Annotated in this window: 57 protein-coding genes (2 of these 57 cut by a window edge); 24 read left to right on the forward strand and 33 right to left on the reverse strand. The window is 61.0% G+C overall.

Annotated elements, in window-relative coordinates; translation table 11 throughout:
• The 7 genes from RP6297_RS02665 to dapA form a co-directional block, all read right to left on the reverse strand.
• Positions 1-354 carry the 5' end (the start) of an SDR family NAD(P)-dependent oxidoreductase gene (locus RP6297_RS02665; protein WP_009238974.1) on the reverse strand. 354 nt of this gene lie to the left of the window's left edge, so only the first 354 of its 708 coding nucleotides appear in the window; the start codon lies at positions 352-354; its stop codon lies off the left edge, out of view.
• Positions 355-356: 2 nt separating this feature from the next.
• Positions 357-1,121 carry a DeoR/GlpR family DNA-binding transcription regulator gene (locus RP6297_RS02670; RefSeq protein ID WP_004629760.1) on the reverse strand — a complete coding sequence of 255 codons (765 nt, stop codon included), beginning with the start codon at positions 1,119-1,121 and terminating at the stop codon, positions 357-359.
• 63 nt (positions 1,122-1,184) lie between these two features.
• Complete coding sequence (locus tag RP6297_RS02675; protein ID WP_009238973.1) at positions 1,185-2,360, reverse strand: sialidase family protein; 1,176 nt, start codon at positions 2,358-2,360, stop codon at positions 1,185-1,187.
• 34 nt (positions 2,361-2,394) lie between these two features.
• Positions 2,395-3,825 (reverse strand): sodium:solute symporter family protein, encoded by a 1,431-nt coding sequence (locus RP6297_RS02680; RefSeq protein ID WP_009238972.1) that lies wholly within the window; start codon positions 3,823-3,825, stop codon positions 2,395-2,397.
• Between the two features lie 110 nt (positions 3,826-3,935).
• Entirely contained in the window at positions 3,936-6,248 is a 2,313-nt protein-coding gene (pdxA, locus tag RP6297_RS02685; protein WP_009238971.1) for a 4-hydroxythreonine-4-phosphate dehydrogenase PdxA, read from the reverse strand.
• Positions 6,245-7,414 (reverse strand): iron-containing alcohol dehydrogenase, encoded by a 1,170-nt coding sequence (locus RP6297_RS02690; protein WP_009238970.1) that lies wholly within the window; start codon positions 7,412-7,414, stop codon positions 6,245-6,247. The genes pdxA and RP6297_RS02690 overlap by 4 nt, the downstream gene beginning before the upstream one ends.
• 33 nt (positions 7,415-7,447) lie before the next feature.
• Positions 7,448-8,344, reverse strand: a complete 897-nt coding sequence (gene dapA, locus RP6297_RS02695) for a 4-hydroxy-tetrahydrodipicolinate synthase (protein ID WP_004629750.1) — start codon at positions 8,342-8,344, stop codon at positions 7,448-7,450.
• A gap of 1,066 nt (positions 8,345-9,410) precedes the next feature.
• On the opposite strand from dapA, the gene RP6297_RS02700 reads away from it, so the two are divergent.
• The 9 genes from RP6297_RS02700 to RP6297_RS02740 all read left to right on the forward strand — a co-directional run bounded on the left by RP6297_RS02700 (position 9,411) and on the right by RP6297_RS02740 (position 17,138).
• Positions 9,411-9,689, forward strand: a complete 279-nt coding sequence (locus RP6297_RS02700) for a metal/formaldehyde-sensitive transcriptional repressor (protein ID WP_009238968.1) — start codon at positions 9,411-9,413, stop codon at positions 9,687-9,689.
• Between the two features lie 7 nt (positions 9,690-9,696).
• A complete protein-coding gene (gene dmeF, locus RP6297_RS02705) occupies positions 9,697-11,001 on the forward strand; it encodes a CDF family Co(II)/Ni(II) efflux transporter DmeF (protein ID WP_009238967.1) in 1,305 nt (434 codons plus the stop codon).
• 125 nt (positions 11,002-11,126) lie between these two features.
• A complete protein-coding gene (locus RP6297_RS02710; protein WP_009238966.1) occupies positions 11,127-12,083 on the forward strand; it encodes a hypothetical protein in 957 nt (318 codons plus the stop codon).
• A gap of 195 nt (positions 12,084-12,278) precedes the next feature.
• A complete protein-coding gene (locus RP6297_RS02715; protein WP_009238965.1) occupies positions 12,279-12,695 on the forward strand; it encodes a DUF1924 domain-containing protein in 417 nt (138 codons plus the stop codon).
• Between the two features lie 48 nt (positions 12,696-12,743).
• On the forward strand, positions 12,744-13,235 hold the full coding sequence (locus RP6297_RS02720) for a diheme cytochrome c (RefSeq protein WP_009238964.1): 492 nt from the start codon (positions 12,744-12,746) through the stop codon (positions 13,233-13,235).
• Positions 13,207-13,938: a cytochrome b/b6 domain-containing protein gene (locus RP6297_RS02725; RefSeq protein ID WP_009238963.1), complete on the forward strand. Its 732-nt coding sequence runs from the start codon at positions 13,207-13,209 to the stop codon at positions 13,936-13,938. Before RP6297_RS02720 ends, RP6297_RS02725 begins: the two co-directional genes overlap by 29 nt.
• A gap of 31 nt (positions 13,939-13,969) precedes the next feature.
• Positions 13,970-14,644 (forward strand): response regulator transcription factor, encoded by a 675-nt coding sequence (locus RP6297_RS02730; RefSeq protein WP_004629735.1) that lies wholly within the window; start codon positions 13,970-13,972, stop codon positions 14,642-14,644.
• Positions 14,641-16,017 (forward strand): ATP-binding protein, encoded by a 1,377-nt coding sequence (locus RP6297_RS02735; protein WP_009238962.1) that lies wholly within the window; start codon positions 14,641-14,643, stop codon positions 16,015-16,017. Before RP6297_RS02730 ends, RP6297_RS02735 begins: the two co-directional genes overlap by 4 nt.
• A gap of 194 nt (positions 16,018-16,211) precedes the next feature.
• Complete coding sequence (locus RP6297_RS02740; protein WP_009238961.1) at positions 16,212-17,138, forward strand: cation diffusion facilitator family transporter; 927 nt, start codon at positions 16,212-16,214, stop codon at positions 17,136-17,138.
• A gap of 850 nt (positions 17,139-17,988) precedes the next feature.
• On the opposite strand, the gene RP6297_RS02745 is transcribed toward RP6297_RS02740, so the two are convergent.
• Positions 17,989-18,804, reverse strand: a complete 816-nt coding sequence (locus RP6297_RS02745) for a hypothetical protein (RefSeq protein WP_009238960.1) — start codon at positions 18,802-18,804, stop codon at positions 17,989-17,991.
• 378 nt (positions 18,805-19,182) lie between these two features.
• Between RP6297_RS02745 and RP6297_RS02750 the strand changes: the two genes are divergently transcribed.
• From RP6297_RS02750 to RP6297_RS02760, 3 genes are all read left to right on the forward strand, one after another.
• Positions 19,183-20,307, forward strand: coding sequence for a uracil-DNA glycosylase (locus RP6297_RS02750; protein WP_223293257.1), 1,125 nt, complete (start codon positions 19,183-19,185; stop codon positions 20,305-20,307).
• Positions 20,308-20,376: 69 nt separating this feature from the next.
• Positions 20,377-21,399, forward strand: a complete 1,023-nt coding sequence (locus RP6297_RS02755) for a DUF4917 family protein (RefSeq protein ID WP_009238958.1) — start codon at positions 20,377-20,379, stop codon at positions 21,397-21,399.
• Positions 21,400-21,670: 271 nt separating this feature from the next.
• Positions 21,671-23,563, forward strand: coding sequence for a hypothetical protein (locus RP6297_RS02760; protein WP_223293258.1), 1,893 nt, complete (start codon positions 21,671-21,673; stop codon positions 23,561-23,563).
• A gap of 428 nt (positions 23,564-23,991) precedes the next feature.
• Here RP6297_RS02760 and RP6297_RS02765 read toward each other — a convergent pair whose 3' ends face one another.
• The 9 genes from RP6297_RS02765 to RP6297_RS02805 form a co-directional block, all read right to left on the reverse strand.
• Complete coding sequence (locus tag RP6297_RS02765) at positions 23,992-24,468, reverse strand: hypothetical protein (protein ID WP_115341700.1); 477 nt, start codon at positions 24,466-24,468, stop codon at positions 23,992-23,994.
• Between the two features lie 285 nt (positions 24,469-24,753).
• A complete protein-coding gene (locus RP6297_RS02770; protein WP_009238951.1) occupies positions 24,754-25,098 on the reverse strand; it encodes a hypothetical protein in 345 nt (114 codons plus the stop codon).
• A gap of 171 nt (positions 25,099-25,269) precedes the next feature.
• Entirely contained in the window at positions 25,270-25,590 is a 321-nt protein-coding gene (locus RP6297_RS02775) for a hypothetical protein (RefSeq protein ID WP_009238950.1), read from the reverse strand.
• A gap of 44 nt (positions 25,591-25,634) precedes the next feature.
• On the reverse strand, positions 25,635-26,543 hold the full coding sequence (locus tag RP6297_RS02780) for a TniQ family protein (protein WP_009238949.1): 909 nt from the start codon (positions 26,541-26,543) through the stop codon (positions 25,635-25,637).
• A complete protein-coding gene (locus RP6297_RS02785; RefSeq protein ID WP_317624089.1) occupies positions 26,527-27,534 on the reverse strand; it encodes a TniQ family protein in 1,008 nt (335 codons plus the stop codon). The genes RP6297_RS02780 and RP6297_RS02785 overlap by 17 nt, the downstream gene beginning before the upstream one ends.
• A complete protein-coding gene (locus RP6297_RS02790; protein ID WP_009238947.1) occupies positions 27,516-28,370 on the reverse strand; it encodes a TniB family NTP-binding protein in 855 nt (284 codons plus the stop codon). The genes RP6297_RS02785 and RP6297_RS02790 overlap by 19 nt, the downstream gene beginning before the upstream one ends.
• Positions 28,367-30,337, reverse strand: coding sequence for a DDE-type integrase/transposase/recombinase (locus RP6297_RS02795; protein ID WP_009238946.1), 1,971 nt, complete (start codon positions 30,335-30,337; stop codon positions 28,367-28,369). The genes RP6297_RS02790 and RP6297_RS02795 overlap by 4 nt, the downstream gene beginning before the upstream one ends.
• Positions 30,318-30,953: a TnsA endonuclease N-terminal domain-containing protein gene (locus RP6297_RS02800; protein WP_009238945.1), complete on the reverse strand. Its 636-nt coding sequence runs from the start codon at positions 30,951-30,953 to the stop codon at positions 30,318-30,320. Before RP6297_RS02800 ends, RP6297_RS02795 begins: the two co-directional genes overlap by 20 nt.
• Before the next feature lie 161 nt (positions 30,954-31,114).
• Positions 31,115-31,531: a helix-turn-helix domain-containing protein gene (locus tag RP6297_RS02805; RefSeq protein WP_080725211.1), complete on the reverse strand. Its 417-nt coding sequence runs from the start codon at positions 31,529-31,531 to the stop codon at positions 31,115-31,117.
• Between the two features lie 907 nt (positions 31,532-32,438).
• On the opposite strand from RP6297_RS02805, the gene RP6297_RS22805 reads away from it, so the two are divergent.
• The 4 genes from RP6297_RS22805 to RP6297_RS02825 all read left to right on the forward strand — a co-directional run bounded on the left by RP6297_RS22805 (position 32,439) and on the right by RP6297_RS02825 (position 34,519).
• On the forward strand, positions 32,439-32,720 hold the full coding sequence (locus tag RP6297_RS22805) for a helix-turn-helix domain-containing protein (protein WP_108912254.1): 282 nt from the start codon (positions 32,439-32,441) through the stop codon (positions 32,718-32,720).
• Positions 32,721-32,942: 222 nt separating this feature from the next.
• A complete protein-coding gene (locus RP6297_RS02815) occupies positions 32,943-33,080 on the forward strand; it encodes a hypothetical protein (protein ID WP_009238943.1) in 138 nt (45 codons plus the stop codon).
• Between the two features lie 131 nt (positions 33,081-33,211).
• Positions 33,212-33,541, forward strand: a complete 330-nt coding sequence (locus RP6297_RS02820) for a hypothetical protein (protein WP_009238942.1) — start codon at positions 33,212-33,214, stop codon at positions 33,539-33,541.
• Positions 33,542-33,658: 117 nt separating this feature from the next.
• On the forward strand, positions 33,659-34,519 hold the full coding sequence (locus tag RP6297_RS02825) for a transglutaminase-like domain-containing protein (protein ID WP_009238941.1): 861 nt from the start codon (positions 33,659-33,661) through the stop codon (positions 34,517-34,519).
• A 15-nt stretch (positions 34,520-34,534) separates the two neighbouring features.
• Here the strand turns inward: RP6297_RS02825 and RP6297_RS02830 are convergent, their stop codons facing one another.
• Positions 34,535-34,795 (reverse strand): hypothetical protein, encoded by a 261-nt coding sequence (locus RP6297_RS02830; protein WP_009238940.1) that lies wholly within the window; start codon positions 34,793-34,795, stop codon positions 34,535-34,537.
• Between the two features lie 475 nt (positions 34,796-35,270).
• Between RP6297_RS02830 and RP6297_RS02835 the strand changes: the two genes are divergently transcribed.
• Complete coding sequence (locus tag RP6297_RS02835) at positions 35,271-36,560, forward strand: NRAMP family divalent metal transporter (protein ID WP_009238939.1); 1,290 nt, start codon at positions 35,271-35,273, stop codon at positions 36,558-36,560.
• Positions 36,561-37,541: 981 nt separating this feature from the next.
• On the opposite strand, the gene RP6297_RS02845 is transcribed toward RP6297_RS02835, so the two are convergent.
• The 3 genes from RP6297_RS02845 to RP6297_RS02855 all read right to left on the reverse strand — a co-directional run bounded on the left by RP6297_RS02845 (position 37,542) and on the right by RP6297_RS02855 (position 39,009).
• Positions 37,542-38,429: a slipin family protein gene (locus RP6297_RS02845; protein WP_009238937.1), complete on the reverse strand. Its 888-nt coding sequence runs from the start codon at positions 38,427-38,429 to the stop codon at positions 37,542-37,544.
• Positions 38,430-38,519: 90 nt separating this feature from the next.
• The gene (locus RP6297_RS02850) at positions 38,520-38,777 is read right to left on the reverse strand and encodes a hypothetical protein (RefSeq protein WP_009238936.1); all 258 of its coding nucleotides are present in this window, start codon (positions 38,775-38,777) and stop codon (positions 38,520-38,522) included.
• Between the two features lie 73 nt (positions 38,778-38,850).
• On the reverse strand, positions 38,851-39,009 hold the full coding sequence (locus RP6297_RS02855; RefSeq protein WP_037028723.1) for a DUF3309 family protein: 159 nt from the start codon (positions 39,007-39,009) through the stop codon (positions 38,851-38,853).
• 447 nt (positions 39,010-39,456) lie between these two features.
• Between RP6297_RS02855 and RP6297_RS02860 the strand changes: the two genes are divergently transcribed.
• The 3 genes from RP6297_RS02860 to RP6297_RS02870 all read left to right on the forward strand — a co-directional run bounded on the left by RP6297_RS02860 (position 39,457) and on the right by RP6297_RS02870 (position 40,497).
• Entirely contained in the window at positions 39,457-39,639 is a 183-nt protein-coding gene (locus RP6297_RS02860) for a CsbD family protein (protein WP_009238935.1), read from the forward strand.
• Positions 39,640-39,684: 45 nt separating this feature from the next.
• Positions 39,685-39,972 (forward strand): hypothetical protein, encoded by a 288-nt coding sequence (locus RP6297_RS02865; protein WP_009238934.1) that lies wholly within the window; start codon positions 39,685-39,687, stop codon positions 39,970-39,972.
• Positions 39,973-40,035: 63 nt separating this feature from the next.
• Positions 40,036-40,497, forward strand: coding sequence for a PRC-barrel domain-containing protein (locus RP6297_RS02870; protein WP_009238933.1), 462 nt, complete (start codon positions 40,036-40,038; stop codon positions 40,495-40,497).
• A 20-nt stretch (positions 40,498-40,517) separates the two neighbouring features.
• Here RP6297_RS02870 and RP6297_RS02875 read toward each other — a convergent pair whose 3' ends face one another.
• From RP6297_RS02875 to RP6297_RS02885, 3 genes are all read right to left on the reverse strand, one after another.
• Positions 40,518-41,237 (reverse strand): Crp/Fnr family transcriptional regulator, encoded by a 720-nt coding sequence (locus RP6297_RS02875; protein WP_009238932.1) that lies wholly within the window; start codon positions 41,235-41,237, stop codon positions 40,518-40,520.
• A 79-nt stretch (positions 41,238-41,316) separates the two neighbouring features.
• The gene (locus RP6297_RS02880; protein WP_009238931.1) at positions 41,317-42,369 is read right to left on the reverse strand and encodes an AI-2E family transporter; all 1,053 of its coding nucleotides are present in this window, start codon (positions 42,367-42,369) and stop codon (positions 41,317-41,319) included.
• Between the two features lie 45 nt (positions 42,370-42,414).
• Positions 42,415-42,936, reverse strand: coding sequence for a hypothetical protein (locus RP6297_RS02885; RefSeq protein WP_009238930.1), 522 nt, complete (start codon positions 42,934-42,936; stop codon positions 42,415-42,417).
• Between the two features lie 1,169 nt (positions 42,937-44,105).
• On the opposite strand from RP6297_RS02885, the gene groES reads away from it, so the two are divergent.
• From groES to RP6297_RS02905, 4 genes are all read left to right on the forward strand, one after another.
• Positions 44,106-44,396 carry a co-chaperone GroES gene (gene groES, locus RP6297_RS02890; RefSeq protein WP_009238929.1) on the forward strand — a complete coding sequence of 97 codons (291 nt, stop codon included), beginning with the start codon at positions 44,106-44,108 and terminating at the stop codon, positions 44,394-44,396.
• Positions 44,397-44,497: 101 nt separating this feature from the next.
• Positions 44,498-46,141, forward strand: a complete 1,644-nt coding sequence (groL, locus tag RP6297_RS02895) for a chaperonin GroEL (protein WP_009238928.1) — start codon at positions 44,498-44,500, stop codon at positions 46,139-46,141.
• A gap of 230 nt (positions 46,142-46,371) precedes the next feature.
• A complete protein-coding gene (locus RP6297_RS02900; RefSeq protein ID WP_009238927.1) occupies positions 46,372-47,454 on the forward strand; it encodes a YjgN family protein in 1,083 nt (360 codons plus the stop codon).
• A gap of 28 nt (positions 47,455-47,482) precedes the next feature.
• Positions 47,483-48,577, forward strand: a complete 1,095-nt coding sequence (locus tag RP6297_RS02905) for a M48 family metallopeptidase (RefSeq protein WP_009238926.1) — start codon at positions 47,483-47,485, stop codon at positions 48,575-48,577.
• A 19-nt stretch (positions 48,578-48,596) separates the two neighbouring features.
• Here RP6297_RS02905 and RP6297_RS02910 read toward each other — a convergent pair whose 3' ends face one another.
• The 9 genes in view from RP6297_RS02910 to RP6297_RS02950 are tightly spaced (at most 56 nt apart) and all read right to left on the reverse strand, a layout consistent with a single transcriptional unit that may run on beyond the window.
• On the reverse strand, positions 48,597-49,025 hold the full coding sequence (locus RP6297_RS02910; protein WP_009238925.1) for a GtrA family protein: 429 nt from the start codon (positions 49,023-49,025) through the stop codon (positions 48,597-48,599).
• Between the two features lie 19 nt (positions 49,026-49,044).
• Complete coding sequence (locus RP6297_RS02915; RefSeq protein WP_009238924.1) at positions 49,045-50,118, reverse strand: glycosyltransferase family 2 protein; 1,074 nt, start codon at positions 50,116-50,118, stop codon at positions 49,045-49,047.
• A 56-nt stretch (positions 50,119-50,174) separates the two neighbouring features.
• Positions 50,175-51,473: a glycosyltransferase family 87 protein gene (locus RP6297_RS02920; protein WP_009238923.1), complete on the reverse strand. Its 1,299-nt coding sequence runs from the start codon at positions 51,471-51,473 to the stop codon at positions 50,175-50,177.
• 22 nt (positions 51,474-51,495) lie between these two features.
• Entirely contained in the window at positions 51,496-52,530 is a 1,035-nt protein-coding gene (locus RP6297_RS02925) for a TadG family pilus assembly protein (RefSeq protein ID WP_009238922.1), read from the reverse strand.
• Positions 52,531-52,568: 38 nt separating this feature from the next.
• Entirely contained in the window at positions 52,569-53,042 is a 474-nt protein-coding gene (locus tag RP6297_RS02930; RefSeq protein WP_009238921.1) for a TadE/TadG family type IV pilus assembly protein, read from the reverse strand.
• Between the two features lie 24 nt (positions 53,043-53,066).
• Entirely contained in the window at positions 53,067-54,008 is a 942-nt protein-coding gene (locus tag RP6297_RS02935; protein WP_009238920.1) for a type II secretion system F family protein, read from the reverse strand.
• Between the two features lie 50 nt (positions 54,009-54,058).
• Positions 54,059-55,036 (reverse strand): type II secretion system F family protein, encoded by a 978-nt coding sequence (locus RP6297_RS02940; RefSeq protein WP_009238919.1) that lies wholly within the window; start codon positions 55,034-55,036, stop codon positions 54,059-54,061.
• Positions 55,037-55,047: 11 nt separating this feature from the next.
• Positions 55,048-56,412, reverse strand: coding sequence for a CpaF family protein (locus RP6297_RS02945; protein WP_009238918.1), 1,365 nt, complete (start codon positions 56,410-56,412; stop codon positions 55,048-55,050).
• A 41-nt stretch (positions 56,413-56,453) separates the two neighbouring features.
• Positions 56,454-56,684, reverse strand: partial view of an AAA family ATPase gene (locus RP6297_RS02950; RefSeq protein ID WP_009238917.1) — the 3' portion only. 963 nt of this gene lie beyond the right edge of the window; the window shows 231 of its 1,194 coding nt (coding positions 964-1,194); the start codon falls outside the window, past its right edge; it ends in the stop codon at positions 56,454-56,456.

Genomic DNA, 56,684 nt, shown 5'->3' on the forward strand with positions numbered 1-56,684 from the left:
GAGTCTGTCTGCGAGGAAGGCGGCGGCATCGACGTGCACGCGCCACATCGCCGCACCATCGGCGGCGCAAAGTACGCCCAATGGGGCTGTGCGCATGAAGCCGGCAGCATGCACAAGTGCGTCGACTGCGCCCAGGCCGTCGCATACCTTGCCCAACCGCGCGAAGTCCGTCACATCCACCTGTGCGATCTCCAACCCTTCGACCGGCTCGGTGGGCGCGGTCCGGCACAGGCCCGTCACGCGCCAGCCGTCGGCCAGCAGGCGCTCTGCAATGGCGCGGCCGATGCCCGAGGAGGCCCCAGTCACGAGGGCATGACGGGCGGTAGCGGCTTGCGGTGCGGGGCGGGTTGGCATGCTTAGTCCAGCGGGGCGATTTCCACGTCGACCTCGTCGCGTTCGTGGAATGGCTCCAGTTGATCGGGCGATGCACCGTTGTCGGTGATGAGCGTCCAGGGTCGTTCGATAGGCGTCCAGTGCTGCTGGGTGGCGCGCCCGAGCTTGTCCGCCGTGGCCAGCACGATCACCTGCGCGGCCTGACGGATGACGCATTCCTTCAGATATGCCTGATCGGCCGACGCTTCACACAGGCCGTTGGTGGCGACCACGCCGTCGGCGCTCAGAAATGCCTTGTCGACACTCACGCGGCCGAGCGACAACTGCGCGAGCGGCCCAAGCGTGCTCATGCTCGACGGGCGCACATCACCGCCGATGAGCGTGACCGGGATGCCGCCAGCCGCCAGCGATGTCACGACCATCAAGTTGTTCGTGACAACGTGGATCTGCTTGCCGGACAGGTGACGCGCCAGTGCCGCGGTGGTCGTGCCGCCGTCGAGGAAGATGGTGTCGCCGTCGGCGATGTGTGCTTGCGCGAGGCGGGCAATCGCTTCCTTCTGCTCACGTGCGCTGCTGCGGCGCTCTTCCAGCGGGGCTTCGGGTTCGTGCGAACCGACCGCCGCCGCGCCCCCATACGTGCGCAGGATGCGGCGATCGGAAGCGAGCGCGCGCAGGTCGCGGCGCACGGTGGCTTCCGACATGCCGAAGTGCTCGCACAGTGTGGCGACGTCGTTCATTCCGCCCAGCACGGCTTTCAGCATGGCCTCGCGGCGCTTCGTGACTTTCATGTCTGCAAATATCCAACCGACCTCAGATGGGGAGCCACTGTAGCAAATCGGCCCCGAACCGGGTCAGCCGCGCACCCACGATTCGTCAACCGTCACGTATTTGATGCGCTGGCGGAAATAGGTGAAGGCGATGTGCAGCGCGCCGTCGTTCCCTTGCACGATGGAGGGATACGAATACTCGCGGTTGCGCTGGTCGGCCGAATTGTTGGTCATGCAATAACCGTCGCCAATTTCAATGTTGCGGCGGCGCCAGGTGTGGCCACCATCTTCCGAGATGGCCAGCGACAGCGGCGCACGCGGGGCGCCCCAGAAAGCGGTGCCCCGCGTGGATGCCTGCTGGTCGCGCAGCTCGCCATGGTCTTCGGCGTCTTCAATGTCGTCGTACAGCGAGGGGCGTCGACCAGTGCTGTGCGAGGCATCGCTCTCGTTGTAGACCAGCGCGAGATGACCGTTGCGCAGTGCCACAAACTGGATCGACGAATTGTTGTTGGGCAGCGTTGTCGGCTGCGGTGCGCTCCAGGTACGGCCGTCTTGCGAGCGGCTGGCGTAGATGTGATCTGCCCAGCGGCTGCGGTACACCGCCAGCAGGCTGCCGTCGGCCAGCGTCTGCACGTTCATGTGCACGCAGCCGATGCTGTCGGGCACGTCGTGGCGGCTCCAGGTGCGGCCCTGGTCTTCGGAGATCATGACGGCGCTGATGTCGTCATTGCCGACCCAGCGTTCGCCTGGTTGCGTGCGGCACAGGAAGACAGGGCAGGCCCACGCGCCGTCGGGCAGGACGACGATTGGCTGGCGCACGAAGGTGCCGGCCTGGTCGAACAGCGTATCGATGGGCCCCCAGCTTCGGCCGCCGTCTGTCGAGATACGCCGGCGCACGATGGCTGTGTTCTGGTGTCCCGAAAGCTGCGCGGTGTAGATCAGCCAGAGTTCGCCGGTGGGTGTGCTGAACAGTACCGGGTTCTGCTCCGATCGTGTCGGGTCTTCCGATAGCTTGGTCGCAGGCTGCCATTCGGAGGTGCCTGCCGGCAACCGAGACAGGTAGATCGATACATCGGGAATGCCTTCCTGCGTGCCGCCAAACCACACGCACAGCAAGTCGCCGTTGGGCAGCGCGTGCAGGTTGGCCGCGTGGTTTTGAACGCAAGGTGTGGGCAGGAACGCTTCGCGGCGCTCGGCGTCGGTATAGGCAGCTCGCACGTTCGAATCGAAGGCGGCGTAGGCCGGAAGGGTGGCAGTCATGTTATGTCTCAGTTCAATGCTCGGTGTCTGGGGATCAATGCGCCGCGTTGTTTGGCTTGATGTTGGCGACGGGTGCGCTGGCCTGTGCAGGCTCAGCCGCGCGAAAGAGCAGCTTCTCGACCACCAGAACGAGGGCGGGCGTGACGAGCGCGATGTACATGTTGTCGACGCCGAACGGGTTGCCGAGCAGATACCAGATGGTGGTTGCAATCGCGGCCAGGATCAGGCCCGAAACGGCTCCACGACTGCTGTTGAAGAACGGCAGATAGATGCCGATGAGCGCAACGATGGACACCGACAGCCGCAGCGCCCGCGTGAAGAACGATAGCGCCAGGATTTGCGGCACGAACAGCACGAACACCAGTGGCAGCACGCCCACCGCCAGCGAGATCCAGCGTGTCATGCGCATTTCCTGCTCGGCCGACGGGCGATAGCGCGGCACATAGAAGTCGGTCACGATGAGCGAAGCAATGGCGAGTGCCACCGTACACACGCTCACGAAGATCGACGCCACCAGCGAAGTCGTTACCACGCCGGCCAGCAGCGGATGCATGTGTTGTAGAAAGACCGGCAGCGCATACAGGCTCTTGATGCCCGGGTACAGATACTTGGCGGCCACGCCGATGAAGCCCAGCGCAATCGAGATCGGCACGCACAGCACCGCCGCCATGAGCGAAGCCGAACGGGCGGCTTCAGGGCTCTTGGTGGAAGAAATGGCTTGAATGATGAACTGGGTGGAGAAGATCGCCCCGGCCGAACCGATGATCCACGCGCCGATGGTGCCGCCGGACAGCGCACCCTTCCACGTGAAGTAGTGCTCCGGCATGGCCTGCGCCATCGGGGCAATGCCGCCAGAGAGCTTCCACGCCACCGCGACGATGATGCCGATGCCGACCACCTTGACCGCGCTGTGCACGATGGTCAGATACGCCACGCTCTTGAGACCGCCCCACACGAAGTAGATCGTGCTGACGGCAGCCGTGATGAGCGCCGCGGTCGGAAGGTCGATGTGCATGACGGTGGAGATGGCCGCCGCGCCGCTGACATAGTTGCCCACGTTCACCAGAAACAGCGCGTAGATCATGATGGCCGACACGACCAGCTTAGCCGAGTTGCCGTACTTCTTGGCGATGAAGCCGGAGATGGTGAACTGCCCCGACGCGTACAGACGCTTGGCCATGAACAGGCCAAACAGCAGAAAGCCGATGGCGGCGGAGATGACCGACCACGACGCTGCAATGCCCACGCTGAAGGCTTCTTGCGAGGTGCCGATGGTCGACTTGGCGCCGATGTATTCCGACATCAGCAGCACGGCCACCACCACGGCCGGCATCGAGCGACCGGCCACCATGAATTGCTCGGAAGTGCGGCTGCGCAGCCGGATGCTGGCCACGCTGGTCACCACGATATAGACCACGACCATGGCGATGATCATGGTGGTGTCCCAGGTCGAAAACGAGGTCATCTTTTGTCTCCTGATTCTTGAGCGGATGGCTCCGGCCAGCCCGGCGTGTCTCCGCAGGGTCAGGCCTTGCGCGGGGGCGCTACATCAATTCGTGCTGCATGGGTGGGATGTCAGGCCGCACGTACGGCTTGCGGGTCATCGTGTCGGGTGGCGAGTTCACAGGCCTGGCGAAACGCTTCGAGCATGCTGCGTTCATCGGCGATGCCCTTGCCGGCAATGTCGAACGCGGTTCCATGGTCGACCGAAGTACGGATTACCGGCAGGCCCACGGTGACGTTCACACCGGCCTCCAGCCCCATCACCTTGACCGGTCCGTGGCCCTGGTCGTGATACATCGCCACCACCACATCGAAGTCGCCACGGCCGGCGCGGAAGAACAGCGTATCGGCGGGCAGCGGGCCTTCCACGCGCCAGCCGCGTGCCTGCAGCTCCTGCACGGCGGGGATGATCTTTTGCTCTTCCTCGCCATGGCCGAACAGCCCGTTTTCTCCCGCATGCGGGTTGATGCCGCAGACACCGATGCGCGGGTTCTCGATGCCGGCGCGTACCAGCGTGGCGTGCGCGCGTTCAATGGTGCGCTGGACCAAGCCCGGCTCGATGCGGCGGATGGCGTCGAGCAGCCCGATATGGGTCGTCACGTGGATCACGCGCAGGTTGGGCGCCACGAGCATCATCGAAACCTCATCGATGCCGGTCAGGTGCGCCAGCATTTCGGTGTGGCCCGGGAAGATGTGGCCGCCGGCGTGCAGCGCTTCCTTATTCAGCGGCGCGGTACAGATGGCATCCAGTTCGCCAGCGGACGTCAGCTCGACGGTGCGGGCGATGTACTGATACGCGGCATCGCCCGCGATGGGAGAGAGCTTGCCGTAGGGCAGGTCGGCAGGGATGAGGCCGAGGTCGATGCAGTCCACTACGCCGTAGCGGAAGGCGGCGTCGGCAGGGCGCTCGATCGAGCGAACTTCCAGTGCCGCGCCGGTACGTTGGGCGGCATCGCGCAGTCGTGCCGTGTCGCCAATCACCAGAGGTCGGCATTGCTCGTACACCGAGCGGTGTGTGAGCGCCTTCATGATGATCTCGGGGCCGACACCGGCGGCATCGCCCATGGTGATGCCGATGACAGGACGATAGGTCATTGCGTGAGTTCCTTTGGGTGGTGTGCTGGCTGCGGTTTCGATCAACCGTCGCCAAGCGGCATGCAGGGAGCCGGGTGTGCCGAAGCCCCCCGCCTTGGTGACGACCGGCAGCACGCGGCCGACGCCAGTAAGTTGGGCATGCAGCAGCGGCATGCCGGATTCGATTTCGTCGCACAGGCGCAGCGCGTCGATGCCGGCGGTCGACAGCACGGCGCGCGCGGTCTCGCCGCCGGTGGCGATCAGCCCGCCGGCATGCGGCAAGGCCGGCGCCAGCAACGTGGCGAGGCGGCGGCAGAAGTGCAGGCCGTCGGCGCTGTTGCCGCGCGTGGTTTGGCTGAGCGTGACCAGCACGTCGCGGCCTTCGCACAGCGCATCGATGACGGTCTGGGTGATGTCCGCCTGCGGTGTGTCGAGCGCTTCCACGGGCAGCTCCAGCGACAGCAGGCGCGCACCGGCAGCGGCCTTCAATTCAGACGCCTGCGCATGGGACACGCTGGACATGCTGCCCACCACCGTCAGCACCGGCCCGGCGATTGCGGTTGCCGCATCGCCTTCGACAGCGGCGTTGGCGCTGCCGAGCCCCGCCGCGCGAATCAGCGCGGGCGCCAGACCGGCGGAGCCGACCCAGAACACATGCGCCAGCCGCACGGAGGTCTCGGCGATGTGCGCGAGGTCGTCATCGGTCTGGGCGTCGCACACCACGGCTTGCACACCGTCCGCCTGTAATGCCGCCAGGCGACCGGCCAGCGCGGCGGCACCGGCGCGGATGTCGTCAAGCGTCAGCACGGCGGTCTGAAGGCCCTGGCGCTCCAACATGACGCGCAGATCGGCGCGGCCGCCGATGCTTTCGTTGCGCCACACCTCGGTGTCTTCCACGGCCACGCCGTGCAGCCACTGGCGGCCGTCGCGGGTGGTGCGTCCGGCTGCCGGAAACGCCGGCGCCACGATGGCCAGACCCGCCAGCGGTGCAAGCGCGGCCACCTCAGCAGCGACGTTGCCGCGCAGGGTCGAATCGATCTTCTTGTAGAGCCGCGTGGCCGGCCGGGCCAGTGCATGCCATGCCGCCACCTGCGTGGCCGCCGCATCGACGGCATTGGCGCGCCGCGTGTCGGTGTCCAGTGCGAGGACGTCGGCGCTGGTCGGATACCCGATGGGGTGTCCAACATCGGCGCGCAGCATGACCGCGCTGCGCAATCCGGCCCGCACGCCGGCCACCGCGCAATCGGCGGCGCCCGACAGGTCGTCGGCCAGGATCAGCAGCTTCGGAGCGGTGTGGGCGGACGTGTTCACGGCAGCAGGCGCTGGTAGATAGCCTTGATGTCTGCGTGGCTCAGCGGCTTGGGGTTGTTGCCCAGCAGACGCTTGACCTTCGACGCGGCCTCGGCCAGCACGTCCAGGTGCGTTTCCGACACGCCGAACTGGCGCAAGTCCTGCGGAATCTGCACAACGTCGGTCCACTCGGTCAGCTGTTCGATGAGCGCATCGGCGGCGGTCTCGTCGTCAGTGTCATGGCTGCTGATGTCCAGTGCACGTGCCACGTTGCCCAGCCGCCCGACGATGGCATCCTTGTTGAACGACATTACGTGCGGCAACAGCATCGCGTTGGCCACACCGTGCGTAATGCCGAACATGCCACCGAGCGGATACGCCAGCGCATGCACGGCGGCCGTGCCGGCGGCGGTCAGCGCCAGGCCGCCGTACATCGAACCCAGCATCATCGCCTCGCGCGCCTTGACCGAGCGGCCGTTCTGATATGCCTCGACAAGGTTCGCGCCGATGAGCCGCATCGACTCCATCGCAAACATGTCGCTCACCGGGTTGGCCTTGGTCGAGATATACGACTCCAGCGAATGCACGAATGCGTCGATGCCCGTGGCTGCCGTGATCGGTTTGGGCAGGTCGAAGGTCAGTTCCGCATCGAGAATCACCACTTGTGGCAGCAGATGCCGGCTGACGATGCCCACCTTCAGTTCTTCATCGGGCAGCGTGACGATGGCGTTGGGCGTGACTTCAGAACCCGTGCCCGCCGTGGTTGGGACCAACACCAGCGGAATGCCGGGGCGCTTGATCAGATCAATGCCGAGCCATTCGCGCAGCGGCTGTTCGTTGGTCAGGCGCACTGCAAACAGCTTGGCCGCATCCAGCACGCTGCCGCCACCGATTGACAGGATGGCATCCGGCGCAAACGGCGCGATCTGCTCGCGGAAGACGGTCTCGACGTTCTCAATCGTCGGTTCCGGTTCGACGCCGCGTACGATGCGCGCCTCGATGTCGCGCGCGGCCAGCGCTTGCACCACGCGGCCGATCACGCCGTTCTGCTCCATCACCGGTTGGGTGATGAGTGCGATGCGTTTGACGGGCACATCAAGCAGCGCGAGCTTTTCGGGCAGCAATGCCAGACTGCCTGCGCCGTGGACGATGTGCTTGACGGTCTGGAAATGGTAGGAGGAGGACATGGCGATCGATGATGTTGGGGCGGGCGGCAGTGCTTAGGCGACGTTCAGCGCGGCACGGTAGATGGCGAGCGCTTCAGCCAGGCGTTCGCGGCTTTTCTCATCGAGCGGCTTGGCCGGCGAGCGTGCCGGCCCTGCGGGCATGCCGAGCATCTCGGCGGCGGTCTTCAGCACTACGGGCATGGTGCCGAGCGCAAACGCGTCACGCAGTGCACGCAACGATTCCTGTGCAGCACGCGCGGCCGGAATGTTGCCCGCCTGGAATTGATTCCAGATCGACATGACCACGTGCGGCACCGCATTGGTGGTGGCTGCCACCGCGCCGTCGCCACCGGCAATCAGTGTCCAGAGGATCATCGAATCGGTGCCGGTGAACACGGCAAAGTCGTCACGGCGCAGGTTGATGAGCTGCAGCAGGCGGTCGAAATCGCCACCACTGTCCTTGATGGCGCGGATGTTCGGGATGTCCGCCAGCCGGCGCACGGTGTCGACGGTCAGCGTCACGCCGGCCTTGGCCGGAATCGTGTACAGCAGGATCGGCAGCGACGTCGCGCGCGCGATCTGCTCGTAATGCGCAAACAGCTCCGGCTGCGTGGCGCCGTTGAAGTAGGGCGTGATGACGGATACGGCGTCCACACCCACGTCTTGCATCTTGTGGTTGAGCGCGATCACATCACGCGTGGCATAGGCGCCGGTGCCCGCCACCACGGGCACGCGGCCGCGCGCCTGCTCGACGGTAATACGGGCGATGCGCAGCTTCTCTTCTTCGCTCAGCGCAATGAATTCGCCGTTGGTGCCGAGCACGAAGAGCCCGTGGACGCCCGCGTCGATCAGCCGATCGATCAGCACGCGCAGGCCGTTTTCGTCCACGTCTTCCGTCGGGGTCATCGGGGTGATCAGGGCAGGGACGATCCCTTTGAACGACGCGGTCATGTGGCAATCCTTTCGTGGTGGGCTGCGGCCCGTGGGTCAGCTTGAACCGGAGGGATGCACAGCTGAATGCCTCAAACATCGATCGGTCCAGTCATTGTAATCAATAAAATGATTGAATCGATCAATGTTTACCCTGATCTCACTCCGCTGTACGAAAGCTGAGCAGGCGCCGTATCGCGCACTAACGCTACTCTTCTTGGGTATGGGTGAGGCGGCGTGCTCTTATGACACGACTAATTTTTGATCGAATCAGGCACGCGTGGGTCGCCCCGGTCATCCCATTCGGCAGTTGATTTACGCGGGCGCGTATGGACGTGGGGTCGACTACCGCCAGTCCTGGAATGGAAGCAGCCTATGAACGGGTTTGCTATCCCTTTGGAAATATGGCTGCGTGCATGCCGAAGTAGTACCGAGGCGCGCTCGTGGCACTTGCCTCGACCACGACTTTCTTGTCGGGGCCGATGGGGGTGGACAGCAACCACGGACAGGCGATCAGCCCCACTCGCCGGCGCGGCGAACGGGTAACGACCTTTCCGGCGGGAGGCATGAGGTCTCTCCACGCAAAGGGATTCCCGACTACGCACTAGCAGGGCTCCGCAACGATGGCTTTGTAACGGGCATGGGTGGTGTGGGCGCGCTTTTCGCCTTGGCACTGGCAAACACGCTAGTCGTTCGTCCACCAGCGACCAACTGCTCAAGCTGGGTGCGCTGCAGGCGAGGAGCTTGGGCGCTTCTCGCTTGCGGGATGCAGCACGGGAATGCCCTTAGACCTTGCGGCAATGCGGTGCCCGCGTGAGATCGAGAAAGCCCTGTGTGAGATGCCACTGCGCGAGTGCTGCCAAGCGCTGGCGTAGCGTGTTGATGGAGAGCGTCTGAGCGTGGTGGGCCGACTGTGCGCTGTCCGCGCTTGCTAGCAGGAACCCACCCCATTCGACCTCGAAATGACGGACTGCGGGCTGATAGCTGTGGCGCGTGAGTTCTCCGTTGAGGAAGGAATTGCGCCGCTATGACAACTTAAATCTGATGTAGCATACTACCCTATAGTATATTTTGGTTGAGGTAATGGATGAGCCACACCATCCGCGAGAAGCAGAAGCTGCTTAACCGCGTTCGCCGGATTCGCGGCCAGCTCGATGCCATCGAGCGCGCCCTGGAGGAGGAGCAGGGATGCGCCCCCGTACTGCAGCAGATCACAAGCTGCCGAGGCGCCATGAATGGCCTGCTGGCCGTGGTGCTGGAAGACCACATCCGCACCCACCTGACCGAGGCGGACGACGAACATGAGCACGCCGACGGCAGCGCCAAAGAGCAGCTGATCGAGGTCGTGCATAGCTATTTCAAGTGAGCCGGCTATGAGCAATTTCTACGACACGCCGTTCCACGCCAGCCATGACCACGTGTTCCTGGGCGAGGGACATGAAAAGAACGAGCGCAAAACCTGGGCCGTGATCGTGCTATGCACCCTCATGATGGCCGCCGAGATCATCGGCGGAAGCATGTTTGGCTCGCTGGCACTGGTGGCTGATGGGCTTCACATGTCGACGCACGCGGGCGCCATGCTGATCGCGGCGCTGGCCTACACCTATGCGCGACGTCACGCGAACGACCCGCGTTTCGTGTTCGGCACAGGCAAGCTTGGTGATCTAGCCGGTTTCACCAGCGCCATCATCCTGGCGATGATCGCTCTGTTGATCGGCTACGAGGCGGTGGTGCGTTTCCTCTCACCGGTGCCGATCCACTTTAGCGAGGCGATTCCGATTGCGGTCGTCGGTCTGCTGGTGAATATCGCCAGCGCCTGGCTGCTGAGCGGTGGCGACCACGGTGGTCACAGCCATGGCCACAGTCATCACCATGGTCACGCCCACGGACACGACCACGGCGCAGCCGGACTTGGCGACACGCATCCGCATGGCAGGGAAGTGCAGCACATCGACGCGCCCGCGGGCGTGTTCGCACTGTCGATCTTCGAAGAGGGCGTACCGCCCGTGTTCCGATTGGCTGGAGAAACTGCTCCGCTGCCCGGCGATGTGGCGACGGTGACCACCATTCGGCCGGACGGCAGCCGCCAGGAATTCCTGCTGGTCCGCAAGGCCAACTATCTGGAATCCACCACCGAGATTCCGGAGCCGCATGCATTCACTGCGGTACTCGGCATCGGCGGCCAGGAATACAGCGTGGCCTTCGACGAACATGACCATGATCACGCCGACGGTCACGGGGCACACCATCGCGACCACAACATGCGCGCGGCCTATGTGCACGTTCTGGCGGATGCCGCCGTCTCTGTGCTGGCCATTATCGGTCTGCTGCTGGCCAGAACATTTGGCTGGCTCTGGATGGACCCGCTTGCAGGCATTGTCGGTGCGCTGGTCATCGCCAACTGGGCGCACGGATTGATGCGCGACACCGGCGGCATTCTGGTCGACATGACGCCGGACAAGCATATCGGCAGGCGCATCAAGACGGCGCTGGAGTCCGATGGCGACACGCTGCTCGACCTGCACGTCTGGCGCATCGGCCCTGGCCACCTGGGCGCGGTGGTCTCGGTGAGCACGCGCCAAGCGCACCGCGGGCCGCAGTTTTATCACCAACGGTTGCGGCGACTCCAGGCACTGTCGCATATCACCGTGGAAGTTCACGCGTCGCCGGGCAAATAGCCTATTGGCCGACTCGGACATTTGCTCCGCATCACCAGCATGGGGCGCGGCACCCTGCCATGCGTGCCGCATCTGCCCGACCACAACAAAACACATTCGCGGTCTGACCGCAGATTCTTTCGACCATGTACGGCCCATCCGCATTTGTGCGCATTTGCGCAGCAGCGCTCGCCCTTGCTGCATGTGGCGTTTCCGGCCCATCGCGTGCGCACGGGATCGCTGGCAACCGCTTCTTTCCGGGCACACTCAATTTCGATGATCCTGCCGTTGCAGACGAATTCTCGATCACTGCAGGCGCAGTAAAACACCCTGATGACGCCGGAAACGTCACCGATCGCGCTGCAACGATCTCGTTCGCGAGGCTCCTGACGCCCGAGGTCTCGATCGGTTTTGACACGGGCTTCATTCGGCGCGACTGGGGCAGCATGCGTCAGCCCGGCGCAACCGGTTCCGACGTGGTGCTCAAGTCCAGGCTCTACGAGGACGATCTGAACGAGACGCTTGTTGCCGGCTCCCTCATCTATGGACTGCCCCATACCGGGGCCAAACGGCTCGGCGCCAACACTTCAGCGACCATCGCGCCCAGCCTTTATATAGGCCAGGGGTTCGGCGCCTTGCCTGACGCATGGTCTTGGTTGCGGCCATTCGCCATCACAGCGGGCGTCAGCGTGGCTGTGCCGACCGGCAAAACGTCGGGCAACTTGAGCTATGACCCGACGACGCGGCAGTTCAACAGTGTGAGCACAGCCAACGTCACCACGGTGCACTGGGGATTCGCATTGGAGTACAGCACGCTCTATTTGACGGATCGATTTGTGCCAGGCGTGCTGCCCAAGGAAGAACCCCTGCACCAGTGGATTCCTTTGGTTGAGTTCGCGTTCGACTCGCCACGCGGGCAACGCACGCGCGGCACCGTCAACCCAGGAATCGCCTATGTCAAGGATACGTGGCAGGTCGCCGCGGAACTGGTCCTTCCTGCAACCCACGGATCGACGCGAGGTGTCGGCGCAACTATTCAGGTGTTGTTCTTCCTTGATGATTTCCTGCCGTTGCTGTTCGGCAAGCCGATCCTGGCTCGCTAGCGGGTTGTCTTGCTGTGCGCAGCTACGGTGGCAGTCACACCGATTGAAAGGGTCGACCTGTGGTCATGCCCATGTCGCCCACGCAGGCGTGCAATCCTTGACCGGGCCACTGAAATAGATCCCCGCGGTATCGCTTAAGAATCCGTTAAGAAGAATTCGAGAGCATTGAGGCATTCCTCAGTGCGAGAGGCCGCGATGCCAATCTCAAAGTTTCCTCCTGTTGCCTGCCTGCATTCGGTCTTGGCGTTAGCGCTAGCCGCTGCCGCTCCCCTGGCACATGCGCAAGCGCCCGCGCAACTGCTTGATCAATATCGGGCGCAGGCCGGAGCCCCCTCCGGCCCGTCCCGCGGCCAGGAATTCTTTACATCCAAGCATGGCCGTGAATGGAGCTGTGCGTCCTGCCATGGCAACCCGCCCACGCAGACCGGTCGGCATGCCGCAACTGGCAAGTCGATCGCGCCTCTGGCTCCGGCATTCAATCCTGAGCGCTTTACCGATACCGCCAAGACGGAGAAATGGTTTCGGCGCAACTGCAACGACGTGGTCGGGCGCGAGTGCACGGTGGCCGAAAAAGCAGACGTGCTGAGTTGGCTGATGACCCTCGGGAAGTAGGGCCATCCAGCAACCCATTCAATTCCTGACCTGATGCGGAGTCTCCAAATGTCTGGCCGTTTCGTTGTTACAACCCGAGCCGCATGCGCTTGCCTGGCAGTCGCGGGCCTCGGGCTGTCGTTTCTCGCCGCCGCCGAAGAGGGGCCTGGCATGCGCGCTGCACCGCTGCTGCCCAAGTATCGGCAGGAATGCGCGTCTTGCCATATCGCCTATCCGCCCGGAGCGCTACCCGCCAGTTCCTGGCAGCGCATTCTGGGCAACCTGCAGCACCACTACGGGACGGATGCTTCATTGGACCCCGCCACCGTCAAGCAACTCGATCAGTGGCTCACGGCCAACGCGGCGGATCGCTCAAGGTCAATACCCCCGCCGCCCGAGGACCGGATCACCCGATCGGCGTGGTTCGCCCGCACCCACGACGAAGTGCCGACTGCAGTGTGGCGCCGGCCTGCCATCAAGAGCGCTTCGAACTGCGCTGCCTGCCATACCAAGGCGGATCAAGGCGACTTCAATGAACACAATGTCCGCATCCCGCGCTGAAGCCATGAAAACCGATTCCATCACCCGCCGCATCCTGGTTTGGGATGCGCCGACCCGCCTCTTTCACTGGCTGCTGGCGCTGAGCTTCCTGGGTGCCTACTTGACCGCGGAAAGTGAGCAGTGGCGCCTTGTCCACATCACACTCGGATACACGATGGCGGCGCTGGTCGGCTTTCGACTGGTGTGGGGCATAGTGGGCACGCGATACGCTAGGTTTTCCAGCTTCGTACGGTCCCCCGCTGCCGCACTCCGCTATTTGACCAGCATCATGCACGGGCGGCCGGAGCACCATATTGGCCACAACCCCGCTGGTGCGCTTGCTATCATCGCCTTGCTGCTGATGGCGTGCGGCCTGGCAGGAACGGGCTGGGCCACCTACAACGATGTCGGCGGTGACTGGCTCGGCGAACTGCACGAGGGCTTCGCCAACGCAATGCTTGCACTGGTGGGCATTCATGTTCTCGCCGTCTTTGCCAGCAGTTGGCTGCACGGTGAGAATCTGGTTGGCGCGATGATCAGCGGACGCAAGACCGGCCTGCCGAACGAGGGCATCCGCCGTGCGTGGTCGAGTGTCGCGGGCCTGATGTTGGTGGCTGTGCTGGGCTTCTGGTGGATGCAGTGGCAGTCCGCGCCGCCGGCCGGGGTCACTGACCGTCCCGCGGCCTCCGCGAAGCATCACGACGCCGACCGCGACGACTATTGATCCAAACCGGTACCGAGCGGAGATCTCATCCGTGCGCATCCTGCTTGTCGAAGACGACCCCCTGCTCGGAGACGGCATTCGTGCGGGCCTGCAGCAGCAGGGCTTCCAGGTCGATTGGGTGCGCGACGGCGAGGCAGCGTGGCGGGAGTTGCGCACGGACGCCTACGTCGCCGCAATACTCGACCTTGGGCTGCCCCGCATGGACGGCGTGGACGTGCTGCGAAAGGTGCGTGGCGCAGGCATTGCGGTCCCCATCCTGGTGTTGACCGCGCGCGACGCGATACCAGATCGCGTGCGTGGTCTCGATCTCGGCGCCGATGATTACATCGTCAAGCCCATTGATCTGCACGAACTCAGCGCGAGACTGCGCGCGCTGGTGCGCCGCGCGCATGGTCATCCCACGGAGCAGTTGAGGGCGCGCGGCATTGTTCTGGAGCCGGCGTCACGCACGGTCTTCTGCAACGGTCGAGCCGTCGCACTGTCGACGCGGGAATTTGACCTGCTGCATGCCTTGATGCTGAACGCGGGGCGCGTGCTGTCACGTGAGCAGCTCGAGCAGTGCCTATACCCCTGGGGGCAGGAAGTCGGAAGCAACTCCGTGGAGGTGCATATCCATCATCTGCGCGTCAAACTTGGCAGCGACCTCATCGTGACCGTGCGCGGCGTCGGCTATATGCTGCCGCGTGACAATGCCGAAGCGCCATGACGCGACCGCGCTCGCTCCAAGGTCGGCTGGTGTTGTTGGTGCTTGGCGCCGTCGCCGGCCTATGGCTCATCACCGCATTGATCACGTGGTACGACGCCCAGGACGAGATCGATCAACTGCTGGACAGTCATCTAGCGCAAGCTGGTGCGCTACTGGTCATGCAGCACGCACAGGCCGTCGACGAGGACGATGAGCCGAGTCACGACCTGCCTGTCCAGCATCGTTACGCGCCCAAAGTCGCCTTTCAGGTCTTTCACGAAGGGAAGCTGGGCATCCACTCGGCCAACGCGCCGAACCAGCCGATGGTTGCGCCAGGCGAGCGCACCGCGTCCGGATTCTCTACGGTGCAAATCGGAGGCAATGCTTGGCGTGTCTTTGTAGCGCAGGGGGTCTACAAGGACATCCAGGTCTACGTTGGCGAGCGCATCGACTCCCGCACAGCAATCCTGACCGCCATCTTGCGCAACATGCTGTGGCCGATGGCGTTGGCGTTGCCGTTACTCGCCTTGGCCGTCTGGTGGGCGCTCAAGCGCGGGATGCTGCCGCTGCGCAGATTGGGTACCGCGCTTGCCGAGCGTGACCCGCGAGCACTCGATCCGGTCCGGATGCCCCATGCGCCGGTTGAGATGACGCCCATGCTCGGCGCGCTCAACGCGCTCTTTGCCCGCATTCAGACCATGCTCGACGCCGAGCGCCGCTTCACTGCCGACGCCGCCCACGAATTGCGCACGCCGATTGCCGCAATCAAGGCCCAGGCCCAGGTGGCAATAGCCGCCCAAGAGGACGCCATGCGTCGCCACGCCTTGGTGGGAACGTTGGAAGGATGCGATCGCGCTGCCCATCTGGTCGACCAATTGCTGTTGCTTTCGCGTCTGGAAGCGAACGCCGGCATTTCGATTGAACCGATCGACCTTGGTGCGCTGGCTAGACAAGTGATGGCAGACATTGCGCCAATAGCCTTCGGCAAGAAACAGTGCATCGCACTAGAGAATCCGGAGCGCTGCATGGTCGCGGGCAACAGGGCATTGCTGGCCTCACTTGTTCGCAACCTGATCGACAACGCCATACGCTACAGCCCCGCCGAGGCACAAATCGTCGTGACGGTCACGCACCGTAACGGAAGTGCTGCGCTTTGCGTCGAAGACAGCGGCCCCGGACTCCCCGCCGCCGAACAGCACCGACTTGGCGAGCGCTTTTTCCGTGTCGAGGGAACGGACCAGAGTGGTAGCGGCCTTGGATGGTCGATCGTGCGCCGGATCGCGGCGGTTCACGGTGCAAGCGTAACGGTTGACCGCTCGCCGGGTCTCGGGGGATTGCGCGTCGACGTTATCTGGTCGAACCTCACATCCAGTGGGTCCGGAACCCACCAATAGGTCATGCGCGACTTCATCCCTTCATTGAAGTCATGAAGAATACGAGCCGGCGGTGCGACTCGGGGAGTGTGCCGATGTGGAAAACGGCTCCGGTCTCTCTCATGCGCAATCGCTTGGCAGCGGGGCTGCGCCATTGACCGCGCGCCGCTGCTCAACCTGGAACCCCATCCCCACGTTCACTGCTCGGACAATCCATGCAACAGATAAAAGAAATCGATCTTGAGATCGCCGCCGATTCCGAAGACAGCGTGGCCAAGCAGGCCGCTGCGCGGCGCAGCACCCTTGTGAGCGTCGCCGTCAATCTTGGATTGACGATAGCGCAGGTAGCGGCTGGCATGCTGGCCGGCTCGCAGGCGCTGATCGCCGACGCCATCCACTCCTTGTCCGACCTGATCTCGGACTTCGTGGTGCTATTTGCTAGCCACCATAGCCAGAAAGGGCCGGATCAGACACACCACTATGGCCACCAGCGTTTCGAGAATGCCGCTTCCCTGGTGCTCGGTCTGCTCCTGCTGGCTGTGGGCGTGGGCATGCTCTGGAACGCGGTACTCAAGCTGGAGCACACCGAGGCCATCCAGCCGGTGCGGCTCATTGGCCTTTGGGTCGCGCTAGGCGCTCTGGCTGCCAAAGAACTGTTGTTCCGCTACATGCTGGCGGTGGCAGAGAGAGTGCGTTCAAGCATGCTGGTCGCCAACGCTTGGCATGCCCGTTCGGATGCCGCGTCGTCGCTGGTGGTGGCGCTTGGCATCGTAGGCAACGTACTCGGGTACCGGCTGCTCGACCCGGTGGCAGCGCTTGTTGTGGGTCTGATGGTGACCCGCATGGGCTGGCAGTTCGGCTGGGAAGCCCTGCACGATCTGATGGATCGTGCCGTTGATGAGGAGACTGTGGAGGCGATCCACCAGGTCATGCTAGCGACGACGGGTGTACTTGGCGTACACGACATCAAGACACGCCGTATGGGCGACATGATTCTGGTGGATGCACACCTCGAAGTTGATGCGCGCGTCAGTGTGCGCGAGGGCCACGACATCGCACTGGAGGCTCGCCGCCGCGTGATGGAGCGACGCGACGTGCTCAATTTGATGACGCACGTGGATCCGGTCGATGTGCCCCTCTAGTCGCAGCCTTGCGCCACGTCTTCCTAAAGTGGAGCGAGTAACGGTAAAGGTTCCGATTGGGAATTGCACCGCCACGCACGAGACATGAACAACGGGGCTCGCCGCCATGAATTCGACCTTCCGCGAACGATGGGAACTCAGGAGGCAGCTCTCCGACGACGTTGACAGGATGATGCGCCGTCTGCGGTAAGCCGCTTTCGAAGCCTCTGACGACGACGCAGTCCGTGCTTAGGCAGAGGATTCCGACAACTGGGGGGATTGGCAGACGCTTTCCGAACGTGATGCAACCTGGCGAGAGACTCTGCTCACGGCGTTAGCGAGCGCAAGACCCCTGCGGGGGTTCGGAAGAGATGTCTTCGGGGATGGAGCGACATTCCCGCGCAGTTCGGGCTTGAGCTGTTGTCGGTGCAGCCCTGTCTTAAGTAATTGAAATGGAACGGTTTCCATCTGCTTGAGCACACTGTGCTCCCGCAGAGCGCCAAATTGAGTGACCAAAGTTCCCGATTCAGTGAATCTCGACATCGACAACTGTCGAGATTCACTCAATCTTGAACCGCAGAGCCCGATATGGCGCCATTCCCAGCGGAACGGTTCAGTGAACTTGGAACTCTTGGTTCACTTAATTTGGAACTATCCGGGGCCCGGGTCATTGAATTTGGAACTTTCTGATGGGCCCTGTTGATCACACCAGCGCTGTTGATGGAAACTAGGAACATCGCGTCCAGGAGTGCTTGATTAAGTGTGATAAGCGTCACATTTGCGCCGGCGGCAAATATGGCGGTAAGCGGCGGTTTTTCTCGCAGAAGCGCTGGCTCTCACTAAACGAAGCCGCCCACAGCGGATGGTTCTGTTAGGGCGAGTGAGGTTTGACGGCGGTAGCCGGTGTTCCCTGTGCTCCAACTTCGGCTTGCTCCGTGGGTCGATAGGGCACTAGTTCCCGCTTCTCAAGCGGCCAAACTGCGGCACCTTTCCCATCATGAATGAGCGCCCGATCCTTGGTCGCATACAGCAGTATGCCGGAGACCAGCACCTTTCCGGATTCCACGAGTTCGAAACACTGCGGCTGTTTCTGCGGCTTGCACCCCTTCGCTATCAGGGCTGCGTCCTGAGCAAAGTCTCGTCTGGCGATTGCCTCTCCGATGATTTCTGGTAGCACCAATGGGATGCCCAGCAGCAGAACTGGAAAAAAGAACAGCGGAGGCATTCCCAGTGTCGTAATGACCGTGAACATGAGGTCCCGATGCCATTGAGTGAGTTTCCTCTTGCGGCCGTTTGTTGTCCGAGCACCACGTTCTTTCAAACGCTCGAATATCACAATAACTAGCGCAGTAATCAGCCCAAATAGCATAGTTGCGCCAACGGCTGCCCATTTTTTGCCGATCGCATCCAAACTCAGTAGGATGGAATGCATGACGGTGACAGTGCCCACGTATATGTAGTCTGGCTTATCCAGTGGAAAAAGCTTCCAATCTGTGCCGTAAAGCCCAAAATAAATATCTAAGCGGACTACACCAATAAAGTAGGCTAAGACAGATAACATCAAGATAAGAAGCGAAATCCCAGTCGGGGTGAGCCATATCGCCGGCGTCTGATTTTTGGACTCGTTGGTCTGGGGCTTAGGTTCACTTCCGTTGTCGTGCCTGCCTTCAGAAATCTTATTAGTCATTGGTGGATATTTTGGGTGTGAAACTATGCAATATCGTCACCCGTGGCGATATCTGAAGTCTCGCACTAGGATAAGCGTGCCACTGGCGGGTGGTAGGTAATCTAGCTAGGTAGCAGATTCCTGGTGGGAGTCGTTAAAATGGGCGGTCGGCGGGAAGACATCTGGCAGTTGCGCATGGATCGCAATAATCACCGTGCATGCGGCAAACGGGCCGCGCTAGCCGTGAAAGCGGGCCCTGCGGGTGCCGAAACTTCGTTGGCTTAGGACGATTGCTGCAGTTCATTTGCACGGCCACGAACAAGCGGCCGGGGGAACTCGTTTGTCATTCAGTCCACGCTTACTTTGATTGCTCCCAGCAGCAGCTTCGCTCATTGATCAATGATGTCCAGCAACGATAAGGAAGCCAAGTTTCTTGACTTGGTTCATCGCGTGACGGCGTGTCAGAAGTGCCCTCGGATGGCCGGGAGCGCACGGGTTCTCGGGCCTGGCTGCGGCCCTCTTGATGCGCCGCTCATGTTTGTTGGTGAAGCGCCAGGACGATTGGGCGCCGATGGCTCGCATTTGCCCTTTCACGGAGACAAGTCTGGGCACAACTTTGAGAAACTCATCGAACAGGTGGGGATCAGCCGCTACGAGGTATTCGTAACCAACGCGGTGTTGTGCAACCCAAAGGACGAACGCGGCAACAATGCGACGCCTACATCGACCGAAATTGCAAACTGTGCGCCGTTTCTGCGAGAAACCGTCGAGATACTAGATCCTTCGATCGTGGTCACGCTCGGCGCTGTGGCGCTGAAGGCATGCGGCGAGCTCGAGGCACACTCGTTTTCTCTCAGGGATCAAGTGAGAACCAACAATCCCTGGATGCACCGGTCACTGATACCGGTGTATCACCCAGGACAGCGGGCAATGGTGCACCGTAGCTTCGCCAACCAACTCAGCGACTATCAGTTCGTCGCAGAAACTCTGCGCAGACTCAAGAAGCCACGCAAGAGGCCTGTCAGCACGAAGCCTCGGCCTGACGCCATAAAACTCGGGCAGGTTGCTCAACGAGTCTTGCAGGGCAGTCCGGCCGGACTTAGCTACTTCGCACTTCACAAGCTTTGCTTCTTAGCAGAGCTTGCCGCGCTCGAAGCGACTGGGGAGCGTTTGACGAATGCATATGTCGTCAGACAGAAGGACGGTCCATATTTCGTAGATCTGCATTTGGCGAAGTTGCCGCAGCTAATTCCCGGCGTCCAGATTCGATCTGCTGGCAGCAAGGCATTGCTTTCCTTTCCCATCCAGTCTGATTTTCTTGTCGACGAGCCCGCCGAGACGTTATCCGCCTCAGATGAGGCTGCCATCAGGACGGTTCTCACGAAGTATGGCCGCATGCGTGATGATGAACTCAAACGGGTGGTCTACCTGAGCAAGTACATGAGAGCTCTGCTCAGGAAGGAGCGGACCAGCGGGGCCAATCTTTATAACGCGGCAGTGCTGCCGTTTTCGACAAAGGAATGAACATTCAAACCGCAAGCGGGACAGGTCTGCTACTGCCGCTGGAACAATCCGAGAGAACTAGGTGGTGATATGCCTCTGCATACTTTCGAACAGGCCATCGAAGACGCGCAGCGTTACGGCAAGCAGCATCTCCTTCTTGGCAACGGTTTCAGCATCGCTTGTCGTCCAAAGATCTTCACCTACGGTCGGCTCTACGAGCAAGCTGACTTTTCGAGTATCTCGACAACGGCAAAGCTGGCCTTCGACGCGCTAGCCACACAGGATTTTGAGCGCGTTATCAAAGCTCTTCGCGACGCTGCACGGCTTCTTGAGTCGTATGGCGGCTCTCTGGATCTTGTTGCCCAGCTTCGAGGGGATGCCGACGGTCTACGAGAGCTTCTAGTTCAGACTATTGCTGCGAGTCATCCAGCGTGGCCTGGAGAGATCGAAGAGGAGGAGTACGAGGCATGTCGTCGATTTCTTTCAAACTTCGACACCGTCTATACCTTTAACTATGACCTTCTCCTTTATTGGACACAGATGCATACGGCGGAAGGAGAACCGCCGGACTCCGACGATGGATTTCGCGCGTCGGCAGATGACTTCGATGCCTCATACGTCGTGTGGGAGCCCGGTCAAAGCCACGAGCAGAACATGTGGTTTTTGCATGGAGCACTTCATGTCTTCGATTCCGGAATAGAGATTCAGAAGTACACGTGGAGCAAGACAGGTGTCCGCCTCATTGATCAGATCAGAGATGCGCTGTCCAAGAACCTCTTTCCAATTTTCGTCTCCGAAGGTACCAGTGCCGAGAAGTACGAAAGAATTCGACACAACGACTATCTCGCCAAAGCGTATCGGAGCTTTGGATCGATCGGGGGTGCGCTCTTCATATATGGACACTCGCTCGCGGAGAACGACGATCACTACCTGAAGTGCATACGGAAGGGGAAGGTGAGTCACCTCTATGTTGGCCTGTACGGTGCCCCTGATTCCGACGCGAACAAATTCATTGCGCGGCGCGCCGCTCAGCTATCCGATGGGCGAAGAGCGAAAAATCCGTTGGTGGTCACCTATTTTGATGCTGCATCAGCAAAGGTCTGGGGCCGGTGACACAACTAGCTTTCCTCCGGTTGCCGTCGAGCGCCATAACAACAATGTTCGCGTTCAGTTGCGCTTCGAGCCGCTGAGAGCCGCCAGCTTGACATCGCCAGAATTTCTTCGTAACGTCTGCGGCATGGGCTAGTTGCCGCCCGTCAGCGTGTGCGCTCCCTCCTCAGGGAATACGGCAAAGGCAGATTCCGCAGCACCTCGAAACCGAGTTTCCGTCCTGGAGCCCGGCAATGCACACCGTCGATAGTGGCTCCGCTGACTGGAGACTTATATGTCCTCCCGTATTGCCATGCCATTGGAGGCGCAAGCCTCTGCGTTGGTGTCGTTCCTGGCTGAAGCGAAACACTCGCTTCCACTTGAGACCGCCCTTGAGATTTGCAACTCAATGCGCGTCGCCAAAGAGCCGCCTGCGCGCTTTCTGAAAGCTGCACTTGCCGGACGAAATATCGAGGTCAAGCATACATCCTGTCTGAAAGCCGTTGCGCTAATGGACGGTTTTGATGGGCATGTCTCCCGACCGAAACCTACATGGGTGGTTGCGCAGTACGCATTCGATGCGCCCGCGATTACTCCCAAGGTAAAACGACATCGCAAGAGCACCGACGCGACAGCCGACCTTTGCAATCGGCTTACTGAAAACCTCGCTGACGCCAAGGAGTCCCCATATGCGCAGGTCGTCCGCAATGCCAATTACCTTGAGTTCATCTTTGTCGGAGAGCCGCAGCCTGGGACCCGCTATATCTTGGCCTGCAAGAACCCAGATGGGTCCGCCGCAACAGTAGGAGAAGACGATACCCTGAGCGCCGTGGAACGCGTCCGGCGTGTTGTTGAGGGGCAGTTCAACGGATGGCTCGACGGCGCGGTAAAGATTCCATTCGAAAAGGCGGGCGTCCTTCGTCTTCTTAAAGACGGTGAGGCCATAGTCGACGGTCCGGAATCAGAGATTCTCGCCGCATGTGAACGTGATGAAGACTTTCCGCTTGACGCTGAATCGCTGCTAGGTCTTCCCGCTAACACCCGGCGCTATCAAATAGCTCACGTCGTTGCCGGCGACGGCAAGATTGTGCCCGCCGACGACATGCTTGTTGAACGTATGTGGCGTCGGCTGGAGGCGTTCTATCGCTTCAATGAGGAAGATTTTTCATGGTTCTTGTCCCGCCGACGGGAGGAGGAGGATGAGGGGCGATTCGACAGCGATGGCATTGATACGGACCGATTGATTGCAGTACTTGCGGACCGCAATATTCCCGTCGAGAAAGCTGCGGCGATGGCTGATGTGAGCCTTGAGCAGTGGGAAACGATGATTGCCACAGAAGAAATCTCTCGCGTGGCCCTGCTCAAGTTGTCGGAACGATTGCAACTTGCCTCCGCGAACGAGCTATATGTCGACGCACGCAACCCAGTCTGGATGCCAGTGACAGGCGGTGAGGAAATCGCTCTTTGGATGCGAAATTTCGACCATCTGCATTTGTCCGTGTCTGGCATTGCGGAAGGCGCGCCGCTTGCGCAGCGTGTCCTCGCAAAATTGACGCGGTTGCATCGCCGATCGACCGACCATGTGGCATTGCAGGCTGTTCTATCAGAAGCCGAAGCAGTTGGGCTTCGTCTGTGCGCGACTATCGGAAAGCGTTTCGTCTCAGATCTACCTGTTTCTCGCGAACGACTGGCCATGGTCGGGCACTTGTCGCTCTGGGACCGGAAAGAAATCGACAGCCTTGGACCGCCGAAGACGGCTGATGACGAGGATGAGAGCCAACCGTGGAGCGCGATTGACGACGAATATCTTACAAGGTTCAACTCGGTGAATCTGACAGTCGGTGACTTGATTGCTCTCCAAGAGGAAATCACACGAGCTCGTCGCGACGGCCAAGAGCCTGGCTGGGAAACCTCCGCATTTGCTGCAGCCCGCGTTTTTAGAGGAAAGGCAGACGCGGCTCACCGCGCGCATACAGCCATGACCCGCATGATGGCGATGAGCCGTCTGATAGAGAGCGGCGCAATCGGGGCATGGATCGAGAACTCGAACGAGCCCGGCGTTGGCCTTGTGCCGAAAAACGTTCTTCATGCGACGGCACGCTGCCCACTGATTCGGGTTGGCAACGACCCCGGATTTGAAGTCGCGATCTTCCGTAACCTTGCCCTTGAGCTGGCGGTCCGAACTTAGCGCCAGTGAGATCAGTTGCCGGCGAGACCGATGCTTACGTTGGCATAGGGAAGTGACGCCGAGTTCCTTTCTTACTTTTTCTTTAGCGAAAAAGGGTAGTTTTGCTGTACAGCAAAACTACCCTTTTTTTGCGAAAGTGAGGCGCACTGCTCCTGGTCGTTTTTCCAGGACGTCGGTAGGGCACGCGTGGTGTACGGCAGGCGCGCCTCTGCACCGCCACGCAAGATGGCGTCTTCGGTTTTGTTCGTTGGCCAGCTACGCGAGCGACCTTGCCGGCTTGCTCCTCCTTCTCGGGCGCCGCTTCCTCTTCAACACCAGCATGGGATCGCGGTAGCGGTGCGACGAGAGTGAGGTAGAGGTTGGATGGGCCAGAAAGGCGAAAGGCCCGCTGGGGCTACCTGCGGGCTCTGTTGATGCTGCCGAAAAGCCTAGATTGCCTGAAGTGGATGAGCCTCTAGCAATTCATAGACTTTCAGCCGAAGAAGCTGCAAGACTTGCTGTCGGAAACGATGCCCCTCGGGAACGCCAGGCGGCACAACTGAATGAAGAACTGAGGGATCACCACGCCAGCCGCAGTTTCCCTGACCGTCATGGATTATCCGAACAAGAACATCGCCTTGTGAGCGCCCTCGCTCATCAAGCACCCGGAAATCAAGCACACCACATAGGAACTGGCCTGAATCATCGGCAGCGAATGCGTGCCTGAATTCACCGCGTACCTTCATATGGCTGATGTCAGCATCAATGGCGAACTCCTTGCCGTCTACGGGAGATACGTTCACACCTGCGATGTCTTGCAGCCCACTGAAATCGCCGCTCTTCAGCAGACAACTCAGGATGACTCGCGCGTACTCATCCAACCTTGCGGCGCCGTTGGCGAAGTGTTCTGCATAGGCTACTTCCATTACACCCCCTCGTTATGTAGGAGGGATAGGATGCCAAATGCAGTTCCTAACGAAAAGGCCCCCAACACGTGGGGGGCCTTACCGTCGGGGCCGATCGGCGTGGCCTTGGAACGCGTGAGAGGCTGAATCGCCGAGCTAGTGAAAGCCAGATTCGCCGGGACCGCTATGAGGAATCTCTGGATGCAAGCCTTTCTGCGCACGGTACCGACTTTTGAGCTGGCGGCGGATGCGTGACAAGCTGCAAACGTGAACCGCTCGTCGAGCACTCAGGACGCCTGCTTCGTTTTACCAGCCAAGCATCTCGCGCGCCCGTTTCATTACCCAATCTTGCTCTGCCTCAGAGAAGTCCCACTCGCCTCGCTGTACCTTCAGCGCGAACCCCTTGCGCGCACGCGTCAGGCAGAGCTCCTGCGTCAATGCTGGATTCTCAGAAACCTTGCGCGTGCAGTACGCAACGAACTGTTGCGCCAAGTCCTCGCAGCCTTCGTACCGCTCCAACAATTCCTCTTCGGTAAGCCCGGTGATGTATTTGCCGTTGAAGAGGCGCACGCCGAGCTTTGGCTGTGCACCAGGCACCGAGGCTGGAGATACATCACGCGGAAAATCGACAGGTATCGCTCGGTTTGACATTACGCTTCCCTCCAGGTCTTAAATTGGGTCCTTGAGTGGAGCTCGCAACGGGGCATCACGCGGCCTCGGGTAAGCAGAAAGGGCCCGCTCTGACTTGGCGCCGGAAGATCCCTGCGCCAAGCAACGCATGATCACTACGAGAAAAGAGAACGGTTTGCACGCTCTGGCTCCTCATTCGTGGCGGCGTTCAAAGTCTTCGTCTTTGCCGACGTTCGGCATATTCATTAGCGTCCGTGCAGGTTCCCCAACTCCTCGAGAGGCTTTCGGCGACTCAATACGGAGCCACTCCCCGAGCAACTCCCTCACACAGTGCTGACACAGGTCGAGGCAGACCAGATTGCCGTCTCCGAAGATCGAATCGAAGTCGCAGGAATGGTCAAACGACAGCCGCTCTTGCCACTCGCCGGGTTCATCAGCGGTCAGCCGGCGCTGACATCGGTCACAGGTGCATGCAGCCAATTCCTTGACGGTGACGGGGCGATATTCGCGCATGGCAATCCTTGGTGCTGTAAGTGGTGGATTCCGCCGGCTTCGCATTAAATCCCACGCGAAGCTTGGCGCTTGATGAACGCTTCGTAGCTCGCTTCGGCCCGACTGGATCGCTTCTTCTTAAGCCAGCGCTTGCGGTGACGGATCAAATCCTCCAGTGAGCGCTTGGTTCCATGCTGGAGGCAGTACGTGTCGATCAGTTCCTTCATGACGAGCTTGTCGCGCTCTTTCTCCGGTCGAAATTCGCTGCGGGCCAGGCAATCCTTCACCAAGTTGGGGTTCTCTATGAGCCATTGCATGAATCCCAATGAGAGCGGCGTCCGAATCGCGCCCAGGCGGAATACACCACTTCGCACCGCTGAGACGATGGCATGTTGCGTGGAGAGCTTTGCCGGAGAGACCCACACCTTCCTTGCGATATCCTCGTTCGACGTGACCAGCGATTGCTTGCACTTTGCGCATGAGACGATGCTGGGCGCGTCCTCGCCCACGGCATTGATGCACGGTTTCGCCGCTTGGATTGCGGCTCCGCACGTTGGGCAACATTCCGCCATCCTGCAGTGATGTTTTGGACAAATGGTCCATGCCTTGAACCGCCATTGAATTCGAAGGTATGGAACCGGGTCTTCCGCTAGACAACATGGGCAGAAGCGATACGTAGGTGTATTGCCGGTGAAGTTCAGCAGCCGCTTCAGCTGCGGCATCTCACGCACCAATCGAAATATGTCGGCCAGCGCCTTGAGTCGTTTGAGCGACACAGACGTTCCAATGCCGATATGGCACACATGATCGTGCGGCGTGGCCAGATCGGGATCTTTGGTCGGTTTCAGCCCCAGGTACCCAGTTAGCGTTCTATAGGTAACTCCATGGAGTTGGCAGGTCCGGTGTATCCAGGACGCCGCAGACTCATCTGGAAATGGATATGGCGCATGTACTAGGCTAAGTGGTCGGCTCATCAGTATCTCCAAACAACGACATTTGTCGGTCAACGGCGATCAAGCGATGAAGCGGTTTAGACGGAGTGAGCTTGTACAAGCGAGATATGAGAGACGAGAGACATCGAAGATCATCTTGCGTTGTGCACTCTTCATACAGCGCGCGCAGTGCCGGCATTGGCAGGCGGATCGGCTCCCGTGACGGACGCCGAGCAATAAGCGGGACGAGCCGATCAAACGCTCGACACACAACAGCAGCAGCCTCGTCGGTGGAGAGGCTACGGTTGGCACATTTCGGATGGTCGTGCGGTTGTTGCGCATCGACGATGCCGAAAATCCACAGCACGCGAAGGAACGTGTCGATGGAAAGATTTCCGAGCCCAATCGGAAGGCAACTGGCCGGTCGCGCCGCCAACGGGCACGGGGTAGGGGCCAGTAGATCCGCAATATGGCTGCTTACTGCAAGCTCACGCGCGTCCGCGATGACGGTCACCTGGTCCCGTGTGGTCAAAGACAAGCCGCACTCACAAATATCGAGAGCGGGACGACGCCAGCATAGTGGCCTGCCACACTGGCATCGATCGCGGAGCCGAAGACCATGCTTCGGACAGGCGGTTCCAAGGCCAATCGACCATGTCGCAAGGGCGCGGTGGTTCTCTCCGATGCACGCGGGGCAAATCTGAGGGTGGGCTTGCCTCAGGTGGTAGGGCCGCAGGAAGTGGTGATCGAGAAAATCAGCCGCCAGCGCCTCGTGTTGGAAACTTCGGACGACAAACGCTCTTTGCAGCCGCGCTGGCGTGCATCCGAACATGAGCGCGACTGATCCGCAAGCAGTGGCAGGAAGATAGCAGTGCCCCGGCGATGCTAGGTGCTGAGCCAGTTCGGAGAATGTCAGACCGTTCGCGATCGCCATGCGCAAAGCAAATCCCACGCCGTCCTCGTCTAGCGAGATCTCGTCCTGCCGTGGGAACGGCATGACTTCTGTGCGCAGCATCAGGCAAACGGATTGCATTTGCTCGAGCCAGTGCCGACCAGCCTCCGGAACGCCAGTCGGAGATGCTCTTTCTCGACCTTAGTCACGTTTGCATCAACCGCGATCATCGCAGCCTCCATGATGAGTCCCTTCAAGGTCCGCATCACACCCTCTGTGGCATTGAATACCGGCTTTGCGTAGGTGTTCAGCTCGGACAGGTCTACATCGGTCGTCCCCTTCACAAAGCCGTTAAGGACCCCTAACCATTCCTTATCCTTTAGCGAAGGCAAGTAGAAGATGGACGATATCCGCGTCGTCAACTGCGGATCTGCTTTCTCGATATTGCGCAGTTGATCTGTGCCAGAAAGCATTACTGGTCGGGAGGTCGTGGTCATAAGCCTCTTGGTCCAGTCATTGATCGAAACGCGAACTTCGTCCTTGCGAGAGAGAAAGACATGCTGGTATTCGTCGATGGCGATCAGTTGAATGTCGTGTTGCTCGATTGCCGCGACGAGAACATTGAAGAGTGTTGCGTTTGTCTTTTTGCCGGCTCGTGGGGGGATGGCATATTTGAAAGAAGCTAGGAGCTCCTCCTGAATCTGCGCTACTGTCGGCGCTTCCTTTAGGGACGCGACCAATACGCTTTCCGGACGAAGAAACGACCAGTTGCAGACATTGCGTTGGACGGATTCGATCAGGCACGACTTTCCGGCGCCAGACGGCGCGATGACGCAGGCGCCGACCGGATGCTGTAGGTTGTTCCCCAATTGGATGACGCGTCCGACTCCTTCCAATGCCTCCTTGAATGCGGTGTGGTTTATGCGGATCTGGCTGATGCGAGAACCGACCTGTAATGCCTTAGGGCTGTAGCTCATGACGCATCTCCCGTGAAGACTTCGAAGGTCGGAATCTCGACGTTGCGGGCTTGGACATCGTCCATATCTGTCACCATTGGGAGGGTTGGGCTATTGAGGAAGCTTTGCTCGGACGGTGATGTCCTTACGGAGCTGAGGCCTTGTAGCAGGCCCAATTCGCGAGCGCCACGCTTGATGCGCTGCCCACCGCGTATGGCTTGTGCCCAGTGGTCTTGCAAGGTGAGTCGTGCGTTCCTGAGCACAGTCGATGCATTTGCCAACGTTAGCTTTTCGGCCGCGGCTCTTCGAATCAGACGATGTTGCGTAAGAGTCAAACCTTCCGCGTATTCCTTGTCCCGAGCTCCAACAGTTACCCACAAGCCGGTGCGAGGATGCTGTACATACACGCTGCCAAGGTTGTACGGGTTGTACTTAACGGCGGCCTTGAACTTAGCGCCCACTTCGCGACGCATTGTCCCTAGGTCGTCACTTGCGTATTGAAGCCACTGATTTACAAAACCACCATGGTCGACTGTCACAGTGGTGCTCAGACCCGCAAGGACATCAAGGGAGCTCGTGTCGTCCATGAACGTGGGAGCGGGACAGCTGCTCAGGCCCTCCTGAAAAAGATCGATTGGCCGTGCCATCTTTCGGTCGTTAATCTCGAACGGGTGCACGTCGACAACCCATTGCAGGACACCGAAGCACAAGTCGCTGAACGTGATGCAAGCGGTTTGGTACGGATCGATGGGATCGGGCCCGGTTCCCGGTTTCTTGGGCCTGCCCATCGCAGGAAGTTGCCGAGTGAGTTCGCCAAGGTGGCGTTCCACAACAGGTTTGAACCACGGCATACGGACGGGGCAATACTCGATGTCGATGCACAAATCGCTTGCGACGTGGCGGAGATGCGGGGAGTGGAAGGACAGGGAGTTGTCGAGCACGAGCGTTTCCCACAACCCCATGGCATGCCACGGATTGGATAAGCCCTGACCTGCAGTGATGACATTTTTCGGTTGAACAGCGACCTTGATGCTCTGCACGACGCGGCCTACGGTTTCGCCCTCGAATGAGATGAAAAAACCTAGGATATAGCCGCTATAACCACAGACGAGCAAGGTGATCACCGGGCGACCAAGTGGAATGCCGAACCGATCGTCGATCACGACCAAATCCAGGATCGTATGATCCATCTCGACCCGTTCTACCGGCCGAGTTGCGTACACCCCAGGTTTTGCGAAACGCCATTTGGCGCGAGCTTCAGCCACCCCTAGGCGAGCTCTGTCTCGATCAAATGGAGTGGTCTCCCGAGCGATCCGCTGAACGGTTGAAAGGCTAACTGACATCGGTGCTTCCGACGATGCTTGGTCGGTTGCCGCTTCTTTCAGCTTGCGGAGCACCTTGTCATGCGCTTCGCGCAACGTGCAGCCGTCCCGCACGAAGTAAAAGCGGGCCAGGGTTTTCCTAACGATCTCCATGATCGCGCGCGATGTTCTGCGAGACGTATGTCGATTCGTATGGCGAGATACCAAAATGGCGGGATTGCCTCCACTCTGCACGTACTCGCGCATCCATCGCATGACCGTTGGTGTGCCCGGGGGATCTTCATCTTTAAGCTGTTGCGCCACGGATGAAATGGCGGCGGAGATTCGCGTGCGCTGACCTTTGGTGATGCCGCGCTTACGCATTTGCTTAACGTAGTCGTAGGCGCGCTCAAATTTCTTCTTGTGTTTAGGGGGAAGCGTTGCGGTACACACGACCATCTGAGTCGGGGCGCGCTTTTCTCCGGATGGGACCGATCCGCTATCCCTTACGACAGTCAGTTTCTGAGATGTGATGTCGCTGGCGAGCTTTCCGATGCGTTCCCGGCGGATGCGTCCGGTAGATAGGTTCTCCAGTTGAACGTACTGGTCGTCCAGGACACGTTGGACCTGCCATTGAGCGTCGCCGCTCTGCACAACTAGATCCGTATCAAGCGTGTAGATCGACATCGATGCCTCCGACCGGGTAGACCAACTGATCCTCATCGAAGTCGAACGCCTCGTTGATCCGAAGGCGTCTACGCCCGACTAAATGCAGAACCGTCTCAACGGAGGTGGATGCCTCACACGCTACATCGCGGATTTTGATGCCATTGGGATAATGGTAGGCGACAGCGATGATTCGCTCCGTTACCGCTTTGGAAATATGGCTACGTGCGTGCCGAAGTAGAACTGAGGCGCGCTCGTGGCGTTTGCCGTGGTGAATTTGTTTTTCCGTGGCTACGACGAACTGGAAGCCCTTCTCTCGCAGACGTTGCTCGGCACATGCCAATCGCGGCTTGTTCCGATCGTTGCGCGCTCGCTTGTCAGGCTTAACCTCGACCACGACTTTCTTGTCGGGTCCGACCAAGAGGAAGTCGGGGAAATATGTGCCCAGTTCTCCGAGATCAAGCGAAAAAGGTTGGTGAGCGATCGAAGAAATCTCGAGGTCCAGAAGCGCAAGGCGCACAAAATCGCGTTCAAGCAGACTCTCGTATTCGATGGGGGTGGACTGGAACCACGGACAGGCGATAAGCCCCACTCGTCGGTGCGGCGAACGGGTGACGACCTTTCTGGCAGAAGGCATGAGGTCTCTCCAAGCAAAGGGATTCCCTCTTCCCCGAGGGGAAGGCTCGAAGAGGACTTGACAGGTGGGATAGTGCGTTCGATACTGACTGCGCCAACAGAGGTATCGAAAGGTATCTCCACGCCGCCTAGTCCTCCGGGGTTAGGTGGCGTTTTTATTTTCTACATGGGTGTCTCCTCTACGCGTTTCAGCGTATGGCCTGTGCAAGTGGCCCCCCGATCGCTGCGTCGGAATACTTCCAGCATTGCGGACAACGCTCTGGCGTCCGCTGGAGACAGGGTTGGGAGCAACTCGGAAAACTGAGCGCACAGGTGGTACGCCGCAGCCGGCGCACCGCGCTGAGGCAGGCTGAAATGGCGCGATACCTCGAAAGCTTCACGCAGGCTCGCTTCGTCAGCGCCACCTAGATCTAAGACACGGACGATTCGTTCGACGAGCTCCGCTTCCTTGGGTAGCTTGGAGCCGCATTCGAGCGCCGAGATGTAGGACTGACGATAGCCCAACCGCGCCGCGAACTCTCCCTGTGCCAGTTCGAACCTCGCACGCAGCATCCTTAAAACTATCGAAAATGGGCTCATTGGATAGTCGATAAATTCTTTGGTGCTAAGAGTAAGAAATCGTCTCGACGCTTTCAAGAATTTTATCTCTATTTAAGAGGGTTAAATCCATCAAAAAATATAAAGGGCGTAAATGGGGCGATTACGGTGGATGGCTGCCGGCATTGCAATCGTGGTCGCAGCCAATCCCATGCAAAACGAGATGGATTAGGGCCAGGAGCATGATTGGGCAGCCGCTGGGAGTGGGTGTTGTTCATGTGGAATGAAAACCCGTTTTTCCGGCACTAGTTCACATCAAAGGTGCGTCATGTGGCCGGCAGCCCAAGGTGGTAGCGCGCTTCTCTTCATCCATCGCTCGAGCGCTGCATTAACGTGCTGTTGTGCTACAGGGCATCTTTCGAACATGGCGTGGCGAGCCGCTTCCATGGCGGCGTTTAGCGGGCCGCCATCCATTAGGCGCGTGACGAGCTGATCGGGCCGGCCTTCTTCGTTAAACCATTGGTGGGCGTTGCTGACAACGACGCAGCTGCCGGTGGTTTGGGATAGTGCGAACCGGGGTGTGTCTACCATTTCGGTTTTTTTTGGTGCAACTGCTGTTTTCACCCTGAATCTGCATGACTTTTTAACGAAAACAAGTGATCTTTCTGGTCAGGAAGAAGACCTCTCATGGGCGCCGCTTCGGACGAGAGCGCGGCTTCGGTTGCTCCGCCAGCTATAAAATTACCTTGGTCGCGACGCGCTTTAATAGGCATAGATTCGCCGCTTATCGTCATTTGTCAGGCATGGGGGGCAGATGGTTCAATCACCTGTCGCTATTTAATGGGAAAAACAGTGTTGTCCCTCGCAGTAGAGGCGCAAAAAGGGCGCTTACGGTAGACGGGCTTATTCGTGTGGAATGATGGTGAGAACCGATCTGACACCAGACGAGATGGAGGCGGAACTGGGTGAAAGGCTCAGGACGCTTCGCTTGTTCAGGAATCTCGAGCAGAAGACGCTGGCTGAACTGGCCGGCGTAAGCGTTCGGGCATTGCGGGACCTCGAGAGCGGCCGCGGCTCGAGGGTCAAAACCCTAGTCTGCGTGCTCTGTGCTTTGGGACTGCAGGATTGGCTCAACACCATTGCGCCACCTGACACGATTAGTCCGTCGGCACGCACTCGTGAGAAGTCCCGGCAGCGTGCCTCGCATTCGCGTCTCCGTCGTGCTACTTGAGCCGGCTGCAGCGGCGTCTGCACCAGGGCATTTGGCGCGATCAGTACCCAGGTGGGACGGACAAATGCGCCCGGTAGGATTGCGCAGCGCTCCTCACGCGTCGGGCTCGCACGCGGTGGGATGCCCCCCCGTTGCCGCCAGGAAAGATATTCCCCCTGGCCAGGGTTGAAGCGCGTATGCTCGGCGCGGCCACTTGGCGAGCAACGTAACCGGAGTATCACGATGGCCAAGTCTCAATTGCGCGGCAACCGCGAAGTCAAGAAGCCGAAACAGCCGAAGAAGGTGGCAGTGCCTGCAGCACCGTTTGGCTCGGTGCAATCGCGGGTCACGAACGAGGGCGCTGAAAAGAAGAAGAAATGAACGGTACGTGCACGGGCTGCGTCCCGCGGGGTGTTTACCGCTGACCCAACCGATTGGGATGGCACGATGACTGTCGGGTGCGCGAAGCGTGACAGCGTTCCCCCCCGACCCCCGATAGTTCGATGGCGCACATGGAAAGAGCGTACAGTGGGACTTCCCCCTTTACGGAGTTCGCTGTGGATGCCCGTCCGACTTGCCGCTACAAGGGGTTTGAAGTCTACCCCTTCATCTACCTGTTCGACCCGCCTCGTGAATGGCATGGGCGGCGCTCGGACCGGTCCTACAACGCTTCGGTGCTGATCTGTCAGGCTGGCGAGGAGCCCAGCATGGAGGACTCCCGCATCTTCCGGCTGGAGGCCACGCCCTGGGACAGCGTCGGCGTGGCCAAACGTGTCGCCGTCAAGATGGCCGAAGGCATCATCGATGGCTTCGTGCCTGGCCAGACACTGATGGCGCAATAGCCGCACGAAGGCGGTTGCCTGCGGGTGGATGGCCACCATGCCAGACGCGAGCGTACCGCCCAGTCGTCATCGGTGGCCGTGGCCGCCGGTAAGACGATGCACGCAGCAGGAGGCCGTATGGTGCGCATGCGTTATTCGGTCGGCTTGCGCTACGAGGTGCACGACTCGACCGCCGATTTCATCTTCAACTTCCACGCGGCGCAGACTGCGCGCCAAGTCGTCGTCGCCGAATCATTGCAGTTGAACCCGGCGCTGATGGCAGAGCCGCACACCGAACCCGGGTTGCTGAACCGGCGCTTGCGCGTGCGTGCCCCCCGCGGGCACTTCTCGGTCACCTACACCGCCACAGTCGACGTCGACCATGTGCTCACACCGGCGGAGCAGTTGTTCGAAGTCCCCATCGCAAAGCTCCCGCTCGATGTCGTCACGTTCCTGGCCCCCAGCCGGTATTGCGAATCGGATCGGCTCATGGAATTCGCACTGCGCGAGTTTGGCGGCTACGAGCGCGGGTACCGGCTCGTCATCACGATTCGCGACTGGGTCTGCCGCTATGTGCGGTGTGTCCCTCAATCTACGAACGAGCGCACGTCGGCCGTCGACACGCTCGTTGAACGCAAGGGCGTGTGCCGCGACTATGCACACCTCATGATCGCCTTGTGCCGCGCGCTGAGCATTCCCGCGCGCTTTTGCAGCAGCCTCGACTACGGTGCAGACCCCGGCATGGGGCCGGCAGACTTCCACGCGTTCGTGGAGGTATTCGTGGGGCAGCATTGGTACCTCGTCGATCCATCCAATGCCGCGGTGCCCATGGGGCTCTTGCGGATCGGGACGGGGCGCGACGCAGCCGATATTCCCATCGCCATGGTCTTCGGCAACGTGGCGCCCTCAAGACCGCTGGTGCAGATCGAGGCCGTGGCGAGCATTGCGCCTGGGTTCAGCATGCCGGTGGACACCGCGCAAGGCATCAGCACCTGGTGACGGCGTGGCACGGGCTCACCACTCGTCCGTGGACGGCCCCTCTTCTTCCACGCCGAGGATGACGTCGATCGCCGCCCGTCCTGCCAGCTCGCCCACGAGATGCGCCCAGCGCCGCGAGAAAGGACCACCGTGGACCTTGATGCGCTTACCGATGGCCGCGACGCCCGCGGGCTGCGTCGGCCCCTGGATGGAAAACCACAAGTCGAACATGTCCTTTGATCGGCCCACGAGTTCCATGTGGATCTGGTAACCACGGTAGTCGGTCGTACGTGTCATTGAAGACGTCCTTGATGTGTCGTGGTCGTCTTCCAAGGGTAGGGGCCATGCTCGATGGACGCAATGCGTTTCATGGGAAGCCCCAGCATCTTTTTGCCGTTGACTGCCCCCCCGAACCGGCAGCCGCAACCGCAACCTTGTGCAGGCTACAGTCTTCACGGTTCAGGCGTGGCGCTTGACGGTTCGGCAATGGAATGCGGGCCCCGAACTGCGGCATTTCAATATCAAAGACTGCAGCGAGACCCCAAGAGAGTGGGAATAGACACGCGCTACAGGCGCCGTATCGCAGACAATGTCGGAAGCAGGACCACAGCCGGCGATGCTGCGCACCTAGAGGCTTCGCATCCCACCGCTTGTTTTGGGCATGCCCATACGCTAATACACGAGCAAGACGCGAGCCGCCCTACCACGATCCGACACTAGAACATCGCGACGATCAACTCCAGCCCAGCGCTGGTAGACGAGGAAGCCAAACATGGACTGCAGCGGAGAGGCCCGGCCCAATCTGTATCGCGTTCTGCGCGCGCGCTTGAATGCGCATCCGTTGTCGCATGTCGGGCCCGGGCTGATCACGGGCGTCGCCGACGACGACCCGAGCGGGATCGCGACCTATTCGCAGGCTGGGGCGCAGTTTGGCCTGGAGATGCTGTGGACCATGCCACTTACGTTTCCGTTGATGGCGGCCATGCAGTCCATGTGCGCAAACATGGGACGCGTCACGGGCAAGGGACTTGCGGCCAACATCAAGGACGTCTTCCCGCCGATTGTGTTGCGTACCGTCGTGTTGCTGTTGCTGATCGCAAATACGTTGAATATTGCCGCTGACGTTGCGGCGATGGGCGAGGTCGCGGAACTCGTTTCCGGCATCGACCGGCATGGCATGACGGCGTTGGTGGTGTTCGGCACCCTGGCACTGCAGATATTCGTTCCTTACCACCGATACGTTTTCTTTCTGAAGTGGCTGACGGCGTCTCTGCTGGCGTATGCCGCAGTCTTGTTTACCGTGCACGTGCCGTGGAGCCGCGTGGCGCTGCACACGGTGTGGCCCAGTGTGAGACTCGATGCCAGTGCCGCATCGACGGTGGTTGCCGTGTTTGGTACCACCATCAGCCCCTACCTGTTCTTTTGGCAGGCTTCCGAAGAGGTTGAAGACATGCGGGCGCGCCCGTCGTTGAAAGCCGATGGAGCCAAGGCCCGCACCGAGCTCCGGCGCATTCGCTGGGACACCTGGAGCGGCATGTTGTACTCCAATGTGACCGCCTATTTCATCATTCTCGCCACAGGCGTGACCTTGCACGTTTCTGGCGTGACCGACATCACGACCGCGGCGCAGGCGGCCAGTGCTTTGCGGCCGCTTGCTGGAGACTTTGCGTACGTGCTGTTCACCGTCGGGATCCTGGGGGTGGGGCTGATCGGCGTGCCAGTGCTGGCAGGCTCAGGCGCCTATGCCCTCTCCGAAGCGATGGGCTGGAAGGAAGGGCTGGAGCGCAAGGTGAGCGATGCCCGTGGGTTCTACAGCATCATCGCCTTTAGCGTACTCGCAGGGCTGGCAATCCAGTACTCGCCGATCCGTCCGATGAAGGCGCTTTTCTGGAGCGCGGTCATCAATGGTGTGGTGGCGGTCCCGCTGATGGCGGTCATCATCCTGCTCGTGTCGAAGCCCGCAGTGATGGGCCCCTATACCGCAAGCCGGCCATTGATCGTCCTGGGTTGGTCGGCCACGGCGATCATGGGGGTTGCGGCCATGGCGATGTTTCTACTGTAGGCATCGGCACGCAGGCAGAGTGCCTGCATGCCGATGTTGACGTCATGCAACGGGACGGCGGCGTAGCCCCCTCGGATGGCTCCACCCCCTCTCCCTCACCCAGCGAGTTCTGCGCATTGTTGCCCCAGGAGTATCCCTGCGCTGAATGCCAGGCCGGAGGAAACGAACCCCTCCGACACGGCAGCCGGTTCCCAGCCGGTGCCCCCTCCATCACTGGACGTGAAGCGATACTCTGAAAACCATCGCCGGTCACTACGTTGCAGTGTGCGGATTTCAAGCGTTCCGTTTGGGAGGTCAAGCGAATTGATCATAGATGTCCTTGGTACGGTGACCTCGGTATGTCGGGAAGTGCCGATTCACTGTTATTTGAGACTGCAGCGTAAGGTCGGCGCGAAACGTCGTCGGCCCGGTACCGTACAGAACTCGGTCCGCCGCTTGACCTCAGCGGTTGCCCACCTGGACAGGCGACGCCTGCGTCTGCCACCGTACCGACACACTTCACGCGAGCGAGGATGCTGTTTGTCGGGACGTCCGCGCGACACTCACGCTCACGTGCTGACGCAGGGATGCCCCGATGGGCTGTACGCCGCTTGTGGTCCGTACAGAAAGTTCAAGTCCTGGATTTGCGCTCTCCGCAACAGCACGCGGTGGCTTGCGATCGGGGCGGAGGTGTACAAAATGCGTAGCAATCGGATAGCACAACTGTGCGGCGCGATGCTGGTGATCGTGACGCTCGCGGGCGGGTGTGCCGGGATGTCCCGGCGAGGTACGGACACTGCAATCGGCGCCGGTGTCGGTGGTGTGGCAGGCGCTGTCCTGACAGGCGGTAGCGCGGTAGGGACAGTGGGCGGCGCAGTCGTCGGTGGCGTCGTAGGCAATCAGGTTGGGAAATGATTGCGGCCATGGCCGGCGAAGCGGCACGCCCGCACGAATGGGGAATGCCGCTTTCCAACCCGTTCTTGTGAATCGAAGGTGTATGGCTTAAGCGGCGGCCGCAGCCGCAGCCGTCTTGAGCGGCAGAACAGCGCTGGTCTGCTCCGTGCAGCCGGAAACGCCAAAGGCCACCGCAACGGGATTCATGCTGTCGACCATTGAAGTCGGCATCAGGATCGTCGCACCACGCTCTTTGGTGGTCTCGTAGATGATGTTCATGGCACGCAGTTGAAGCGCTTGCGGATGGCCTTCGTACATGCCCGCAGCCTCGACAAACTTGGCGGCGATGGCCGCTTCTGCAGAACCCAGGATGACGCGGGCCTGTTTCTCGCGTTCGGCCTGGGCCTGCCGGGACATGGCGTCCTGCAGCGCCACGGGGATGGCCACGTCGCGCACTTCGACCGACGATACGGTCACGCCCCATGCTGCAGTCTTTTCGCCGATCTCTGCGCGCAGCTGCTCGTCTGCCGCCTTCCGGTCCGATAGGAGTGCCGAGAGCATGGAGGCGCCGATCATTTCACGCAACGATGTCTGGGCGACGCGATCGATGGCCTGACGGTAGTCGGTAATGGCCAGCGCAGCCTTCTGCGCATCATGAACGTGCCAGAAGATGATCGCGTCGACATTGACCGGCACGGTGTCTTTCGTCAATGCCTGCTCGGCATTGAATCCGGTCGTTTGAATGCGCTCGTCAATCACAGCGGTGACGCTGTCGACGATCGGCAGGATCATGAACAACCCGGGACCTTTCACGCTTTGCAGCTTGCCTGCGCGCAGGATGACGAACTTCTGCCAGGCGTTTGCCATCTTGAGTGTCGATGCAACGAGGATTGCCGCAACCCAAAACACGGGCGCCAGCAGAACCGAGCCGAACATACCGGCGGCGGCCCCCACAGCCAAGAGAAGGACAACGATGAATGCGGTGATGGGATTCATATGGCGCCTCGCCAGCAAGTGGTACTGCAAACCATGAGGGACGGGGTCAGGGTTCTGGAGACGGTCGCTCGAACTGTCTGCGTGACGTCTTTACCCGAAGACGTGTGACCGGATGTCGTGTTCAAAATCGACTGTCCAGTCCGGGCCATGAGCACCGTCGTATTCCCGCATGGTCTTGCCCATCCGGACGATGACGCTACGGTCCAGCGCCTCGGAAGGGGCGCCACTCGAGAAGTGTTCCGTGGATGACACCTCAAAGCCGTCGGGCGCGAGGCCGTTTCGCAGGCACACCTCGCGAAACGCGTCGCGCTCCATGTCTGGGAACTGGAGAATGGTTTGATCGAGCATCACGTTGGCCTCTTTCTCGTAGTGCGCCGCCGCCTGTGCATGAGATGCCGTGGGGCGTAACGGATCGTCGGCTTTAGAGTCGCCCCATGAACAAGAGCACGAGAACGATGAGCAGAACCACGCCGAGCGCACCGCTTGGCGCGTAGCCCCACCCGTTGCTGTAGGACCACCTTGGGAATGCCCCAACCAGTAAAACGGCTAAGACAATGAGAAGTACGAGTCCGAGAGACATGATGTCCACCTTGTTTTGTAGATTCCCCCCAACTCCGTGTGCACGAGCCAGGCAAGAAGCGCTCCACGGTTGGTTCTTCATGAGGTTGACGCGCGAAGTTTTCCGGGCATTGCCCGAGCGAATTCAGCGTCTCTCACCGTCTTGAAGGATAGGGCAGCGCGGGATCGAAAACGGTTCGGTAGCGTACGCGCCAGCGTGTCAGTTGTGTGTCGGGCGAATGCTTGCCCGTCACGGCCTCATGGCGTGCTGCATGCGCACCGCTCGCGGTCTTTCTTGTCGACTACCGTACAGACAGCACTGCATCTGCAGAGAAATCATGTGGTTTCGTCGGGCAAGGTCTTGTCTAGGTACGCGCATCGCCGGGTAATGAAATTGGCCCGCGCGCGGCGCCTCAGGGCACGGCATCCCCCGCGACCAACTGAGCGCCGAAAGCGCAGGAGCATTGCCATGAACAAGGATCAAGTGAAGGGCCGTCTTGAAGAGGCGAAGGGCAAGTTGACTGAAGCCGTTGGCAGGGTCACTGGAAAGGACGCTACGGCAGCGAAAGGAAAGGCCGAACAGATCGCCGGGAAGTCGCAGGCGGCGTATGGCGATGCCAAGGAAGCGTTCAAGAAGCAGCCGAAGCCTTGATGCCCGCGACCTGCGCAAGCGCGTCAATGCAACACAGGAGCGATCATGCACAAAGTCATTACCACTGCACAGCACAGAAAGTCGGAGCCTGCTGCTTGCGGATGCATACCTGCCGCAGATGAAGGGCACACCTATCAATCCGCTGTGGACGCATCGCTTGAGATGACTTTTCCGGCGAGCGACCCAATCTCGCCGGGCGCGGCCATGTATGCGGAGCGTCAGCTCAGTACCTCGCTCGACAAGACAGATTGGAGCCTGGCTGTCGGTAGCAAGAGGCAGCTTTCCTGCGTCGAGCCCGCACCACGACACAAGGGCAAAAGCCGTGCGCATTGACGTATTCCTCCTGCCGGTTCAGTCGCCGGTTCGATGGCTCATTACCTTATCTGGAGTCACACCATGAACATCAACGAATTGGACCACCAAAGCGGCGGACCGCGTGCTGCGATCGTCGGCAACGGTCAGCTCAGGGGCGTCGGCCCCGGTCCTGTCATCATGGCTGCCGACACGCTCAACGGCAATTCGGTTCTTGGCCCGAGCGGTGAAAGACTCGGCAAGATCGATCACATCATGCTGGATGTTCCCCGCGGGCAAATCGCCTATGCGGTGCTGTCATTCGGAGGTTTTCTCGGTGTCGGCACGAAGCTGTTCGCCGTGCCGTGGTCTGCTCTGACGCTCGACACTGTACGCAAGTGCTTCGTGCTGGGCATCGACAAGAAGCAGTTGGAAGCCGCGCCGGGTTTTGATCAGAATCACTGGCCTAGCATGGCGGATACGCAATGGGCCACCAGCATCCATCAATACTATGGATCGCCCCCGTATTGGGAGGGGAGCCGGAATGAGGTCAAACTGGATTCCTGATGAAGTCGGCGTATTGCTGGTCAGAGCGCCTCGAGGTCTGGAAGCAGGCGATCGAACTCGCGCTTGACCACGGCATAGCATTCGCAGACGCGACGCTCGAGGCCGGGGCGGTCGAGGACTTCGATGGTTCCGTGGCTGTAACGGATCAATCCGGCGGTCTGCAGCTTCAAAGCGGCTTCAGTGACCCCGGACCTGCGCACGCCCAGCATGTTGGCAATCAGCTCCTGGGTCATGCGCAGCTCGTTGGAGGGCAGGCGGTCCAGGCTCAGGAGGAGCCAGCGACACAGCTGCTGGTCGATCGAGTGGTGCCGGTTGCAGACGGCGGTCTGTGCCATCTGGGTAATGAGTGCCTGGGTGTAGCGCAGCAACAGACGCTGCATGGCGCCGGCGCGGGCAAACTCCTGCTTGAGAATGCGGGCACTGAGGCGGTAAGCGCCGCCCGCACTCTGAACCACGGCACGGCTGGGGGTGGTCTCCCCGCCCATGAAGATGGCGATGCCGACCATGCCCTCGTTGCCGACGATCGCGATCTCGCCCGAGGAGCCGTTCTCCATGACATAGAGCAGGGAGACGATGGACGTGACGGGAAAGTAGACGTATTCGGGGCGATCGCCCGATTCATAAACGACGTGCCCGAGCGGCAGGTCGGCCCAGGTTAGCTGGGGCGCGATTCTCTCCCATTCTGCGGGCGGCAGCACGGACAGCAGATGGTTCAGCTTCGGATTCGGTAGAGCCGTCATGGTCGCCTCCCTTCCAGTGGTGGTGTGGTATCCATGTCGTCATTTCTGCGGCGCTGCTGAGCACGGTGGCGGCCGTGCATCAGCGCGCCTCCCGGCCCAAGCTCTGCGCCGCCCATGCGCGCGACAGCACAATCTTGAGCGCGGCGATGACGGGCACCGACAGGAAAATGCCCGCGACGCCGCCCAACTGCTCGCCTGCAAGCAACCCCACGATGACGAGGAGCGGACTGACCTTGACCCCTTCGCTCATCAGGTAGGGATTCAGCACGTAGTCCTGGAACAGACGGTAGACCACGATGAACCCGATCAGCCAGAACAAGTGCGGATACCCGCTGAACACGGCGACGGTGACGATCGCCACCACGGCGGCCAATGGCCCGGCAAACGGAATGAACTCCAACACCGCAGCCGTGGTTGCCAGCAACAGTGCATATGGCACGCCCAGCAGGTAAAAGGCGATGCTGTAGAAAAGCAAGGTGGCCAGGGACAGTAGCAGCAGTGCGCGCACATAGCGTGACAGGAGCGTGTCCAGATCATCGATGATGTTTCCCCAGAGGCGCTTATCCGAGGATCGAATCCATGACAGCAGCGCAGCGTGGATGGAAGGCGCTTCATTGATCATCAGAAAACTCATGATGGGGATGAGCACAAGGTAGACGAGATTGCTGGCTGCGTGCATGACACCCAGGCCGATGTTTCGAACCAGAGGCATAGCCTGGTCGGAGGTTGTCGAGAGCTGCTCGCGGAGGAACTCCAGAATGCGCGCGCGCAGCGGCTCCAGAAAGTTCGGGAGGGCAAGGCGATCTGCCATGGTGCTGGTATCGAGCAGCTTCGGGAGTTGATCGGCAAGCCTGCCCGCTTCCTCCTGCACCGTCACGCCAAACACCGAGCCCGCCACGATGACCACCAACACGACGAGGATGAACACGACGCCGATCGATACGCTGCGCGGCGCCTGTCTCGGCATGCGCCGTTCCAGTTGTTCGATTAGCGGGTACAGCAGGTAGCTGAAGAAGACAGCAAATACCGTGACCAGCAGCACGGATGCGATCTTGTAGATGATCAATACGGCCAGCGCAAAGAGAAAAACGGTCCAGACGATTCTTCCGGTGCGCGGGTCAAATCCGAGCATGACGATCCTCCCCGTCGGAGTGATGGCAGGGCGAGCCGCAGAGGACTAGATCTGGCTCACGTGTGCCGCGATGCTTTTACTGGTCTTGGTGATTGCCGCCTGGACGCTCTCCAAGGTCTCGAAGAACTCGCTGAAATGGGTGGCGTCCATACGGTGATGCGTGGCAATTGCGTTGGCCAGTTGCTCTCTGAACTGACGGATGCCGGCGAGCAACGCAATGACATCGCGCACCAGTTCAGGGGTGCTGAGGTTGTGCAGTTGAATGGCCGCGATCGCGGCCTCCAGCTCATCGATTGCGCGAATGTCGAAAGGCTTTTCTCCTGCAGCGATTGCACTCACGGCTTGCTTGTCGGGTAGCTCGCTCATAACGCTTCGTACCAGCGCCTCTGCTGCCATGGCAATTTCGCTCACCGCTTTGGCCACCGTGCGCCTCTCCGTGCGCCGTTCGCTGCGCTGAAGCAACCAGCCTGCCAGCCACGTTCCCGCAATCGCAACAATGATTGCGGCCGCCTGTACCCACGCAGCCAAGGCGGGGTGTTTTTCGATCCAATCCAGAAGGCTGCTCATGAGAGATGTCTACCCAATGGAGCGGCTCCTCGTTCTTGTGGTTATTCAGCGGCGTTTGCTCAAGTTATCTAACATCCTGCGCCTGTTTGCACCCTTTATATGACATTCGTCGAGCCGACTCAGACGTCTTGTGGAGGCGGTCTAGCCAAGGGGAACGCAATATCCACTCCAGTGTGATGAGGGCACTTTGCAACGATGAGTTCAATCGGGCTGCGCAATGGTTTGGCAGCCTCCACGGCGCTGGGCGGAGCAATCAGAGTTCCGGCATCAACCCGTTGTCTATGATTCAGCCGCTGCCGCATCAACGGCGGCGGGGTGTAACGCCTTGTTCCACGCAGTACCTCTGGACGGCAATTGCTTCGCAGTTCGCCGGCAGGTATTGGCAGCAACGCTGCCATATATACGCCGTTTCCGGTAAGGGGCCACGAGGAAAACCAGACCTCCGCTGAGCAGAAGCGGAACTCATCGTGAAAACCAATTGATCGGTTGCCGATGAAACCGGTACTTGTGTTGGCGTGGGAGAGCAACGCCGGCTTTCGCGCTTATTTCGCTAAAGTGAGGTGAGGTGCGCGGCAAGAATTTCGCCGGCGTGTCGGTGCGGGACTTGAGTGTGGACTCGGGGTGTCCCTGTGAAGCCTGCCGACTGCAGGGAGTGGGGAATCGGATCACTCCGGAACGAGTGGAGGTTCCATAGTGACACTTCAAGACTGTCAAAAAAAGTGATCTAAAGCACACTAAGTGCGACGCGGAACTGGGCGTGTCCCGCAACTGCGCTGATTACCGCAATTTTTTGCCGGGCCTGCATCTGCGGGTCCCTTTCCTTTGGGCAGGGTGGCATGAGAGCGGCGCGTATTTGCTACCTGCAGGCCCCGAGCGCCGAGATCCACGTTGGAATGTAACTGATTGAAATATAAGACTTTTCTCACCTCTGGTAGAGCCGTGCGTGTCTACGGGTTCCAAATTGAGTGACCAAAGTTCAAGATTGAGTGAATCTCGACAACAACAACTTCCACTACGCCCGTTCTTGAAATCGTCATACCCCGTCCCTATAATTAGCACTCGCCGGACAGGAGTGCTAACAATGCCTCCGGTCCCGATGCTTTCCCGATGCGCCGCGTCTTGCGGCGCGTTTTGTGAATAAACACTCACTTTGCATTGAGGAGTTGTGTATGAACCTGCGTCCTTTGCACGACCGCGTGATCGTGAAGCGCCTGGACAACGAAACCAAGACCGCTTCGGGCATCGTCATCCCTGACGCCGCCGCTGAAAAGCCGGATCAAGGCGAAGTGCTGGCCGTCGGCCCGGGCAAGAAAGACGACAAGGGCAATGCGATCGCGCTGGACGTAAAGGTCGGCGACCGCGTGCTGTTCGGCAAGTACGCCGGCCAGGGCGTCAAGGTGGATGGTCAGGAAGTCCTGGTCATGCGCGAAGAAGACATCATGGCCGTGGTGCAAAAGTAAGCACGCGCTCCGCCGCATCGCTTACCCGTAACCCAATCCTCATTGCCGGCGCCGCTGACTGAGCGCGCGGGCAACATCCAAAAATCTCGGAGATTCTCAAGATGGCAGCTAAAGACGTAGTGTTCGGCGACGCCGCACGTGCCAAGATGGTCGAAGGCGTGAACATTCTCGCCAACGCAGTGAAGGTGACCCTGGGCCCGAAGGGCCGCAACGTGGTGCTGGAGCGCAGCTTCGGTGGCCCGACCGTGACCAAGGACGGTGTGTCGGTCGCCAAGGAAATCGAGCTGAAGGACAAGCTGCAGAACATGGGCGCGCAAATGGTCAAGGAAGTCGCTTCCAAGACCAGCGATAACGCCGGTGACGGCACCACCACCGCAACGGTGCTGGCCCAGTCGATCGTGCGCGAAGGCATGAAGTACGTTGCCGCCGGCATGAACCCGATGGACCTGAAGCGCGGTATCGACAAGGCTGTGACGGCCGCTGTCGAAGAGCTGAAGAAGATCAGCAAGCCGACGACCACCAGCAAGGAAATCGCTCAAGTTGGCGCCATCTCGGCCAACAGCGACGAATCCATCGGCCAGCGCATCGCTGAAGCCATGGACAAGGTCGGCAAGGAAGGCGTGATCACGGTGGAAGACGGCAAGTCGCTGGCCGACGAGCTGGACGTCGTGGAAGGCATGCAGTTTGACCGCGGCTACCTGTCGCCGTACTTCATCAACAACCCGGAAAAGCAAGTTGTTCAGCTGGACAACCCGTTCGTGCTGCTGTTCGACAAGAAGATCAGCAACATCCGCGACCTGCTGCCGGTGCTGGAGCAAGTGGCCAAGGCTGGCCGTCCGCTGCTGATCATCGCTGAAGACGTTGAAGGCGAAGCCCTGGCAACGCTGGTGGTGAACAACATCCGTGGCATCCTGAAGACCGCCGCCGTGAAGGCTCCGGGCTTCGGCGACCGCCGCAAGGCCATGCTGGAAGACATCGCCATCCTGACGGGCGGCCAGGTCATCGCTGAAGAAGTCGGCCTGACCCTGGAAAAGGCAACCCTGAACGACCTGGGCCAAGCCAAGCGCGTTGAAATCGGCAAGGAAAACACCACGATCATCGATGGCGCAGGCGATGCCCGCAACATCGAAGCCCGCGTGAAGCAAGTGCGCGCCCAGATCGAAGAAGCGACCTCGGACTACGACCGTGAAAAGCTGCAAGAGCGCGTGGCCAAGCTGGCCGGCGGTGTTGCCGTGATCAAGGTCGGCGCTGCCACCGAAGTCGAAATGAAGGAAAAGAAGGCCCGCGTGGAAGATGCTCTGCACGCAACGCGCGCTGCCGTGGAAGAAGGCATCGTGGCTGGTGGCGGTGTTGCACTGCTGCGTGCCCGTGCGCTGATCTCCGGCCTGAAGGGTGCGAACGCTGACCAAGACGCCGGTATCAAGATCGTGCTGCGCGCCATGGAAGAGCCGCTGCGCCAGATCGTCACCAACGCTGGCGACGAGGCTTCGGTTGTGGTGTCGAAGGTGATCGAAGGCAAGGGCAACTACGGCTACAACGCCGCCACCGGCGAGTACGGTGACCTGGTCGAAATGGGCGTGCTGGACCCGACCAAGGTGACCCGCACCGCGTTGCAGAACGCCGCTTCGGTCGCTTCGCTGATGCTGACGACGGATTGCGCCGTGGCAGAACTGCCGAAGGACGATGCAGCTCCGGCAATGCCGGGCGGCATGGGTGGCATGGGCGGCATGGACGGCATGATGTAATTTGCCGTACCGGCCCTGGCCCGGCCATCCTTCGGGATGGCTGTTCCAAACAAAGAACCCCGTGGGTGCGAGCCCACGGGGTTTTTTGTTGCCTGCTTTGTTAAGGCGGCGTTAACGCTGCAAGGCAGCGGCCTTCGCTACAATCGGCCAACTCGCGAGCCTCAGCGTCCTCAAGTGTCGATGAGCGTCCTGAAGCGGGGCACGACAACAACTCAGGGAAGGGAAAACAGATGAACGACATCACACGCGAGCCCGTCCTGGGCAGCGCCCCTGGTGGTCCCACCGCGGCTGCGCCGCAACCCTTGCGGCTGCGCTTTACCGGCAGCGGCTCGGAATACTTCCGCATCTGGATCGTCAACCTGCTGTTGACCATCGTCACGCTGGGCATCTACTCGGCCTGGGCGAAGGTGCGTACGCTGCAGTATTTCTATCGCAACACGCAACTGGCGAGGTCGAGCTTCGATTATCACGGCAGCCCGATCGCCATTCTCAAGGGCCGCGCGATCATTTTCGTGCTGGCGTTTGCGTTCAACCTCCTCGGCCATTCGTCGCCGCTGCTGGGGCTGGCGCTGCTGATCGTGATGGCCGCTGCGTTTCCGTGGCTGCTCGTGCGTTCGCTGCGTTTTCGCATGGCCAATTCCAGCTACCGCGGCCTGCGCTTTGCCTTTACGGGCAAGGATGCCGAGGGGTACATGGTGTTTCTGGTGTGGCCCATCCTGAGCGTGCTGTCGCTGTACCTGCTCGCACCGCTGGCGCACCAGCGCTTCAAGCGCTTCCAGCACAAGAACACGCGCTTCGGTACCGCGCAGTTTGATTTTTCGGGCACGCCGGGCAACTTCTATGGCGTGTATCTGCGCACCTTCGGGCTGGCGATCCTGGCGCTCGTGGTGGCCTCGTGCCTCGCGCTGCTGCTGGGCGTGTCGTTGCACCGCGCGCCGAACGTTGGCCAGATCTTCGGCTTTATCGTCATCGGGCTGTTCATGTACGCCGCGATGCTGTTCCTGACGCCGTATTTCCTGTCGCGCCTGCAGAACTTGATCTGGAACCACACCACGCTGGGCGCGCACCGCTTCCAAAGCCAGGTGGGCGCGGGCAAGCTGTTCTGGATCTTCGTGTCCAATGCGGTGCTGATCTTGATCACCATCGGCTTGTTCACGCCGTTTGCGCGCGTGCGAACAGCACGCTACAAGCTCGACTCGGTGACGATGCTCGCGGCCGGTTCGCTCGATACCTTCGTTGCCGGTGAAACCACCAACGTGGGCGCCTTGGGCGACGCCACGGTGGACTGGTACGACATCGACATCGCGCTCTAACCCGCGCTGCAAGGTAAAGGCACCCGCCGTGATTCTCGCGACCTACTTCGACGGCCGTACTTCGCGCGCGCAACCCGTGCGCCTTGCCGTCGAGGCGGGCGAGGCGGTGCTGTTCGAGCCTGAAGGGACGGTGCTGCGCCGCGCGCCGCTCTCTACGCTGCGGGTGTCGGAGCGCGTCAAGCATGCACCGCGCCTGATCACCTTCGAAGACGGCGCGTTTTGCGAGATCAACTACCCGGCGGAGCAGACGTCGCTGAATGTGCTGCTGCATCGCACCGGCTATCGCGAGGGCTGGGTCGTGGTGGCGCAGAACAGCTGGAAGCTGGCACTGGGCTCGCTGCTGGCCACGGTCGTGGTGCTGGCGCTGGGCTATCGCTACGGCTTGCCGTGGGGTGCGAGGGTCGTGGCCAATATGGTGCCGCAGCGCGCCGAGGCGCAGTTGGGCCGCAGCACGCTCAAAGCCATGGACGAGCGCTGGCTCCGGCCTAGCAAGCTGCCCGTTGCGCAGCAGGACCGCATCCGCGCACGCTTTGCCGCGCTGCACCGGCCGCCGCAGGCCACGCACACGTATCACATCGTGTTTCGGGATGCCGACATCGGCGCCAATGCCTTTGCGCTGCCCGGCGGCGACATCGTCGTGACCGACGCGCTGGTCAAGCTGGTGGGCGAGGGCGATGGCCTGACGGGTGTGCTGGCCCACGAGGCGGGTCACGTTGAATATCGCCATGGGCTGCGGCAGGTGATTCAGTCATCGGCCATTGGGGCAACGGCGGCGCTGCTGTTTGGCGATGTCTCGACGATCCTGTCAGGCGTGCCGGCGGCGCTGCTGACGCTGCGCTATTCGCGTGACTACGAGCGCGACGCCGACCGCTATGCCGCGCTGCTGCTGCAGGAGAACGGCCTGTCTGTCGGCGCGTTTGCCGATGTGCTGCAGGCGCTGGAAGACACGCATGGTGGCGCCCGCAAGGCAGACGCCGCCGATGCCGCGAAGAAGCCTGAGGCCGCCAGCGATGACGATGCTTCGGCGTTTTTCTCGTCGCACCCGCTGACTCGTGAGCGCATCGATACGCTGCGCCGCTTCGACCGCACGCACGGCGGCAGCGACAGCGGCGACGCAGATTGATCGGGAGGACGCAGCCGCGTCAGCGGAAGGTCCAGAACCGGTGCAGCACAAAGGTCAGCGGCGGCACCGTCGACAGGATGCCCGCCAGCCCGATCCAATAGCTCAGGCCCAGCGTCTGCGCGCACCACGAAATCGCAAGCGTCAATGCCAGGCCGAGCAGCGAGACGGCGTAGAAGCGCAGGAAATTGGCGCGGGCCGGCTTGGCCGAAAAACTCCATAGCGCATTCAGCAGGTACGAACACACGTTGGCGCAGACAAAGGCTGCGCCGTTGGCTGTGACCTGCGTTGCAGAGACGCCGCTGATGAGCGCCGTGGCGATCGCCACATGCACGCCGGTGGCGACGACCCCTGACACCCCAAAGCGGAACACGCGGATCAGCAACATGCGATCCGGCAGCGGCAGCACGCCGGCCAAGGTGCTCATGACGCTCGATTCTGCGTGTCGCATGATGCGTCTCCGGTTGGCCTCAACGCCGTGCGGCATGGCTGCGCTGGCGTTCTCCTTGCGGCTGACGCGGGCGAGCGCTGGCAATCGGAATGACTTGCCGGTTGTTGATGCTCGGTACGCGGGTGCGCGGGCGCCGCTCCTGATAGCGGCGCTTGACGAGGTAGATGGGGCGGCCCTTCGCTTCGTCATAGATGCGGCCGACGTATTCGCCGATCATTCCCAGGCCGATCATCTGCAGCCCGCCGAAGAACAGCATCAGCGACAGCTCCGAGGCGTAGCCGGGCACCACCACGCCGAAGATCATCGTGCGCAGGATGATGAACGCGCCATAGCAGAACGCCAGCGCAGCAACGAGCGCACCGAGATACGTCCAGCTACGCAACGGCAGCGTGCTGAAACTCGTGATGCCTTCCAGCGCGAAGTTCCACAGCCGCCAGCCGGAGAACTTTGACGTGCCTGCGCTGCGTTTCTCACGCTCGTACTGCACGATGACCGTGCTGAAACCGACCCAGGCAAACAGGCCCTTCATGAAGCGGTGCCGCTCGGGCAGTTGCTTGAGCGCGTTGACCACGGCGCGGTCCATCAGCCGGAAGTCGCCCACGTTCTCAGGCAGCTTCAGGTCGGACAGGCGATTGTGGATGCGGTAATAAGCGGCGGCTGTCACGCGCTTGAGGAACGAATCGCATGCGCGGTTGGCGCGCTGTGCGAGCACGACTTCGGCGCCTTTGCGCCAGTGCGCGACCAGCGTGGGGATCAGCTCCGGCGGGTCTTGCAGGTCCGCGTCGATGGGGATGACGGCATCGCCGAGTGCCTCGTCCAGGCCGGCGGTGAGTGCGGCTTCTTTACCGAAATTGCGGGTCAGGTCGACCACACGAACGCGGGGGTCAGCATGCGATACGGCGACGAGCTTGGGGAGCGTGTCGTCGGCGCTGCCGTCGTTTACGCACACGATCTCGAACTGCATGCCATCGATCGATTCGAGGATCGGGACCACGCGGGCGAAGAACAGATGCAGCGCTTCGCCTTCGTTGTAGAACGGCGCGACGAGGGAAAGTAGTGGCGCGTCGTGTGGGTCTTGATGATTCGGCTGCATGGCTTCCCCCAAAAAATGTGATGTTTCCAAGGCAGACTCTCGCGGTCTGTCCATGTCTATCGGTTGGGTTTTGCTGGCTGCGTTGCGCGTGCCCGTAGGTTTGTTTGCAGCGGGGAGGCGAGCGCCGCGCCGTGCTCGGCGTACATGGTTGCCCGCCGCACGACCAGCACCGCCATGGCAACGAACACAAGCGGGCCAATCTGCGGCAGCTTGCACAGAGGATTGACGAACTCGAACAGCGGCAGCAGCCACGCCAGCACCAGTACGAACCGTTCCCTGCCGGACAACCCAAATCGTGTGCCGTGGCTGACGACGCCCGCGACCGCGACGAGCAACCAGGTGAGCTCGTACGCGCGCAGGTACGGTGAGGTCAGCATCGTGGCGGTCGCCAACATGGCGATGCGCAGGCCGTTATCGGAGATGCGGCGCCAGACGTACACCAGTGCACCAACGGCGATGATGGCTGCTGTCATCTGAATCGCGTGTGCCACCGAGACACCCAGGCCGGCCGCGCGCGCGGCGGCGAGGAAGGTGGGCATCACGTACCACGACGCGCCGCCATCATCGATCATGTTTTCTTGCGCCCAGCGCACGCTCTCAAGAAAGGCCGGCACTGTCTTCCAGCCGCACACGGCAATGCTGACGCCAGCAAATCCCAGCACCGTGGCGGCTGCGCTTGCCAGTGTTCTCCACGCACGTGATGCGAGCAGCACGATCGGGAAGAGCATCGCCAACTGGGGCTTGATCGCCAGCAGGCCGATGGCCACACCGGCCAGCACCGGTCGTTTGTCTTGCCACGTGACCGCCATGGCTGCCAACCCTGCAGTCAGCATGGAGTTCTGGCCCATCAACACCGTCACGAACACTGCGGGCGAGCCGACTACCGTCACCCAGGCTCGGTGATGCGGCATTACGCGATTGCCCAGGAGGCCGAGCGTCGCTTTCACATAGAAGAGACCGGTGGCCAGCATGAACACCAGATAGCTTGGCCAGAAAGGCAGCAGTGCCAGCGGCAGCACCACCAGCAGGAAGGTCGGCGGATACAGCCATGGCAGAAGCCTGTCGCTGCCCGAGGCCAGCGTGCCGAACTGATGGATAACCGCCATCATGCGATTCAGGTCGTACGCCTGCAGCGTGCCATCGTGCAGGGCAATGTATGAAGCCCCCCAGAACACGGAGAAATCCGACCCCACGCCAGTGATGCGCCGGTCCGTAAACCCATCGCTCACCCAGGCGCCGATTGAAAAAAGGGCAAGGATGAGCAGCAGCATCGCCGTGCTGCCCATGCGTACGGTATCCGCGTTGATCCAATGGCGCTGCGGCTTGATGGCTTGGCTCGGGTGCTGGTGGCGCATGATCTTCCCCTGGTGCATCGCGTCAGTTGGCGAGCCGCGGCGGCACGTATGCGCCGTAGTACGGGCCCGATCCGCCGCCGCTGTTCACGACCCGTTGATTAGCGGTGAAGTGGCCTTCGATATAAGACTTGTTGCCGTGCTTGACCACGTTGGTAATAACAAAGCCCGCAAAGGCATAGACGGGTGTGGTCGCCCCCGGTGAAACAGTGGTTACCACTGGCATGGTGACTGCGGTCGGATAGCTGATCGCGTCATATACGCTGGCCTTTACGCCGTTCGAAATATTGATGTTGCTGCCGATGCTGACGGGCGTCGGGTTGCCGCTGGTCACGAGGCTCTTCTCGGTGCTGGCATCCGTTGCTCCGCCGAAGCCTGTCCACTCACCGCTGGCGCAGGTCGCGCTGCCCGGGGGGTAGCTGGAGTTGATGTCGATCACATAGGGCTGCCCGGTGGATGGATCGTTCACGGGCTGGCCCGTGCTGGAGTTCCAGTACAGATCGAACAGGCATTTGTTCAGCGCAACCGGGAACAGCGCTCCGGCGTTTGCCGTGCCCGGTGCGGCAATCACCGCCACGGCGGTTGTCTGCACGCTTGCAGCGGCACCGTTGAAGATCGACGCCAGCCATGTGCCGACTGGTCCGCCGTTTTTCCCGCTGCTGCGGCTGATGGTGACCTGCACGGCCGGCACGTCGTTCGCGCCCGGCGTGATGGTCTGGGCTTGCAACCCGGCGGGCGAGCCGGTGAGGTTCCAGTAGCCGGCCTGGACCGAGCCGTCTTTGAGCGTGGCACCGCTGGAAGCGTTGAGCTTGATGGCACTGGTGCCTTGCGATACGCCGTTGCTCCAGTTCGGCTTCGGACTTGCCGGGTAGAGGCCGGCAGCGCCGGCCAGGGCAGCTGCATCGGCAGCGTTCTGCAGTTCATTGCGGATCACGTACAGGTAGCCGAGGTCGATCGCTATGGCGCCGATCGACAGGATGACCAGCATCAGAACGGGCGCCATTACCCCAACGACGCCACGTTGGCGCCGCGCGCAGGTTCGATATGTCCGGATGTTCATGGCGAGCCTCGTATCAGGGCGGGCAGGATGGGTGCGGTTCATTCGCACAGCATGGTCGTCTGCGAGTTCAATGAGATGGAGCCCGTGAACGGTGCCAGCGCCTTGGCCAGAGCCAGGCCGGTGAACGAGTACGACACTGTTACCGTGAGCGGATTGCCGGAGCCGGCGCACGGGGTGACGGAAGCCACCGTGCAGTTGGCGGCGCTGCCGAACGTCACCAGGCGGTTCTGGCAATAGCTGGTGGCCACCCCCTGGACCTGGCTGTTGGTTCGCGCGGGAGAAGTGAAGGCAACGCCGTAACGTGCGGCCTCGCGGGCAGCGTTGGTGATGACTGCCTTGTCGTACAGTGCGATACCGAATTCGACCACGCCGAAGATGGTCAGCAGCAGGATCGGGAAGATCAGCGAGAACTCGACGATAGCGGCGCCTTGCATCCGGTGTGCTCGGATTGGGCGGGCTGGGCGGTAGTTTGCCGGAACATGGCGAATGACCGGGTGATTGAGCGGATGCATGGCGATCTCCTGAGGAGGACGACGCTAGTTGTTGATGACCGAGCGCAGGCCCGCCATGATCTGGATGCCTGCCGGCCCGAGCAGCACCACGTAGAGCGCGGGGAACAGGCAGAAGATCAATGGGAACAGGACCTTGGTGCCGATCTTGGCGGCTCGTTCCTCGGCCAGCATCTGGCGCTTGGTGCGCAGCATGTCGGAGTGCACGCGAAGCGATTCTGCAACGCTGGTTCCAAAGCGGTCGGCCTGGATCAGCATCGCGACCAGCATGCTGACGTCTTCCACCCCGGTGCGTGCCGCAAAGTTGCGCAGTGCTTTCTCGCGGGCCAGGCCCGCCCGCAGTTCCAGCGTCAGGAGCTCATACTCGTGCGCCATGGCAGGACGGGCATCACGCATGTCTTCCACCACGCGCAGCACGGCGGAGTCCAGGCCCAGACCCGCTTCAACGCACACCATGATGAGGTCGAGGCTGTCTGGAAAGGCTTCGAAGATGTCGCGCTTGCGGCGCTTGATCTTCATGGCCAGCACGACGTTGGGCAGGTAGAAGCCGAAAAGCGCGCCTGCAAGCAGGGCGGCGAGGTAGGCCGTTTCATGATCGGAATCGAACCGGCGCACCAGCAGTAGCGACAGCACAAGGGGGATGCCACCGGCCAGCGCTGTCTTGATGCCGAAGTAGATCGGCACCGCCTCTGGCGAGCGCCAGCCGGCATGTACGAAGCGCGCCTTCAGCGCTGAGTCTTCCCAGCCCTCCTTGGGCAACGACGCGCGTGCGAGTGGCCTGGCGAGGCGCCCCAACTTGCGCAGCCAGTCGGAAGGCGCTTGCTTGGGAGCGAGGCCGGGCGACTCGCGGTCGATCTGCCCCAAGCGCTGTCGCAGGATGGTCGGGCGCACAACAAACAGCGCGATGAGCACGGCGCCAAACACGACGATGAACGTTCCGGCCAGCAATAGGGTGTGCGCGATCTGCATGTGCGTTCGGGAAGAGTCTCCCGCCTCCGGGTAGCGTTGTGCCTGATCGGTCAGATATGGATGCGGACGATCTGCCGGATCCACAGCATGCCCAGGCATGTCATGGTGATGGCGAACCACAGCAGACGAATTCCTGCATCGGTGGTCCACAGCGTCGACATCAACTCAGGGTTCAGCAGGTAGATCGCCAGGCCCATGACGGGCGGGAGCAAGGTCAGAATCCAGCCGCCCAGGCGGCCTTCGGCGGACAGCACGCGAACCTTGTCCAGCAATTGCAGGCGCTTGCGAATCAGTTTTCCCACGTTGTCCAGGATCTCTGCCAGGTTGCCGCCAGATTCACGCTGGATCAGGATGGCGATGACGAGGTAGCGCAGGTCATCCACCGGAACGCGGTCGGTGAGCCCCGCAAACGCGTCGCTCATCGAAACGCCAAAGTTGATCTGGCTGAAGACGATGGCCAGTTCCGCACCGATGGGGGCGGGCAACTCGGTCCCGGCCATCTCGAGTGCTGCGGGCAGTGAGTGACCCGCCCGCAGCGCGCGGCTGATGAGGTCCGTGGCTTCGGGCAACTGCGCTTCCAGCTTGAGCAGGCGCCGGGTACGACGATGCATGACATAGAGCGCAGGCAAGGATGCTCCGGCGAGCACGAACACCAGCAGCGTCATTGGGGGCGGGTCGAACAACGAGAAAACGATGGCGATCATTGCCGGCACCATCAGCGTCAATGCAGAGAAGCGCGAGACCGACCAATCAAGGCCGGACTGCAGCAGTCGGCGGTCCAGCGTCTGGATGCGCGGCAGTCGGCCGAGCATCGCCGCCACTTCCGGGGACTCACTCAGCATGCGCTGCTTGAGGATGCTGTCGGTGCCTCCGTGGCTGACACTGCTGGCGAGTGCCATCTTCAAGCGGTGGCTGAAACGCCGTGCCGCCGAGCTGTGCCGGCTATCCCACCACAGATAGACGGCCAACACGGCCAGCATCATGGCGATGAAGACCGACAGCGCAAAACCGATCACAAGCGGATCCATGGCGGCACTCCTCAGATTTCGTGCAGAACGGCTGGGTCGTAGAGCGTTTCCGGCAGCTGGATGCCGAACATCTTCAGGCGTTCCGAAAACTTGGGCCGCACGCCGGTGGCGCAAAAGTGACCACGGATGCGTCCGTGCTGGTCAATGCCTTTGCGGCGGAAGGCGAAGATCTCCTGCATGTTCACCACCTCGCCTTCCATGCCGGTGATCTCCTGCACGCTCATGAGCTTGCGAAAACCGTCGGTCAGGCGCGAGACCTGCAACACCACCGTGAGTGCAGAGGTGATCTGCTGCCGCATCGTGCGCGGTGGCAGTTGCATTCCTGCCATGCTGATCATGTTTTCCAGGCGGGTGAGTGCATCACGCGGTGTGTTGGCATGGATGGTGGCGAGCGACCCCTCATGTCCGGTGTTCATCGCGTGCAGCATGTCGAGCGCCTCCGCGCCGCGTACCTCGCCCAGGATGATGCGGTCGGGGCGCATGCGCAGCGCGTTCTTCACCAGGGCGCGCTGTGTGATCTCACCACGGCCTTCGATGTTGGCCGGGCGTGTTTCCAGACGCAGCACGTGGTTCTGACGCAGTTGCAGTTCAGCCGCGTCTTCAATGGTGACGATGCGCTCGTCCGGCGGGATGTAGCCCGAGAGAATGTTCAGCAGCGTGGTCTTGCCGCTGCCCGTGCCGCCCGAAATCAGGATGTTCAGCTTGGCCTTGACCATTGCATCGATCAACTGCGCCATGGCTGGCGTGAGCGTGTTGAAGCCGACGAGATCGTCAATCGTCAGCGGATTCACCGCAAAGCGCCTGATCGACAGCAACGGGCCGTCGATTGCAGAAGGCGGAATGATGGCGTTGATACGGGACCCATCAGGCAGGCGCGCATCCACCATCGGGCTTGACTCGTCGATGCGGCGTCCGACCCTCGATACCATCTTCTCGATCACGCGCATCAGATGCGCATCGTCGAGAAACGTCACACTGGTCAGCTCGAGCTTGCCGCGCCGCTCCACATAGACGCGCTTGTACGTGTTGACGAGGATGTCGGAGACGGTGGGGTCTGCCAGCAACGTTTCGAGCGGGCCATAGCCGAGCATCTCGTCCTGCACGTCGTTCACCAGGCGGCGGCGCTCGGCCTCGTTGAGTTGATGCTTGCCTTCGTCGACGATGCGTTCCACCAGTTGGGCCAGCTCACGCTTGATCTGATCGGGTGCGAGTTGCTGCAGACGGCCCAGCTCCACGCGGTCGATGATGATCTGGTGGACGTCCATCGCGACTTGCTGATAGGCGGGGCTGGCCGGCATGCTGGCGCCATTCGCTTGCGCAACGCGCTGTGGCAGGGCTTCGCCGGCTTGCTGGAAGAGTTGTTCTCGCAGGGACATGATGCGCTCCACGTGGTCGTGACGAGTGTGGTGTGTGTGGGCTAAGCGCGAACGGGGGCCGGCACCTGGCTTGCGTGGCGGAAGAGCTTGCGCAACAGCCCGTCGCGCCGGTGCTGTGAGCCCGGAAACAGTTGCCGCGCCATGTCTGCCAGCGCGCGGGCGATCGGGCTGTTCTCGGCCAGCTGCAGCACCGGCATGCCTTGCGTGGTCGCGTCACGCACAGGCCCCGGGTCGTACGGCAGAATGTGCGCTACCGGCATGCCAAAGGCGCT

The sequence above is a fragment of the Ralstonia pickettii genome, assembly GCF_016466415.2.
GTDB classification, from domain to species: Bacteria; Pseudomonadota; Gammaproteobacteria; order Burkholderiales; family Burkholderiaceae; genus Ralstonia; species Ralstonia pickettii.

Coding starts and splice junctions, on each gene's coding strand:
- RP6297_RS02765 (WP_115341700.1), bottom strand. CDS start 24,468: ATGGAAGTAGCCTATGCAGAACACTTCGCCAACGGCGCCGCAAGGTTG.
- dapA (WP_004629750.1), bottom strand. CDS start 8,344: ATGACCGCGTCGTTCAAAGGGATCGTCCCTGCCCTGATCACCCCGATG.
- RP6297_RS02820 (WP_009238942.1), top strand. CDS start 33,212: ATGGAAAGAGCGTACAGTGGGACTTCCCCCTTTACGGAGTTCGCTGTG.
- RP6297_RS02720 (WP_009238964.1), top strand. CDS start 12,744: ATGTCTGGCCGTTTCGTTGTTACAACCCGAGCCGCATGCGCTTGCCTG.
- RP6297_RS22805 (WP_108912254.1), top strand. CDS start 32,439: ATGGAGGCGGAACTGGGTGAAAGGCTCAGGACGCTTCGCTTGTTCAGG.
- RP6297_RS02700 (WP_009238968.1), top strand. CDS start 9,411: ATGAGCCACACCATCCGCGAGAAGCAGAAGCTGCTTAACCGCGTTCGC.
- RP6297_RS02725 (WP_009238963.1), top strand. CDS start 13,207: ATGAACACAATGTCCGCATCCCGCGCTGAAGCCATGAAAACCGATTCC.
- RP6297_RS02875 (WP_009238932.1), bottom strand. CDS start 41,237: ATGACGGCTCTACCGAATCCGAAGCTGAACCATCTGCTGTCCGTGCTG.
- RP6297_RS02815 (WP_009238943.1), top strand. CDS start 32,943: ATGGCCAAGTCTCAATTGCGCGGCAACCGCGAAGTCAAGAAGCCGAAA.
- RP6297_RS02750 (WP_223293257.1), top strand. CDS start 19,183: ATGATGTCCAGCAACGATAAGGAAGCCAAGTTTCTTGACTTGGTTCAT.
- RP6297_RS02900 (WP_009238927.1), top strand. CDS start 46,372: ATGAACGACATCACACGCGAGCCCGTCCTGGGCAGCGCCCCTGGTGGT.
- dmeF (WP_009238967.1), top strand. CDS start 9,697: ATGAGCAATTTCTACGACACGCCGTTCCACGCCAGCCATGACCACGTG.
- RP6297_RS02745 (WP_009238960.1), bottom strand. CDS start 18,804: ATGACTAATAAGATTTCTGAAGGCAGGCACGACAACGGAAGTGAACCT.
- RP6297_RS02915 (WP_009238924.1), bottom strand. CDS start 50,118: ATGCAGCCGAATCATCAAGACCCACACGACGCGCCACTACTTTCCCTC.
- RP6297_RS02785 (WP_317624089.1), bottom strand. CDS start 27,534: ATGCAATCCGTTTGCCTGATGCTGCGCACAGAAGTCATGCCGTTCCCA.
- RP6297_RS02910 (WP_009238925.1), bottom strand. CDS start 49,025: ATGCGACACGCAGAATCGAGCGTCATGAGCACCTTGGCCGGCGTGCTG.
- RP6297_RS02870 (WP_009238933.1), top strand. CDS start 40,036: ATGAACATCAACGAATTGGACCACCAAAGCGGCGGACCGCGTGCTGCG.
- groES (WP_009238929.1), top strand. CDS start 44,106: ATGAACCTGCGTCCTTTGCACGACCGCGTGATCGTGAAGCGCCTGGAC.
- RP6297_RS02850 (WP_009238936.1), bottom strand. CDS start 38,777: ATGCTCGATCAAACCATTCTCCAGTTCCCAGACATGGAGCGCGACGCG.
- RP6297_RS02830 (WP_009238940.1), bottom strand. CDS start 34,795: ATGACACGTACGACCGACTACCGTGGTTACCAGATCCACATGGAACTC.
- RP6297_RS02770 (WP_009238951.1), bottom strand. CDS start 25,098: ATGTCAAACCGAGCGATACCTGTCGATTTTCCGCGTGATGTATCTCCA.
- RP6297_RS02760 (WP_223293258.1), top strand. CDS start 21,671: ATGTCCTCCCGTATTGCCATGCCATTGGAGGCGCAAGCCTCTGCGTTG.
- RP6297_RS02670 (WP_004629760.1), bottom strand. CDS start 1,121: ATGAAAGTCACGAAGCGCCGCGAGGCCATGCTGAAAGCCGTGCTGGGC.
- RP6297_RS02935 (WP_009238920.1), bottom strand. CDS start 54,008: ATGCAGATCGCGCACACCCTATTGCTGGCCGGAACGTTCATCGTCGTG.
- groL (WP_009238928.1), top strand. CDS start 44,498: ATGGCAGCTAAAGACGTAGTGTTCGGCGACGCCGCACGTGCCAAGATG.
- RP6297_RS02865 (WP_009238934.1), top strand. CDS start 39,685: ATGCACAAAGTCATTACCACTGCACAGCACAGAAAGTCGGAGCCTGCT.
- RP6297_RS02675 (WP_009238973.1), bottom strand. CDS start 2,360: ATGACTGCCACCCTTCCGGCCTACGCCGCCTTCGATTCGAACGTGCGA.
- RP6297_RS02680 (WP_009238972.1), bottom strand. CDS start 3,825: ATGACCTCGTTTTCGACCTGGGACACCACCATGATCATCGCCATGGTC.
- RP6297_RS02930 (WP_009238921.1), bottom strand. CDS start 53,042: ATGCATCCGCTCAATCACCCGGTCATTCGCCATGTTCCGGCAAACTAC.
- RP6297_RS02790 (WP_009238947.1), bottom strand. CDS start 28,370: ATGAGCTACAGCCCTAAGGCATTACAGGTCGGTTCTCGCATCAGCCAG.
- RP6297_RS02885 (WP_009238930.1), bottom strand. CDS start 42,936: ATGAGCAGCCTTCTGGATTGGATCGAAAAACACCCCGCCTTGGCTGCG.
- RP6297_RS02795 (WP_009238946.1), bottom strand. CDS start 30,337: ATGTCGATCTACACGCTTGATACGGATCTAGTTGTGCAGAGCGGCGAC.
- RP6297_RS02805 (WP_080725211.1), bottom strand. CDS start 31,531: ATGAGCCCATTTTCGATAGTTTTAAGGATGCTGCGTGCGAGGTTCGAA.
- RP6297_RS02835 (WP_009238939.1), top strand. CDS start 35,271: ATGGACTGCAGCGGAGAGGCCCGGCCCAATCTGTATCGCGTTCTGCGC.
- RP6297_RS02740 (WP_009238961.1), top strand. CDS start 16,212: ATGCAACAGATAAAAGAAATCGATCTTGAGATCGCCGCCGATTCCGAA.
- RP6297_RS02755 (WP_009238958.1), top strand. CDS start 20,377: ATGCCTCTGCATACTTTCGAACAGGCCATCGAAGACGCGCAGCGTTAC.
- RP6297_RS02845 (WP_009238937.1), bottom strand. CDS start 38,429: ATGAATCCCATCACCGCATTCATCGTTGTCCTTCTCTTGGCTGTGGGG.
- RP6297_RS02800 (WP_009238945.1), bottom strand. CDS start 30,953: ATGCCTTCTGCCAGAAAGGTCGTCACCCGTTCGCCGCACCGACGAGTG.
- RP6297_RS02920 (WP_009238923.1), bottom strand. CDS start 51,473: ATGCGCCACCAGCACCCGAGCCAAGCCATCAAGCCGCAGCGCCATTGG.
- RP6297_RS02690 (WP_009238970.1), bottom strand. CDS start 7,414: ATGTCCTCCTCCTACCATTTCCAGACCGTCAAGCACATCGTCCACGGC.
- RP6297_RS02775 (WP_009238950.1), bottom strand. CDS start 25,590: ATGCGCGAATATCGCCCCGTCACCGTCAAGGAATTGGCTGCATGCACC.
- RP6297_RS02940 (WP_009238919.1), bottom strand. CDS start 55,036: ATGGATCCGCTTGTGATCGGTTTTGCGCTGTCGGTCTTCATCGCCATG.
- RP6297_RS02825 (WP_009238941.1), top strand. CDS start 33,659: ATGGTGCGCATGCGTTATTCGGTCGGCTTGCGCTACGAGGTGCACGAC.
- RP6297_RS02945 (WP_009238918.1), bottom strand. CDS start 56,412: ATGTCCCTGCGAGAACAACTCTTCCAGCAAGCCGGCGAAGCCCTGCCA.
- RP6297_RS02855 (WP_037028723.1), bottom strand. CDS start 39,009: ATGTCTCTCGGACTCGTACTTCTCATTGTCTTAGCCGTTTTACTGGTT.
- RP6297_RS02780 (WP_009238949.1), bottom strand. CDS start 26,543: ATGAGCCGACCACTTAGCCTAGTACATGCGCCATATCCATTTCCAGAT.
- RP6297_RS02925 (WP_009238922.1), bottom strand. CDS start 52,530: ATGAACATCCGGACATATCGAACCTGCGCGCGGCGCCAACGTGGCGTC.
- RP6297_RS02880 (WP_009238931.1), bottom strand. CDS start 42,369: ATGCTCGGATTTGACCCGCGCACCGGAAGAATCGTCTGGACCGTTTTT.
- RP6297_RS02715 (WP_009238965.1), top strand. CDS start 12,279: ATGCCAATCTCAAAGTTTCCTCCTGTTGCCTGCCTGCATTCGGTCTTG.
- RP6297_RS02710 (WP_009238966.1), top strand. CDS start 11,127: ATGTACGGCCCATCCGCATTTGTGCGCATTTGCGCAGCAGCGCTCGCC.
- RP6297_RS02735 (WP_009238962.1), top strand. CDS start 14,641: ATGACGCGACCGCGCTCGCTCCAAGGTCGGCTGGTGTTGTTGGTGCTT.
- RP6297_RS02860 (WP_009238935.1), top strand. CDS start 39,457: ATGAACAAGGATCAAGTGAAGGGCCGTCTTGAAGAGGCGAAGGGCAAG.